General features: G+C 56.2%; 54 protein-coding genes (1 of these 54 cut by a window edge). 22 read left to right on the top strand and 32 right to left on the bottom strand.

Annotation, left to right across the window (positions count from 1 at the left end; translation table 11 throughout):
• From JJO78_RS08090 to JJO78_RS08055, 8 genes are all read right to left on the bottom strand, one after another.
• Window positions 1-809, bottom strand: the 5' portion of a protein-coding gene (locus JJO78_RS08090; RefSeq protein ID WP_228209656.1) for a mannitol dehydrogenase family protein. Its footprint begins 658 nt before the window's first position; only the first 809 of its 1,467 coding nucleotides appear in the window; it begins with the start codon at window positions 807-809; the stop codon falls past the left edge of the window.
• 6 nt (window positions 810-815) lie between these two features.
• The gene (locus tag JJO78_RS08085) at window positions 816-1,919 is read right to left on the bottom strand and encodes an ABC transporter ATP-binding protein (protein ID WP_085680723.1); all 1,104 of its coding nucleotides are present in this window, start codon (window positions 1,917-1,919) and stop codon (window positions 816-818) included.
• A gap of 12 nt (window positions 1,920-1,931) precedes the next feature.
• Window positions 1,932-2,765 carry a carbohydrate ABC transporter permease gene (locus tag JJO78_RS08080; RefSeq protein ID WP_007152224.1) on the bottom strand — a complete coding sequence of 278 codons (834 nt, stop codon included), beginning with the start codon at window positions 2,763-2,765 and terminating at the stop codon, window positions 1,932-1,934.
• 17 nt (window positions 2,766-2,782) lie between these two features.
• Window positions 2,783-3,730 carry a carbohydrate ABC transporter permease gene (locus JJO78_RS08075; RefSeq protein WP_041334877.1) on the bottom strand — a complete coding sequence of 316 codons (948 nt, stop codon included), beginning with the start codon at window positions 3,728-3,730 and terminating at the stop codon, window positions 2,783-2,785.
• A gap of 83 nt (window positions 3,731-3,813) precedes the next feature.
• Entirely contained in the window at window positions 3,814-5,106 is a 1,293-nt protein-coding gene (locus tag JJO78_RS08070) for an ABC transporter substrate-binding protein (RefSeq protein ID WP_227665043.1), read from the bottom strand.
• A 389-nt stretch (window positions 5,107-5,495) separates the two neighbouring features.
• Entirely contained in the window at window positions 5,496-6,392 is an 897-nt protein-coding gene (locus tag JJO78_RS08065; protein ID WP_075194832.1) for an AraC family transcriptional regulator, read from the bottom strand.
• 84 nt (window positions 6,393-6,476) lie between these two features.
• Complete coding sequence (locus tag JJO78_RS08060) at window positions 6,477-7,166, bottom strand: glutathione binding-like protein (RefSeq protein WP_151982141.1); 690 nt, start codon at window positions 7,164-7,166, stop codon at window positions 6,477-6,479.
• Window positions 7,167-7,168: 2 nt separating this feature from the next.
• Window positions 7,169-7,849 carry a glutathione S-transferase family protein gene (locus JJO78_RS08055; RefSeq protein WP_273623310.1) on the bottom strand — a complete coding sequence of 227 codons (681 nt, stop codon included), beginning with the start codon at window positions 7,847-7,849 and terminating at the stop codon, window positions 7,169-7,171.
• Window positions 7,850-8,089: 240 nt separating this feature from the next.
• Here JJO78_RS08055 and JJO78_RS08050 point away from each other — a divergent pair, with 240 nt between their 5' ends.
• Complete coding sequence (locus JJO78_RS08050) at window positions 8,090-9,397, top strand: ATP-grasp domain-containing protein (RefSeq protein ID WP_036207174.1); 1,308 nt, start codon at window positions 8,090-8,092, stop codon at window positions 9,395-9,397.
• Between the two features lie 83 nt (window positions 9,398-9,480).
• Here the strand turns inward: JJO78_RS08050 and JJO78_RS08045 are convergent, their stop codons facing one another.
• Window positions 9,481-10,929, bottom strand: a complete 1,449-nt coding sequence (locus JJO78_RS08045; protein WP_151982139.1) for a malate:quinone oxidoreductase — start codon at window positions 10,927-10,929, stop codon at window positions 9,481-9,483.
• A 225-nt stretch (window positions 10,930-11,154) separates the two neighbouring features.
• On the opposite strand from JJO78_RS08045, the gene JJO78_RS08040 reads away from it, so the two are divergent.
• From JJO78_RS08040 to JJO78_RS08020, 5 genes are all read left to right on the top strand, one after another.
• A complete protein-coding gene (locus JJO78_RS08040) occupies window positions 11,155-12,417 on the top strand; it encodes an MFS transporter (protein WP_199480770.1) in 1,263 nt (420 codons plus the stop codon).
• A gap of 351 nt (window positions 12,418-12,768) precedes the next feature.
• Window positions 12,769-13,674 (top strand): ABC transporter substrate-binding protein, encoded by a 906-nt coding sequence (locus JJO78_RS08035; protein WP_226909916.1) that lies wholly within the window; start codon window positions 12,769-12,771, stop codon window positions 13,672-13,674.
• 83 nt (window positions 13,675-13,757) lie between these two features.
• A complete protein-coding gene (locus tag JJO78_RS08030) occupies window positions 13,758-15,761 on the top strand; it encodes a HAMP domain-containing methyl-accepting chemotaxis protein (RefSeq protein ID WP_085680735.1) in 2,004 nt (667 codons plus the stop codon).
• Window positions 15,762-15,871: 110 nt separating this feature from the next.
• A complete protein-coding gene (locus JJO78_RS08025) occupies window positions 15,872-16,756 on the top strand; it encodes a peptidoglycan-binding domain-containing protein (RefSeq protein WP_273623306.1) in 885 nt (294 codons plus the stop codon).
• 92 nt (window positions 16,757-16,848) lie between these two features.
• Window positions 16,849-18,072 carry an MFS transporter gene (locus JJO78_RS08020; RefSeq protein ID WP_051946929.1) on the top strand — a complete coding sequence of 408 codons (1,224 nt, stop codon included), beginning with the start codon at window positions 16,849-16,851 and terminating at the stop codon, window positions 18,070-18,072.
• Here JJO78_RS08020 and JJO78_RS08015 read toward each other — a convergent pair.
• Complete coding sequence (locus JJO78_RS08015; protein ID WP_273623304.1) at window positions 18,056-18,997, bottom strand: DMT family transporter; 942 nt, start codon at window positions 18,995-18,997, stop codon at window positions 18,056-18,058. The two genes, JJO78_RS08020 and JJO78_RS08015, sit on opposite strands and share 17 nt — an antisense overlap.
• 165 nt (window positions 18,998-19,162) lie before the next feature.
• On the opposite strand from JJO78_RS08015, the gene JJO78_RS08010 reads away from it, so the two are divergent.
• Both JJO78_RS08010 and JJO78_RS08005 read left to right on the top strand, forming a co-directional pair.
• Window positions 19,163-19,795, top strand: a complete 633-nt coding sequence (locus tag JJO78_RS08010; RefSeq protein WP_075194826.1) for an NAD(P)H-dependent oxidoreductase — start codon at window positions 19,163-19,165, stop codon at window positions 19,793-19,795.
• Between the two features lie 86 nt (window positions 19,796-19,881).
• Window positions 19,882-20,769 (top strand): LysR family transcriptional regulator, encoded by an 888-nt coding sequence (locus tag JJO78_RS08005; RefSeq protein ID WP_273623302.1) that lies wholly within the window; start codon window positions 19,882-19,884, stop codon window positions 20,767-20,769.
• Between the two features lie 19 nt (window positions 20,770-20,788).
• On the opposite strand, the gene JJO78_RS08000 is transcribed toward JJO78_RS08005, so the two are convergent.
• From JJO78_RS08000 to JJO78_RS07990, 3 genes are all read right to left on the bottom strand, one after another.
• Window positions 20,789-20,941: a hypothetical protein gene (locus JJO78_RS08000; protein WP_167603990.1), complete on the bottom strand. Its 153-nt coding sequence runs from the start codon at window positions 20,939-20,941 to the stop codon at window positions 20,789-20,791.
• Between the two features lie 150 nt (window positions 20,942-21,091).
• Window positions 21,092-21,346, bottom strand: coding sequence for a YdcH family protein (locus JJO78_RS07995; protein WP_036207155.1), 255 nt, complete (start codon window positions 21,344-21,346; stop codon window positions 21,092-21,094).
• Between the two features lie 91 nt (window positions 21,347-21,437).
• Window positions 21,438-22,220: a hypothetical protein gene (locus JJO78_RS07990; RefSeq protein ID WP_273623301.1), complete on the bottom strand. Its 783-nt coding sequence runs from the start codon at window positions 22,218-22,220 to the stop codon at window positions 21,438-21,440.
• A gap of 186 nt (window positions 22,221-22,406) precedes the next feature.
• Between JJO78_RS07990 and JJO78_RS07985 the strand changes: the two genes are divergently transcribed.
• From JJO78_RS07985 to JJO78_RS07970, 4 genes are all read left to right on the top strand, one after another.
• Complete coding sequence (locus JJO78_RS07985) at window positions 22,407-23,375, top strand: beta-ketoacyl-ACP synthase III (protein WP_075194819.1); 969 nt, start codon at window positions 22,407-22,409, stop codon at window positions 23,373-23,375.
• Between the two features lie 78 nt (window positions 23,376-23,453).
• A complete protein-coding gene (locus JJO78_RS07980) occupies window positions 23,454-24,935 on the top strand; it encodes a flavin-containing monooxygenase (RefSeq protein ID WP_273623300.1) in 1,482 nt (493 codons plus the stop codon).
• An 88-nt stretch (window positions 24,936-25,023) separates the two neighbouring features.
• The gene (locus tag JJO78_RS07975) at window positions 25,024-25,704 is read left to right on the top strand and encodes a FadR/GntR family transcriptional regulator (RefSeq protein ID WP_273623299.1); all 681 of its coding nucleotides are present in this window, start codon (window positions 25,024-25,026) and stop codon (window positions 25,702-25,704) included.
• Window positions 25,701-26,705: a bile acid:sodium symporter family protein gene (locus JJO78_RS07970; RefSeq protein ID WP_036207138.1), complete on the top strand. Its 1,005-nt coding sequence runs from the start codon at window positions 25,701-25,703 to the stop codon at window positions 26,703-26,705. Before JJO78_RS07975 ends, JJO78_RS07970 begins: the two co-directional genes overlap by 4 nt.
• On the opposite strand, the gene JJO78_RS07965 is transcribed toward JJO78_RS07970, so the two are convergent.
• Complete coding sequence (locus tag JJO78_RS07965) at window positions 26,676-27,347, bottom strand: J domain-containing protein (protein ID WP_273623298.1); 672 nt, start codon at window positions 27,345-27,347, stop codon at window positions 26,676-26,678. The two genes, JJO78_RS07970 and JJO78_RS07965, sit on opposite strands and share 30 nt — an antisense overlap.
• 129 nt (window positions 27,348-27,476) lie before the next feature.
• Here JJO78_RS07965 and JJO78_RS07960 point away from each other — a divergent pair, with 129 nt between their 5' ends.
• Genes JJO78_RS07960 through JJO78_RS07950 form a run of 3 tightly spaced genes read left to right on the top strand, consistent with a single transcriptional unit; the run spans window position 27,477 to window position 32,627 of the window.
• Window positions 27,477-29,669: a TonB-dependent receptor plug domain-containing protein gene (locus JJO78_RS07960; protein ID WP_273623297.1), complete on the top strand. Its 2,193-nt coding sequence runs from the start codon at window positions 27,477-27,479 to the stop codon at window positions 29,667-29,669.
• Between the two features lie 35 nt (window positions 29,670-29,704).
• Window positions 29,705-30,691 carry an ABC transporter substrate-binding protein gene (locus JJO78_RS07955; RefSeq protein ID WP_273623295.1) on the top strand — a complete coding sequence of 329 codons (987 nt, stop codon included), beginning with the start codon at window positions 29,705-29,707 and terminating at the stop codon, window positions 30,689-30,691.
• Window positions 30,684-32,627: an ATP-binding protein gene (locus JJO78_RS07950; protein WP_036207124.1), complete on the top strand. Its 1,944-nt coding sequence runs from the start codon at window positions 30,684-30,686 to the stop codon at window positions 32,625-32,627. Before JJO78_RS07955 ends, JJO78_RS07950 begins: the two co-directional genes overlap by 8 nt.
• A 19-nt stretch (window positions 32,628-32,646) precedes the next feature.
• Here JJO78_RS07950 and gorA read toward each other — a convergent pair whose 3' ends face one another.
• From gorA to gspE, 11 genes are all read right to left on the bottom strand, one after another.
• Complete coding sequence (gene gorA, locus JJO78_RS07945; RefSeq protein WP_273623293.1) at window positions 32,647-34,008, bottom strand: glutathione-disulfide reductase; 1,362 nt, start codon at window positions 34,006-34,008, stop codon at window positions 32,647-32,649.
• Between the two features lie 33 nt (window positions 34,009-34,041).
• Entirely contained in the window at window positions 34,042-34,707 is a 666-nt protein-coding gene (locus JJO78_RS07940) for a GNAT family N-acetyltransferase (protein ID WP_041334903.1), read from the bottom strand.
• 22 nt (window positions 34,708-34,729) lie between these two features.
• Window positions 34,730-35,260 (bottom strand): type II secretion system protein GspM, encoded by a 531-nt coding sequence (gene gspM / locus JJO78_RS07935; protein ID WP_091643781.1) that lies wholly within the window; start codon window positions 35,258-35,260, stop codon window positions 34,730-34,732.
• Window positions 35,261-35,264: 4 nt separating this feature from the next.
• Window positions 35,265-36,569: a type II secretion system protein GspL gene (gene gspL / locus JJO78_RS07930; protein ID WP_273623292.1), complete on the bottom strand. Its 1,305-nt coding sequence runs from the start codon at window positions 36,567-36,569 to the stop codon at window positions 35,265-35,267.
• A gap of 78 nt (window positions 36,570-36,647) precedes the next feature.
• On the bottom strand, window positions 36,648-37,661 hold the full coding sequence (gene gspK / locus JJO78_RS07925) for a type II secretion system minor pseudopilin GspK (RefSeq protein ID WP_164732127.1): 1,014 nt from the start codon (window positions 37,659-37,661) through the stop codon (window positions 36,648-36,650).
• Window positions 37,654-38,448 (bottom strand): type II secretion system minor pseudopilin GspJ, encoded by a 795-nt coding sequence (gspJ, locus tag JJO78_RS07920; RefSeq protein ID WP_273623291.1) that lies wholly within the window; start codon window positions 38,446-38,448, stop codon window positions 37,654-37,656. Before gspJ ends, gspK begins: the two co-directional genes overlap by 8 nt.
• On the bottom strand, window positions 38,448-38,822 hold the full coding sequence (gene gspI, locus JJO78_RS07915; protein ID WP_036207111.1) for a type II secretion system minor pseudopilin GspI: 375 nt from the start codon (window positions 38,820-38,822) through the stop codon (window positions 38,448-38,450). Before gspI ends, gspJ begins: the two co-directional genes overlap by 1 nt.
• Window positions 38,819-39,373: a type II secretion system minor pseudopilin GspH gene (gene gspH, locus JJO78_RS07910; protein WP_051946924.1), complete on the bottom strand. Its 555-nt coding sequence runs from the start codon at window positions 39,371-39,373 to the stop codon at window positions 38,819-38,821. The genes gspI and gspH overlap by 4 nt, the downstream gene beginning before the upstream one ends.
• Window positions 39,355-39,792, bottom strand: coding sequence for a type II secretion system major pseudopilin GspG (gspG, locus tag JJO78_RS07905; RefSeq protein WP_164732128.1), 438 nt, complete (start codon window positions 39,790-39,792; stop codon window positions 39,355-39,357). The genes gspH and gspG overlap by 19 nt, the downstream gene beginning before the upstream one ends.
• Window positions 39,793-39,856: 64 nt before the next feature.
• Window positions 39,857-41,068 (bottom strand): type II secretion system inner membrane protein GspF, encoded by a 1,212-nt coding sequence (gspF, locus tag JJO78_RS07900; protein WP_273623290.1) that lies wholly within the window; start codon window positions 41,066-41,068, stop codon window positions 39,857-39,859.
• A 4-nt stretch (window positions 41,069-41,072) separates the two neighbouring features.
• Entirely contained in the window at window positions 41,073-42,581 is a 1,509-nt protein-coding gene (gspE, locus tag JJO78_RS07895; RefSeq protein WP_273623289.1) for a type II secretion system ATPase GspE, read from the bottom strand.
• Between the two features lie 194 nt (window positions 42,582-42,775).
• Here gspE and JJO78_RS07890 point away from each other — a divergent pair, with 194 nt between their 5' ends.
• From JJO78_RS07890 to JJO78_RS07860, 7 genes are all read left to right on the top strand, one after another.
• Complete coding sequence (locus JJO78_RS07890) at window positions 42,776-43,438, top strand: type II secretion system protein N (protein ID WP_036207101.1); 663 nt, start codon at window positions 42,776-42,778, stop codon at window positions 43,436-43,438.
• Window positions 43,439-43,446: 8 nt separating this feature from the next.
• Window positions 43,447-44,109: a transglutaminase-like cysteine peptidase gene (locus tag JJO78_RS07885; protein WP_036207099.1), complete on the top strand. Its 663-nt coding sequence runs from the start codon at window positions 43,447-43,449 to the stop codon at window positions 44,107-44,109.
• A 127-nt stretch (window positions 44,110-44,236) separates the two neighbouring features.
• Window positions 44,237-45,832 (top strand): FAD-binding oxidoreductase, encoded by a 1,596-nt coding sequence (locus tag JJO78_RS07880; RefSeq protein ID WP_273623287.1) that lies wholly within the window; start codon window positions 44,237-44,239, stop codon window positions 45,830-45,832.
• Window positions 45,832-47,460, top strand: coding sequence for a glycerol-3-phosphate dehydrogenase/oxidase (locus tag JJO78_RS07875; protein ID WP_273623286.1), 1,629 nt, complete (start codon window positions 45,832-45,834; stop codon window positions 47,458-47,460). Before JJO78_RS07880 ends, JJO78_RS07875 begins: the two co-directional genes overlap by 1 nt.
• On the top strand, window positions 47,457-49,019 hold the full coding sequence (locus JJO78_RS07870) for an FGGY-family carbohydrate kinase (protein ID WP_273623285.1): 1,563 nt from the start codon (window positions 47,457-47,459) through the stop codon (window positions 49,017-49,019). Before JJO78_RS07875 ends, JJO78_RS07870 begins: the two co-directional genes overlap by 4 nt.
• A 109-nt stretch (window positions 49,020-49,128) precedes the next feature.
• Window positions 49,129-49,971: a cytochrome c oxidase assembly protein gene (locus JJO78_RS07865; protein WP_273623284.1), complete on the top strand. Its 843-nt coding sequence runs from the start codon at window positions 49,129-49,131 to the stop codon at window positions 49,969-49,971.
• A complete protein-coding gene (locus JJO78_RS07860; RefSeq protein ID WP_443094026.1) occupies window positions 49,968-50,585 on the top strand; it encodes an SCO family protein in 618 nt (205 codons plus the stop codon). The genes JJO78_RS07865 and JJO78_RS07860 overlap by 4 nt, the downstream gene beginning before the upstream one ends.
• A gap of 12 nt (window positions 50,586-50,597) precedes the next feature.
• Here JJO78_RS07860 and JJO78_RS07855 read toward each other — a convergent pair whose 3' ends face one another.
• Genes JJO78_RS07855 through JJO78_RS07825 form a run of 7 tightly spaced genes read right to left on the bottom strand, consistent with a single transcriptional unit; the run spans window position 50,598 to window position 57,367 of the window.
• On the bottom strand, window positions 50,598-51,821 hold the full coding sequence (locus tag JJO78_RS07855) for a CaiB/BaiF CoA transferase family protein (protein WP_273623283.1): 1,224 nt from the start codon (window positions 51,819-51,821) through the stop codon (window positions 50,598-50,600).
• Window positions 51,822-51,844: 23 nt separating this feature from the next.
• Complete coding sequence (locus JJO78_RS07850) at window positions 51,845-53,308, bottom strand: NAD-dependent succinate-semialdehyde dehydrogenase (RefSeq protein ID WP_273623646.1); 1,464 nt, start codon at window positions 53,306-53,308, stop codon at window positions 51,845-51,847.
• A 27-nt stretch (window positions 53,309-53,335) separates the two neighbouring features.
• On the bottom strand, window positions 53,336-54,028 hold the full coding sequence (locus tag JJO78_RS07845) for a TetR/AcrR family transcriptional regulator (RefSeq protein ID WP_228209635.1): 693 nt from the start codon (window positions 54,026-54,028) through the stop codon (window positions 53,336-53,338).
• Between the two features lie 45 nt (window positions 54,029-54,073).
• Window positions 54,074-54,778 carry an ABC transporter ATP-binding protein gene (locus JJO78_RS07840; RefSeq protein WP_075194805.1) on the bottom strand — a complete coding sequence of 235 codons (705 nt, stop codon included), beginning with the start codon at window positions 54,776-54,778 and terminating at the stop codon, window positions 54,074-54,076.
• Complete coding sequence (locus JJO78_RS07835; RefSeq protein WP_151982100.1) at window positions 54,775-55,557, bottom strand: ABC transporter ATP-binding protein; 783 nt, start codon at window positions 55,555-55,557, stop codon at window positions 54,775-54,777. Before JJO78_RS07835 ends, JJO78_RS07840 begins: the two co-directional genes overlap by 4 nt.
• On the bottom strand, window positions 55,554-56,501 hold the full coding sequence (locus JJO78_RS07830; protein WP_127401180.1) for a branched-chain amino acid ABC transporter permease: 948 nt from the start codon (window positions 56,499-56,501) through the stop codon (window positions 55,554-55,556). The genes JJO78_RS07835 and JJO78_RS07830 overlap by 4 nt, the downstream gene beginning before the upstream one ends.
• Window positions 56,498-57,367 carry a branched-chain amino acid ABC transporter permease gene (locus tag JJO78_RS07825; protein WP_041334926.1) on the bottom strand — a complete coding sequence of 290 codons (870 nt, stop codon included), beginning with the start codon at window positions 57,365-57,367 and terminating at the stop codon, window positions 56,498-56,500. Before JJO78_RS07825 ends, JJO78_RS07830 begins: the two co-directional genes overlap by 4 nt.
• Window positions 57,368-57,421 lie beyond the last annotated feature (54 nt).

Here is a 57,421-nt window from a genome sequence, read left to right as displayed (position 1 = left end):
AAATCATCCTCCAGCACCCACTGGTAAAAAGGCTCGCAGATCACTGGCCAGCCATCTTCCAGGTCGTAGTTATCTTTCAGCCACTGGCGATGTTTGTCATGGGTTCCCGGTGTAATGCGGTCAACCATGCTGCTAGGAAAACTCACCTTTTCGCCGATCCAGCCTGCAAGATCGGCATCCCTCAGGCGGGCAAAGCTCAACAGGGCACCGCGGGCCACCTGGCCGTTCTCTGGCAGGTTGTCACACGACAGGACGGTGAATGGCGGCAGATTACGCTCGCGTCGGCGGCATAGGGCCTCAGTCAGATAGCCAAAGACCGTGCGCGGTTGCTGCGGGTTTTCCAGGTCGTGAAGAACGTCCGGGTGGTTTTCATTGAACCTCCCGGTGTTGTCGTCCACGTTGTAGCCACCCTCGGTAATCGTCAGCGAGACGATCCTTACTTCGGAGCTCGCCATTTTCTCGATGACAGCGTCCTGCTCCTCAGGCGCGAACATGAAACCAGTGATGGAGCCGATGACACTGAGGGTATTGGTGCGGTCGGCGCCGAGCTCGATCAGGGTGTACAGGTGGTCCTGCGCGGACAACACCTGCTGCATGGCCCGATCACCTTCACGCAGCCCAACACCACAAATCGACCAGTCCGGGCTGCCACCTGCCTGCAACAGCTGGTGGGTATAGACCGCTTCATGGGCACGGTGGAATCCGCCCACGCCAATATGAACGATGCCTTGTCTGAGGTTACTCCGTTCGTAAGCTGGCACGGACACCTCTGGACTCAGTTGGTCCAATGCTGAGTTATTCAGTTTCATAAGATGTCACGCTGCCAATCGGCTGGGTTTCTGAACGGCATTGCCTTGCTCGTCGAACAAGTGGCACTCATCCACATGCAGGCGTAAACCGATGCGATCACCGTAGTTGCAGGCAAAGTTGCCGGGCATGCGGACAGTCAGCGTTTCCTGGCCATCGGTCTTTACATAGCAATAGGTATCGCTACCCAGGCTTTCGGCGATGTCCATGTGGCCGGTCAGTGAGCTCTCGCTGGGTTCAACCACATCGATGTTTTCCGGCCGAACGCCAACGGTGACAGCACTGCCCTGACTCAGGTGTTCGCTGGCCGCGGGCAAGGTCACTGTAGTACCGGAGGTCAGTTCAACCGTGACGCTTGAGGCATCAAGTGCGGTTACTTTGCCCGGCAGGAAGCTCATCTTGGGCATCCCCAGGAAACCTGCGACAAATCGATTGGCCGGGTTACGGTACAGGTCGAGTGGGGTGCCTACCTGCTCAATCCGGCCCTGATTCAACACGACGACTTTATCCGCCAGAGTCATAGCCTCGACCTGGTCGTGGGTAACATAAATCATGGTCGCGTTAAGGTCGTGGTGAAGTCTGGCCAGCTCAAGTCTCATCTGTACCCGCAGTGCAGCGTCCAGATTAGAGAGCGGCTCGTCGAACAGGAATACTTTGGGCTGGCGTACAATTGCACGACCAATGGCCACCCGCTGGCGCTGGCCACCGGACAGCTCTTTGGGTTTGCGTTCCAGTAGCGGGTCCAGCTCCAGAATTCGGGCCGCTTCGGCTACCTTGTTATGGATAACCTCTTTTTTCTCCTTAGCGAGTTCCAGTGCAAACGACATGTTTTTGCGTACGGACATATGGGGATACAGGGCGTAGCTCTGGAACACCATTGCCAGATCCCGTTTGGCCGGGGCCAAATCGGTGATCTCTTTCGTATCCAGCAGGATGTGGCCGCCGGTCACCTCTTCCAGGCCCGCGATGGAGCGCAGCAGGGTCGACTTGCCACACCCTGATGGTCCGACAAACACCACAAATTCATTGTCTTTAATCTCAAGATTGATGCCTTTGAGAATTTCTGTTTCCCCGAAGGATTTCTTGAGGTTCTTTATTGTTAAGTTAGCCATGGGAAATCTCCGTTATTTGACGGCGCCAAAGGACAAGCCGCGAACCAGCTGTTTTTGGCTGATCCAGCCAAAGATAAGAATGGGGGCGCAGGCCAGGGTCGATACGGCTGACAACTTGGCCCAGAACAAGCCTTCAGGACTTGAGTAAGATGCGATCAGGGCCGTCAGCGGGGCCGCCTCCGACGCCGTGAGGTTGAGCGACCAGAACGCCTCGTTCCAACTCAGGATCAGTGACAGCAGCACCGTTGCCGCCAGACCGCCCTTGCTCATGGGCAGCAGCACTCGCCAGATCTCCTGGAACAGTGTGGAACCGTCCATCCGAGCTGCCTCAAGCACCTCTTTTGGAATCTCTTTGAAGTAGGTGTAGGCCATCCAGATCATGATCGGCAGATTGATCAGCGTGTAGATGATCACCAGTCCGGTTTTGGTATCGAGCAAACCCGTGTCTTTGAAGATCAGGTAAATCGGCACCAGCACGCCAACCGGCGGCAGCATTTTGGTGGATAGCATCCACAACAGTGTCCCTTTGGTACGCTTGGTCTCGAAAAAGGCCATGGAATAGGCAGCGGGTACGGCGAGCATCATTCCGATGATCGTGGAGCCGAAAGACACCACTACCGAATTCCAGGCAAAGTGCAGATAGTCACTGCGTTCGTTAACCAGCGTGTAATTCTCGAGGGTCGGCGAGAAGAACAATTGCGGTGGCGTGGCAAAGGCATCGATTTCTGTTTTGAAGCTGGTCAGCAGCATCCAGAAAATCGGGAAGAAAATGGCCAGGGCCACACCCCACGCCAGCACCCCCATGAGCAGGGTGTTCAGGCTACGTCGTTGTTTCAGGCTAAGCATGTTGTAACCTCCGTGAATCATTGTTTTTCGGTCAGGCTTTTGCCGATCAGCCGCACCAGGAAGAAGGCGGCGATGTTGGCCAGCACAACGGCAATCAGGCCACCGGCTGAAGCCAGTCCAACGTCGAACTGCAGCAACGCCTGGCTGTAGATGAGGTACGCAAGGTTGGTGGTCTCGTAACCCGGGCCACCGCCCGTGGTGGTAAAGATCTCCGCAAAAATCGACAGCAGGAAGATGGTTTCGATCATCACCACCACCGCGATCGGACGAGCAAGGTGCGGCAAGGTGAGATGGAAGAACAGAGCCCAGGGTCCGGCGCCGTCAAGGCGGGCCGCTTCCTGCTGTTCCTGATCCAGCGATTGCAATGCGGTCATCAGCAGCAGGATGGCGAACGGCAGCCACTGCCATGACACGATCATGATGATCGAGAACAACGGAAACTCGGAAAACCAATCGATCGGCGTGGCGCCGAAGAACTTCCAGATGGCTGCGAAGACACCTGAAACCGGGTGCAGCAGCAGGTTTTTCCAGATCAGCGCGTTTACGGTCGGCATAATAAAGAACGGGGATATGAGGAGAATCCGGACGATACCCCGCCCCCAGAACGCTTGGTTAACAAGCAGCGAAATCAGTACACCCAGGACCACCGTAATTAACAGCACGGAACCGACCAGTAGCAGGGTGTTGCTCATTCCGGCCATAAAACCGAAATCAGTGACAAAGAACTGGAAGTTTTCCAGCCCCACAAATTCGTTATCACCGGGGTACAGCAGGTTATAGCGAATCACTGAAAAGTAGATGGTCATGGACAGCGGAATCACCATCCACAGCGCCAGGACGAGCACCGACGGCGACACCATGAAACGATTGATGCGGGAGGTCTTTCTAATACTTCCCTGGCGGCTGTCCTGTTTGGGTTCCGCGGCGGAGCTCGCGGGACCTGCATTCAGAGCGGTTGTCTTCATATCGGTTCTCCGGTGACCCCCAAACAGGCTCCGCCTAAGCGGACCCTGCATCAGGTCATTGTTGTTTCGTCTTGGCCGGGTATTCAGTTGGAGTAATAGCGGGCGCGAGTCATCTCTCGAAGGGTGATCGATTGTGCCGCTTTCAGGGCATGATCAACCGACATCGACCCTGCCAGGGCGCCCGAGATCAGCTTGCCGACCTGGGTTGCGATCGACTGGAACTCAGGGATGGCCGCAAACTGAACGCCCACATAGGGGGAAGGATTCAACGTGGAATCGTTGGGGTCGGCGTTGCCGATTGCTTCCAGGGTTCGGGTCGCGAACGGCGCAGCTTCCAGGTATTCAGCGTTGTCGTAGGTGGAGGTGCGTGTGCCGGGCGGCACGTTGGCAATACCATAGGTTTCCTCAACCAGCTGGCTGTAAGCCCGCGAGGTCGCCCAGGTGATAAAGGTCTTGGCCGCTTCCTTGGCATCTGAGCTCACCGGAACGGCGAGGGCCCAGGACCACAACCATCCCGAACCTTTTGACGTTACCTGTTCTGGCGCCAAGGCAAAGCCGATGTGCTCCGCTACCCTGCTTTGAGACTCATCGGTAAGAAATGATCCGGCGACAGTCGCGTCTACCCACATGGCGCATTTGCCACTGTTGAATAGCGCGAGGTTTTCGTTAAAGCCATTGGATGAGGCGCCCGGAGGGCCGTAGTTCCCGAGAAGGTCGACGTAGAAGCTGACGGCGTTGCCCCACTCTTCGCCAGTGAATTCGGGCTTCCAGTTTTCATCAAACCAGCGTGCACCAAAGGCGTTAGCCATGGTTGTGATCAGAGCCATATTCTCGCCCCACCCTGCTTTGCCACGCAGGCAGATACCATACTGATCATCTTCTGGCTTATGGAGCGTCTCGGCGAAGGTTTTCATTTGATCCCAGGAAGGCTGTTGCGGCATGCTCAGCCCATTGGCTTCAAAAAGGTCCTTGCGATAGAACGTCATCGAACTTTCGGCGTAAAACGGCAGTGCGTACAAGGTACCGTCGGAGGACAGGCCGCCGAGAACTGATGGAAAGATATCGGCCAGATCGTAATCCGAAGGCAGATCCTCCATCGGGGTCAGCCACCCCTTCTCTCCCCAGATCGGGGCCTCGTACATTCCAATTGTCATCACATCGAATTGACCGCCGTCCGTCGCAATATCGGTAGTCAGGCGCTGGCGAAGGACATTTTCCTCAAGTACTACCCAATTCAGATCGATGTCTGGATGAAGCTTTTCGAATTCATCGGAAAGGCCCTGCATGCGAACCATGTCGCCATTGTTCACAGTACCAATAGTCACTTTGGTGGCAGCCATTACGGAGGACGCGACGGCCGTCATGCCAACGGCCATAACAGCGGACAGATATCGTTTGTTGTTCATGTTCCAACCTCTGTTTGTTTTTGGAGTAGGTCGTTCAGAATGTCCGGATTGGCCGGTGCATTCCGGGTACTTTGATCTGACGGATCACCTCTCGTCAGGAAAGTGAATCAATGGTGCTATTACACGCTTAATGTCAGAACTGAACAAATACATACCCTGTCATTTTTCTGTACTTTTATGCCATCACGAATGGGGATGCCTCCCCCGCTCATTTAGCTAAAGGTGGCTACAAGTACAGGCTGTGTGGGCTATTGGCGACAAAGTAAGGTTGAACGGAACCCATGGACGTCACCAGAAAGTATCATTCTGAGAGAAAAAGAGGATCTGCAGAGAGAGGGATGAAACAGATGAGGTACTGATTACCGCTGATACAACGCGTCCATGGAGGTTCGGCGGTATTCAGACGGCGTCATGCCCTTCACATCGGAAAACCGGCGATTGAAATTGGCGATGTTGTTGAAGCCAACCTGAAAGCAGATCTCCGTAATTGGATCATCCGTATGCGCCAGGCGTTCACAGGCTTTGTTGACCCGAAGGGTATTAACGAATTCAATGAATCGATGGCCGGTGGCCTTCTTGAAGAACTTGGAAAAATAGGTTGGGCTCATATTCACATGCGCCGCAACATCTTCCAGGGAAATACTTGACCGATAGTGCTCGAAAATATGGTTCAACGCCTGGTTCAATCGGTTGAGGATCTTTTCATCGGTAATCGGAAGGTACGTCGACGAAGACAGCACGCGATAGTCATCCATCGCCGCCAGGATCTCAACCATTGCCCAAAAACGCGTCAAGCGTCGAAAGCCATTCGAAGTGGCAACTTCTTCAAACAACCCTATCGCTTTGTCAATTCCCTCGCGATTCCGGAATTCAATGCCGTATTGAGCACGTTGCCAGAACGGAGCAAGGGCCCGCGTTTCAGGAAACACCGATTCAGAGGCGGTAATCAGATCGTGGGAAAAATTGATGACGCGGTCACGAAGCTCAACATGCTCGCCCTTTTCTAGCTGACTGATCCAGTTGTGAGGAAGGTTGGGCCCCACAAGGATCAGGCTGTTGGGGGCAAAATTGCCGATATAATCACCCACGAAAACCTTTCCGGAGGTCTCGGTGATCAGATGGAGTTCATACTCCTCGTGATAATGCCAGCGCACAAGTGGGCTCGGGTAACCGTGATCCAGGTACCGGATCGACTCGTCACCCCGCTGATCTACCCACTCGAACTCTGGTTGGATACGTTGCTTCTCAGCGCCCATTGCGTTCTCTTCGGCTTTCTCCTGATGCGTAGAACCAGTGTAACCAATAAGTCAGCAAGTAGGGAGATCAGTCGTGCTTGACGTCTATCGATTGGCCGTCTGACCAAACAGCAGACTCTTACCCTCTTCCGTCACGGCTGGCCGACTGGACCAAGGGGCTCCCTTTTCATACGCTCTGACCACCGCCGGTCGCGCCTGCATGGAATTGAACCACCGCTTGAGATTCGGGAAATCATCAAGGTTCTGCTGTTGAGTTTCATGCGGCACAACCCAGGGATAGGTCGCCATGTCAGCAATGGAGTAGTCACCTGCAATCCAGTCGCGTCCTTCCAACTGTTTGTCGAGTACGCCATAAAGCCGATTGGTCTCATTCACGTAACGCTGAATGGCGTAAGGAACTTTTTCCGGCGCGTATTTTACGAAGTGGTGGTTCTGTCCCGCCATTGGGCCAAGTCCACCCATCTGCCACATCAGCCACTGTATGACCGTGATGCGAGCCCGGGGATCCCCGGGCAGAAAGCGGCCTGTCTTTTCTGCCAGGTACAGCAGAATGGCGCCAGACTCGAAAACGGAAAGCGGCCCTTCGCCGGATGCCGGCGAGTGATCAACGATCGCCGGCATCCGGTTATTGGGTGAAATTGCCAAAAACGATGGCTTGAATTGGTCCCCAGCACTGATATCCACCGGGTGGATATCATATTCAAGCCCCGCTTCTTCAAGAAAGATCGTGATCTTGTGACCATTGGGTGTTGGCCAGTAGTGAAGATCAATCATGTTTACGCCTGCTCAGGGTAGTTTTGCGGGAAAAGGGCTCGGCGTGCTGCATCATCCATTTCGGTTTGGAACGGAACGTCCTGGCCGACGGCCCTGGCACGCGCGACTGCCGGACGATTGTTGATGCTGTCAAACCACCGCTTCAGGTTCGGGAAGCCAGCCAGCTCAGCATCTCCGAGCACAACTCCAGCTTTATCGACCCAGCCCCAGGCTGCGATATCCGCAATGCTGAATTCCTCACCCACCAGATACGTGCGATCTGCCAGATGCGTATCCAGCACTTCATAGTGGCGCTGTGCTTCGCGCTGATAGCGATTAGCGGTATAAGGAATCTGTTCCGGAGCTGCATGCCGGAAATGCACTGACTGACCGGAGTACGGCCCCAGCCCAGACGCCACAAACATCATCCAGGACAGCAGTTCAGCCCGGTTTTCTGGCGTTCCGCCCAGCTTACCGCTCTTCTCCGACAGATAAAGCAAAATGGCATTGGAGTCGAATACCCGTACGCCATCATCGTCGATCGCAGGGGTTTTGCCGTTAGGGTTAATGGCCCTGAACTCCGGTTTATGCTGCTCGCCCTTGAGGGTATCGACGGGAACCAGTTCATAAGGCGTACCTGTCTCTTCGAGATACAGGGCCACTTTCATCGGGTTGGGTCGGGGGTGGAAATAGAATCTGATCATTGAGTGCCTCCGGTGGTCTGTTTCAGGAACTTACACTCTAGGTATTCTTGAGCAATCATTCAATATTAGTTATTGGAAAATAGTTGGTATGGAGGAACGGCTAATTCCGGCGCAATCTTTTCATTTTGGGGTGATAGCGACTATGTTGATAGAGAGGATGTATTAACTCACGAAACTTGCCCCACAATAATTTCAACTACTTACATGCTCCTATCGGGCAGGTTGCAAGGAGAACGACACATGTCGACAACACAAGAAGCGCCCTTATCAAATGATGTGGCCGCCTGGCTTGATCCGGAAATGGACTCTGTTAAAGGTACGGAGACCCCAAAGGATCCGAACAAAGGCTATATCGCCCTGCTTGGCTGGAGCGTCAATGCCATCAAGGCCGCACAGAAGTTCGACCGCCGCTACATCGTTGTTGCTCCGGAATGGGCTGCGGATTTTTGTACCGCTAACAAGATCCCCTTTATCCCATGGGATTTTATCCGTTTGAATGATCGGTCCCTGCAGATTGCTGAAAGGCTGAAAGAGGAAGGCGTTGATGTTGCGATACCGCTGTTCGAAGAGACCGTTGAGTGGTCTGGGGCGATCAACTCAGTGCTCCTGGACAGCCCTCGCATGTACGGGCAGTCGATTCTGTTCCGTGACAAGGCTTTGATGAAGCGCCGTGCCCAGCTTGGCGGCATTCGAGTCGGGATCTTCGAGGAGGCCCACGAGAAAGACGACATCGTCCGTTTCATGAAGCGTGTCAACCAGACCCTGTTGAAACTGGATGGCGACCCGGACGACCCCATTCACGTCAAGGCGTTTGACAAGGCTGGTTGCCTCGGCCATCGAATGATCCGTACGCTTGAGGAAATTGACAACATTCCAGCGGAAGAATATCCGTTGCTCATGGAAAGCCATCTGAGCGGCTGGGAGTTTGCCGTTGAGGCATGGATTCACGACGGCAAGATCAAGTTTCTCAATATCTCTGAGTACGTAACGCTGGGCTATTCCGTTTTCGTTCCGGCGACCGAGCAACTCGAAAGCTGGCGTAATGCCATCACCAAGCAGATCGAGTTGCTGATCAAAACGTTCGATATTAAGTTTGGCTTGATTCACCCTGAGTACTTCGTTACTGCTGATGGTGAAATGTACTTTGGTGAGGTTGCTTACCGCCCACCCGGCTTCAAGGCGTTTGAGCTGATTGAACGTGCGTATGGGTTTAACGCGTACCAGGCGTCAATGCTGGTATTTGACCCCAAGAGCACCAAAGAGGAAGTGGAAAAATTCTTCCCACGCGAAGTGGTCGATGCCAAGGGCTATGCCGGTTGCTTCGGTGTTTATCCGCGCCGCCGCGTGGTCAGCAAGCTGGAAATGCCTCCGGAATGTGTTGATCACCCCTATTTCGAGTCACATGAACTCGTTGCACCGACGGAAGAAACGGTTCCTGACCGGTCCGCCTTCGGTACTCACTGGGGCCTGGTCTTCTTCTATGGTGATGACCCCATCAAGATGCGGGACCTGTTGAAAGCTCAGGAGGACTTGGACTTCTATGTCTAGGTAGTCACCGCCCATTCAGGTGCTATTCGGATAGCGTTCCATGATTCTGACCTGCAACTCCGGAATCATGGAACGCCCCTACTTCAAACTATTCCCAACTGCTTATTAACGGCATCACGAATTTCCCGATAACGATCAGGATTCGTGGCCAGGGTATCCAGATCATCTTCAGGAAAAATCTCCTTCTTCGCTTTCCTGGTTTCCTCTTTGGTAAAAATGGCCGGTAGCAGCTGTTCCAGGCACCTCAGCATTACCTCCGGCGAAACCGATGCCCCTGGCGATGCTCCCAACAAGGTTCCGTAGGTTTTGTCCTTGGACACGAGGATTTCCGTACCCATCTGCAGATCGCCGTCCTTGATAATCTGGACCCGTTGGCCGGCGTGAACCGGTTTCCAGTCAAATTTTTTGCTCAGGCCGGGCGCAAAGCTTTCAAGCTCCTCGAACATGCTCTTCTCGCCCTTGAAGGTTTCTGAAACCAGGTATTTCACCAATGGGAAGTGCTCCAGGGTGACGTTCAGCAATCCTGGGATATCATGCAGGCGCATTGCCCGGAGGTAGTCAAAAAATCCACGTCCTTTCTCCAGAACGGGCTTGAAAGAGGCAAACGGGCCGAACAACAGGTAGTGCTGGCCATCCGCCACTCGCAAATCCAGATGCGGTACCGACATGGGGGGCGCGCCTACTTTTGCTTTGCCATAGGTTTTAGCCCGGTAATGATCGGCCTGCTCTGCGCTGATCGGGGCCTGCAGGAACCGCCCGCCGACGGGAAAGCCTGTAAACCGTTTCGCAAACGGCAGGTGGCTTTTCTTCAGGATCGGGAATGCACCCCCACCCGCACCAACAAACAGTACATCAGCCTTGTAACGAGCGTGGGCTCCATGGCGTTCGGTTTCTATAAGCCAACTCCCCGCGGGGCTCTTGTGTACGCGTTTAACATGGGTGCCGTACTCAATCTTCACACCCAGGTCTTGAGCAGCGTGTTCAGCCATTTGTTGGGTCAGAGCACCGAAATTCACGTCCGTGCCTGTTTCTATGACGGTCGCAGCCATCTTTTCATGGCGAGGACGCCCTTCCATCAAATAGGGGATCCAGCTCTTGATTTCGTCGAAATCCTCTGAGAAACGCATGCTCTCAAAAAAATGATGAGCAGACATTTCCTTGAACCGCAGTCGCAATTCGTCGATTGAGGATTCAGAGACGATGGTGCAGTGCTTGGTCTGATTGATGAACGTCTTGGGGTCCTTGATCGCGCCTTTTTTGATCAGGTGCGCCCAGAACTGCTTGGCCACGTTGAATTGCGCATGGATCTTCAAGGCCTTTTCGACCGAGATAACCTCTTCGTCCACCGGCGTGTAATTCAGCTCGCAGTTCGCCTCATGCCCCGTGCCGGCGTTGTTGAACACCCACGAGTTACCCTCTCCAGCGCTCTCCAATCTCTCCAGGATGGTGATATTCAACTCTGGAGCCAGCTCTTTTGCCAACGTGGCAAACGTGGTTCCCATAATCCCCGCGCCGATGATCATTACGTCCATAGAGTCTATCCACCCGCTTTAGTTTTCTGATATCCAACGATAAAGTTTGCTTGCCCGAAGGTACCACGCATACAGCGAACACTGAAAACCTGCCACATTCCTGTTTTTCCATCTGGGCACTTCATCTGGCGCCCAGTTTCTACGCCAAATGCCGAATAGTGCATCAGTATACTGTGCCAGCCGGTCAGTCTACACTGATGGCCGCGACGGATATGGAGCGCATTTATGACGTCTGGACAATTTGAGGGGGCTACCCCCATCCCTTCAAGGTTTTTGCGCAGGCTTGGCCCCGTTGCGACAATCGCCCTCGCCCAACTGTTCGGAACATCGCTGTGGTTCAGCGCCAATAGTGCTACGGATACCCTGATGACCAGTTGGCAAATCAGTGCTGCTGATATTGGCTGGCTGACCAACGCAGTTCAGGGCGGCTTTATCCTGGGCACAATGATCATGGCTTTGGGAGGCCTGGCAGAGCGGTATCGTGCCAGTCTTATTTTTGTGGTGAGTGCGGCTTGCGGTGCTTTGTTCAATGCCTGCTTCGCCTGGTTTTCGGAGGGTCTGGCCAGTGGCATTGTGTTCCGCTTCCTGGTTGGCCTGAGTTTGGCGGGCATCTACCCCGTGGGCATGAAGTTGATCGTCAGCTGGGCTCCCGAGCGGACCGGGCAGGCCCTCGCCCAGCTTGTCGCCATGCTGACGCTCGGCACCGCACTGCCCCATGCATTGCGAGAAGCCGGTGCGGACCTGCCATGGCAGTACGTCATCCTGGCATCATCGCTACTTGCGCTATTTGGCGCCGTTCTTATCCATCTGCTTGGAGATGGCCCTCATTTACCAGGTGCAGGCCAGAAAAAACAATCATCGGGCACCGGCTCCGAGCGACCGCTGACGGTCTTTGACGCCTTCAAGGTCAATCGATTTCGTGCTGCAGCCCTGGGCTATTTCGGGCATATGTGGGAGCTTTACGCGTTCTGGACGGTCGTACCACTGCTTGTGGCCAATACGGCACTCATCAGTGAATACTCGGCCGTCGGATTATCGGGTATGGCGTTCAGTATCATTGGCATCGGCGCTTTGGGGTGTCTTGTTGGGGGATTCCTGTCACGTCGTATTGGGAGTGCAAAAGTTGCGGTCGGTGCACTGGCCTCCTCTTGTGTTTGCGCAGTGGTGTTTGCTCTCTTCTGGCGTGACTTGCCTGCCATGTGGTTGGGAATACTCCTACTCGCCTGGGGCGCGACCGTGATTGCGGATTCTCCCCAGTTCTCCGCCCTGTCCGCGCAAGCTTGCCCAAAGGAAGTAGTTGGTGCCGCGCTGGCGATTCAAAATTCCATCGGCTTTGCGATTACCGTGGTATCGATCGCTGCAACCACCGCGCTGTTCGATCGTATCGGTCTGGACGCGGCCTGGCTGCTGGTTCCCGGCCCAATTGTCGGATTACTGGGGTTCGCCTGGGCATCCCGCCGAGCCTCGACGTTCGAAACAGACGCCTGAGCCACGGAGACCGTCCCAACTTACCCTACCGAAGTCCGGATATCAGGACAGCACTGTCCGATAAATCAGACAGCTTTATCCCCATTCTGAACATTGTGTCGCTAAAACCAGACACTCAGAGCCGATGTTCCCAATCCCAACGCCTACCCATTCGCAAATGCTTCTATAAAACAATAACTTAGAAAGCTGGCACGGTTCCTGTTTGGTTCAACGGAATAACGATAAAAACAAGCGCTTTCAACAAGAAAGAACGGGTGCAGACTTCACTCGGACAATAATAAGGAACACCCAATGCGTACGCTCCTCCTGGCTCTTCTGCTAGTAAGCCCCCTGTGTTTCAGCAAAACCGTGGTGATTATCGAGAGCTATCATCAAGGCTATAAATGGGACGCTGATTACATCGCCGCCGTCCAATCAGTGCTGGGCGACGACCACGACATTCACGTGCTTGCCCTCGACACTAAAAGATTGCCGAAATCAGAATGGCCCCAAAAAGTAGCCAGCCTCCAGCAATCCATTACCGAGATCCAGCCTGACATTGCCATTCTGGGAGACGACAACGCATTCTCCCTCATGGCCAACCACTTGGTTGAGCGGAAGATTCCGGTTGTATTCCTGGGTGTCAACGGCGGTCCCGCGCAGCACCCTACCCTGGAACACGATTTGGTCGCCGGTTTGCTGGAACGGCCATTTTTTGAGGAGAGCATCCGTCATCTTCAGAAAGTATTGAAAGTGGATAAACACTTTCTTGTATTAATGGACGACTCACCCACCATGCGAAACGCAGTCAATGAATACTTCGGCGACAAGAGAAGTGCCGAAATATATGGCTCCAAACTGGACATCGTCCTTACCAACGACAAAGACACCTGGTTGCAGTCGGTTGTTCGGGCTCACGAACTGTACGATGCAATCATCGTTGGCACCCACCACACCATCCGGGATTCAGAGGGCACCTACATCGCACCGGACGAACTCATTACCAGAGCATTCAATCAAAGCCGGGTTCCCATCTTTTCCTTTTGGGATATCAACATTGGTAAGCAGCAAGCCATTGGCGGCTTCACCATTTCGGCTCACCAGGAGGGCATTACTGCCGCCCGCTTGGCATCCCTCATCCTTAATGGTGTCAAGCCCGCCCGCATTCCTAAAATGAACTCCCTGAGCGGGCACTACATCTATAGCCGAAGCGGCATGGCTCATTGGAACCTGGAGCTTTCCCCCATGATTGCGACCCAAGCAAACTTCGTTGAATAAATTGGTTGGGCGGCTCCAGATTATGCCGGAACAGCCGTTAACCAAGAGATCTCGCACGCATACACGCATAGAGGGGCAGACCAGTGGCTGTAGAAAAACTAGAATTCATTGAACGCCGGCTTGGTGTAAGCGGAAAACTCCTGATAGCACCTGTTTTCATTCTGCTTTTGTTCGCCCTCGTCACCTTTTACAGCATCCGGGAATTTCAGAGCCTTGATGCGCGAATGGATACGGTGGCAAGGGATCTGGCACCGGAAACCGCCGTTGCGACCGGTGTGCTTATCAACCTTTACACCATGAGACTGAGAGTCTTCGACTACTACGCCACCGGTAACGAAGACATCCTGGCCCGCTTCGAGCAGTTGGAGACAGATTTCTTCAGGGAGTTGTCGGCAGCGCAACAGACGATCAAAAGTGCCGACCGTGTGCAACTGGTTGCAGAGATCGAAGAGGCGACTTTGCAGTACGCGAATGTCTTCAAAAGCGAACTGGTGCCCGCCAAGCAGCAAGTAAAAAATATCATTGCCGACGAACTGGACCAGTACGGCCCCACAGCATCAGAGGCACTGCGCAGGGCCATTGATGGCGTTACCAACAGAGAACCGGATAGCCGGTTGCGCGTCGTTCTGGAACAGCTGATTCACGATACCCTCATGATGCGAATGGCCTCACAGCGCTTCTTTGCCGATGGCGACGAATCCTCGGAAACTGCATTGGGTTATGCCATGGAGGATATTTCCGATGCGCTCGAGTTTCTGGACATGGATTCGGTCCCCGACTACGTCAGGCAGTATTTCGATACCGCGATAGCGGCACTCGAGAAGTACCAGGCTTCGGTCAACGAGCTGCTGGTTCAGCAAAAGGCGATGATCCGAACAAAGGAAGACAGGCTTGACGTACTCGGCCCCCAAATCACTGACATGGCGAGGAATCTTGAGAAAGAGGTTTTTGCCTCCCTCGAAACCGTGGCCGACGAGGCGGAAGCAGAGACCGAGACGGCACTCAACCTGACACTCGCCGCATTCGTTGCGTCTGTCGTTCTGGGCCTGGTGGTCGCCCTGCTGATGAGCCGTATGATGGGTAACAGCGTCAAGCGTGCCCGGTCAGAAATTCTGGGTTACCTGGAAAACATTGGAAATAACGAAGGCGACGTTTCTACCCGGCTGACCAAGGGCCGCCCTGACGAAATTGGCGATTTCATCTCAGCGGTCAATGCCTTCCTGGAAACCCTGGAAGACATCATTTCCCGGATTGTCGCGTCGTCCCGGCGTCTCAGTACGGAATCTGAGTCATTGTCTGGCATTACAAACAGCACCACTGCCAATGCCGAACAACAACGGGACCAGGTGACTCAAGTTTCGGCGGCGATGCAGGAAATGGTCTCCACCTCCGACGAAATCGCGTCCAACACCAGTGACACAGATGAATCCGCACGCCAGGCCGCCGAGCTGGCAGGAACCGGCCAGGAAACGGTGTCGACCGCAGTTAAATCCGTTTCCCGACTCGCAGAACAGGTCGAGGCAGGGTCAAAGCGCATCCAACGGCTTGAGCAGGAATCCGGTGAGATCGGTAACGTACTGGACGTTATTCAGGCTATCGCAGAACAAACCAACCTCCTCGCCCTCAATGCCGCCATCGAAGCAGCACGTGCGGGAGACGCAGGCCGTGGGTTTTCGGTGGTTGCTGATGAGGTCCGAGGGCTTGCCAAGCGGGTTCAGGATTCAACGGTCGATATCGAGCGAATCGTCTCGAATCTGCAAAGCGGTGCCGCCGGCGCGGTGGTTGATATGAGCAAGGCCAAACAGATGGCCTCTGAAGCCAGTGAAGAAGCCGGCAAGTCTGGCGCTGCCCTGTCAGAAATCATGGCGGCCGTAAACCGGATTGTGGATATGACAACGCAGGTTGCAAGTGCCACTGAGCAACAGCGGGCGACCGCTGCTGAGATGACTCAGAACGTGGAGGCCAGTAGTAGTGCCATCGACAAGCTCACCGACGATATTGCCCACGTTAACCAATCCAGCAATTCCCTGGCGGAGATGGCGGAAGACCTTAACGGCCTGGTGCGTCGCTTTAAAACGTCAAACTAGGACCCTTTTCCGCTTGTGTTAACTGCGTCATGGGCGACATGTTCAATTACTGATACTTTCAATACTCAAACAATAGCTATAAATACAGCGTATCAGGGAGAGATTCACCCATGAGCCATTCACGTTTTACCAGGATGCCCGGCTTTCTTGCGGCGCTGACGGTGTCCTTTTGTGCAGTCGCTCAGGCCGATCCTGCCGACACCATCTTTGCTGCTGAAAATGCCCTCTACGGTGCTGGCTATGATATTGGCAAGGCCGATGGGTGGATGGACGACACCCTGCGCTCGGCCATCCGGAAGTATCAATCCGGTCGAGAGGGGTTGCAGGCCACTGGCGATCTGGACCCACAAACGTTGTCTGCCCTGGGAATCGCCGTTAAGGATGGCGATGCCGTGACTGGCAACAGCGCGCGAAGCCGTGAGGGGGCAATGGCTGACGCGGGAATCAGCAAGCAGCGTTTCGGGTCACCCAGTGCAAAACAACCCATTGCAGCTGCGCCTGAACCGGAGGTTAAGCCGGAGCCAGTGCCAGTATCGACTGAAGCGCCAACCTTGGAAGAAGAATCAGCACCTGCTCCGGAGACCATCGTAGCAACAAACGATAAGCCGGTGATTCAGCCCGAAACGGAATTAGCTCAAGATTCAAAGCCTAAACCTCAAATCGCAGAGGAACCTGAAACCGAACCCGTTGCAGTTGCGGCTGTTGAAGAGCCCTCAATTGTTGAAGAGACATCAACGGTCGAAGAGCTCTCAACCGTTGATGCAGAACCTTCCGTGGCTCTCAATGTGCCTTCCGAGGCGACCGAAGAGACATCAACGGATGTTGACTACCAGTTGCCAGAAGAACCGACGGCTTCTGGCAATCCGGAGATTTCGGAGTCATTGCAGGCAACGAGTTCGACCTCAGACAACACTTCGGAATCCACCACTGTCGCGAAAAGCAGTGGCGGTTTTTTCAGCTCGTTATTCGACTTCCTCTTCGGCTGGCTGATCTGAGGACATACGCGTATTCCGAAATGCGTTGGATTAGCTCACACTGGGCGGCCTTGTTTCAAATTTACTGACTTGCAGCCAAGGCCAACCACCCCATGCCCTCTCAATTGCAGGAAGCTCCCTACTCTCCCGCCAGGATTACACTGATCATATTCTCACTCGCCATGGGCGGGTTTGGGATAGGTACGGGAGAGTTTGCCATCATGGGGCTGATGCCCGGCGTTGCCGCGGATCTGGGGGTTACGGAACCACAGGTCGGCCACTTGATCAGTGCGTACGCGCTGGGCGTTGTCGTGGGAGCGCCGCTCCTGGCCATTGGCGGTGCCAGGCTTTATCGGCGGCACCTGCTGATCCTGTTGATGTCGTTCTACGCGCTGGGAAATATTGCCAGTGCCCTGGCGCCGGGGTACGGATCACTTCTGGTGTTCCGGTTCATCGCCGGCCTCCCCCATGGCGCCTATTTCGGTGTTGCCGCCCTGGTTGCCGCCTCACTCGTACCTTTTAACAAACGCGCCAAGGTCGTGAGCCTGGTCATGATGGGGCTTACCCTCGCGCTGTTGATCGGAAACCCACTGGCAACGATTCTTGGGCAACATCTGGATTGGCGGTATGCCTTTGGGTTTGTGGGTGCTATCGCAGCCCTTACCGGATTGATGATTGTTCTTTTCCTGCCTCTCAATCGACAAGAGGAACGGCAAAGCCCATTCTCGGAAATCCGGGCGTTCAATCGCCCGGAAATCTGGTATCCGCTCGCCATCGGCTCCATCGGGTTTGCCGGCATGTTTTGTGTATTCAGCTATATGGCTCCAACATTGTTGGAAGTCACCGGGGTCAATCCCTTCTGGATTCCAATCGCACTCGCGGTCTTCGGGCTCGGAGGATTCGTTGGCAACATCCTCGGAGGTTGGCTGTTTGATCGCCTCCAGTTCCGCAGCGTTGGCTGGATGTTGTTGTGGAGTATCAGCATGCTGCTTCTGTATCCCTACGCCACAGAAACCATCTGGACCATGCTGGTGATGTGCTTCCTGGTCGCCTTGATGGTTGGCCTTGGGCCCGCGCTGCAAACCCACCTGATGGACGTGGCGCACGGTGCCCAGACACTGGCCGCCGCCTCTCACCACGCAGCGTTCAACGTGGCCAATGCTCTTGGACCCTGGCTGGGCGGGATGGCTATCAGTGCCGGCCTTGGATGGCAGTCCACAGGGTATGTTGGTGCCACAACCGCCGTTGCCGGGCTCGCGATATTTCTATTGGCATGGCGTCAGCAGTCCGGCCCAGAGCGTGTCGACGACGACGTTGCGCTTAGCCAGGATTCCTGACCGCGTTGCAGGTTTTGCGTTCACGGGTGGCGCCGTTTGCCAGTACAACACCTATCAAGAGCAGCACCACGCCACCCCACACGGCCCAACCATAAGACTCACCAAAGAAAACGATCCCGAACAATAGGCCAGCGGGTGTAATCACGAACCCCAGTTGGCTGAGAAACGTTGGCGATGTCCGCTTCTGTAAGTGAAAGAAGCCGCGATAACTGATCGCAGTCAGGACAGACTGAACGGCCACAATGGTCCAGAGATCCATCCCGCTAATAAGCAGCGAATGTGCGCCCCCAGTCACCACGACCACCAGTAAAATCAGTACGGCACCGGCGAGAAGCATTCCAGGGGCCAGCTGCTCTGGAGTAGCCCCTTTCGGCCAGTGAGACGTGCGATACACATTGCCAATAGCGAGGGACAGCGGAAGCAACATACCTAACAGCAGCCATGGCAGCGAGTCCGGATTGATGCCCGCCGGATTGGGCGACAGAATCCAGACACAACCGGCAACGCCCAGACTCAGCCCAATGGACTTTTTCCTGCTCAGTGTTTCCATGCCCAGAATGACGGAGATCCCGTAGGTGGCAAGGGATGGCAGCGCATAGAGAGTCGCCGTCAGGCCGGACCCAATATTCGCAACAACAATGAAGGCCAGCGCATTGGGTACGGCAATGGCGGTCAGTCCGCTGATGCCAAAGTATTGAAACAGGGGCCTGCTGAATCGCACCGGGGAACCCCGGCGACCGCAGAGAACCAGCAGGATACCGCCACCCAAAGCCTGCCAGAAGGCGTACGCCAGTGGTGTCATGCCGATGTCCATGGCGGCCCTGGAAAGCGGCAGCATCAGGGCAATCAGTACGCCAACGCCCAATAACAGAAGCATGGATGTTACATCGGGTTGATGAGATGCGGTACTCGTATGTTGTTTCATGGTTTTTTCTCCGTTAGTTGCGAGCCCTATCATCCCGATGCGGCGACTGCGGATCACCACACGTTTCGTGAAAACTGCTTTGCCGATTTGCGCATCGATTCCCCGAAACTCATCGTTTAGTGTCAGCAGTCAACCAACCACCAAAACCGACACAGGAAGACTGTTATGGATTTTCTGGAAGCCCTGGAATGGCGTTACGCCACAAAACGCATGAATGGCAAATCTCTCCCGGAAGGCACACTGGAGAGAATACTGGAGGCCACACGATTGGCGCCGTCCTCTTATGGGTTGCAACCCTACACCATCAAAGTCATCAGCGACCGCTCGCTGCTTGAGCGCATCCATGAAGACGCTGCACCGCAACCACAGGTCAAGGAATGCTCCCACCTGTTGGTGTTTGCGACCAAGACGGATCTGGATGACTCAACGGTTGATCATTACATCGAGCTGGCGGCGACAGAGAGAGGGGTTGCGATTGCCGATCTGAACGGGTTCGCTGACGCTATCAAAGGTACCATCAATGGTTTGGAAACGGCCGCTGACAAGCAGGCCTGGGCCGCAAAACAGGCATACATTGCCCTGGGCTTTACCCTTGCCGCCGCCGCTATAGAGCGTGTCGATGCCTCGCCGATGGAAGGCTTTGATCCAGCCGCCCTCGATCGCGTCCTGCGATTGAACGAGGATAATCTGAGCAGCGTGGTCATTGCAGCATTGGGGTACCGTGATACGGCGGAGGACCGGATGGCGAACATGCCAAAGGTGCGCAGACCCCTGTCCCAACTGATTCAAAGGGTCTGATCAACAGGCCCGATAGAAATCAGCCACACACCGGCGCTTGCCTGTATAATTCCCTCATCAATCAAGATCTGATGTGGAGCGCCGGCATGGATCGCCTCAAGGGGGTGGAGTATTTCAAGCGAATTTACGAGCTGGGCTCGTTTACGGCTGCTGCCGACGAGTTCCAGTGCTCGAATGCAGTTATATCCAAGTATGTCCGGTTCCTCGAATCCTGGACGGGCTCTAAGCTGATCAACCGCAATACCCGTACGATCAGCTTTACGGACGAAGGCGAGCGATTCTACACCTATTGCCTTTCTATCATTGAGCAGACCAGCGAAATGCTCGATTCCGTTGCTGATACCGGCGATCTGTCGGGCGAGTTGGTTATTGCCAGCCCGGTTTCCTTGTCCATCAAGGTTCTCAGCCCGTTAATTCTCCAGTTCAAGAAAGAACACCCGTCGCTGTCCCTTCGGCTACAGATGAGCGACCAACTCACCGATCTGGTTGGAAGCGGCGTTGATGTGGCCATTCGAGGGATAGAAGCACCGGAAGACTCATCGCTTGTTGCAATGCGGTTGGGGGCGCTCGATCGTATTCTGGTGGCGTCACCAGGTTATCTGGCCGAGGCAGGTGTGCCCACCACGATCGATGATCTGCCTTCCCATCAATGCCTTGTGTACAGCATGAGCCCAGATGCAAAGCGATGGGAGTTCCTGCTCTCGACTGGCTCGGGCCAGACAAAATCTGTCAGCGTCGCCGGTCCGCTGGTTGCGGACAACTCCATGATGTTAATCGAGGCGGTAAAAGAGGGGCTGGGCATCGCAATGGTGCCTCGCGACTATGTGGCCGCGGAACTTGGAGCCGGCACGCTTCAGCATTTAAAGCTTGGCGCGGAGCCGGTACCCCGCTCGATCTACGCAATGTATTCGGATCGGCGGTACCTGCCAAGGCGTGCCAGAGAGTTCATCCAGTTTCTAAGGATGTCTCTATAGTCATCTGTTTTATAACAGATCAGAACTTCCAGAACGGTGTATCCAGACGCTGTGCAACAAGCTCAGGTGGGTAACCAACGTCCTTCAGAAGACGGGGTTCCATGGTCAGGACCAGGTGGAGGAAGTTACGCTTCATTCTCCACCCTTTGTACAGTGATGCGGCTCTTTTCATTTCAATCATCCATCTATCGATAACAACAAAGGGTTAAACCGTAATCGGTTTTAAGTAGTTACCTATTTTATGGATGATTCCTGTCCGGCCCCATACTTGGAAACCACTACGAGGCCTTGTTTTGGGGCCTTTGAGCCTAGCAACTTGTACCTATGCCGCCCCGTTCGACTTCTTTACAAGCGTCTTATACAGATCATCTTTCAGTTGCAGTCGCTGTTGTTTCATCTGGTGCAACTGATCGTCTCCGATCGGGGCATCCCTGCGTTCCAGGCCTTCGATTTCCTGGTCCAGCTCTGCGTACTGCCGAAAATGGTGCTGGAACGTCGGGTCGTTCTTTCTCAGTTCGTCGATCAATTCGCCAAACTGGGGGAATTCGTTATGAAGTTCGTGGTTGGAAATGCCCATTACCTCGTCTCCTTCTTTTCGCAGAGTGGTTAGTCAGGATGCCATTCATCATCGGGAGTTGTGAACCGTTAAAACGTTATAAAGCAGCTCCCTATAAATCCGAATCAAGCCGCTCCAATCCGAGAGTAGCTTTAAACTCAAGATACTCGTCACGATAGACAATGGCACCGAGAGCCATCGCAGCCTTGGTGGCCATGCGATCAAAGCTCTCCCGGATCAGTCGTGGGATCCTGGCTTTTGGTCTCACGCTGGCCGTTTCAATCAGCACGGCGCCCATAACGAGCAGTGCATCAATTCGACGGTTATCACGGTCGCCATCCATTATGTGGCGGGCGACCGATTGCGCATCGTTCAATATCACCTTCTCGTCGGCGTTCAGTGTGGCGCCGTCGAACGCCATAAAGCTTTGATAGCGACGTGCCCGCTTCAGCATGAAGGCCTCGCGCACTGCAGGGTCCGGTTTGCCGGAATCTGGTTTGGTGTTGAGAAGTCCGTGAAGACGGAAATCCACCTCCCCCGCTTCCCGTTTTTGTTCGAAGACGTGCTTGATATCTGCTCGCGCGATATCGGACGTGGTTTCCAGGGCCTCGGCGATCACGGCATCGAACGTGGTTTTCTCGACCACATCCAGGACGCGCCGAATGGTATGGATAGATTTCATAAGCTCCGGCCACAGGCGCGGGTCCGCCTGACCAGGTTCGTCCGGCATCCTGCTTTCGAGGGCCCGGGCGCAGAAAAACGCCTTTTCAACGTCACGAATCGCAATGCCCGGTTCGTTCGCAATCCATTTGACGCCATAGTCATTGAGGTCTTCAATCAGGCTTGAGGTGAGAATAAGCAGGTAATACTTCATACCGAGGGGAAGGTCTGTCATCAGCAGCACTCCTTCACAACAAGAGTTCCTGTCTACAGGTATAGCTGATTACAGGCTGAGTACCAGCTTTTCCGGGGTATCTCCAGCTCATCTTTGACAAAACGCTAATAGCTGGGGGCGATCAATAGGGTATAGGATGATTGAAAGAATCTGAGTATTGATCCGTTCACCTGAGGAAACTAGCACATGACGTACGCGCGAATTGTCGGCACGGGCTCCTATCTGCCCGAAAATGTCATGACAAACGAAGACATGGAGAAAATCGTCGACACCAGCGACCAGTGGATTCGTGAGCGTACCGGCATTGAGCAACGACACATCGCTGTAGAAGGTGAAACCACCGTCGATCTTGCTGAAAAAGCATCCCGCAGGGCCATTGAAGCCGCCGGACTTCAGCCTGCCGACATTGACCTGATTGTGTTCGCCACATCCACCCCTGACAAGATCTTTCCCAGCTCGGCGTGCATTCTACAGGCGAGACTCGATATCCATGGCTGCCCGGCTTTCGATATCCAGGCTGTTTGCAGCGGGTTTGTCTATGCGTTATCGGTTGCTGACAAGTTCATCAAAACCGGCAGCAGCAAGAAGGTTCTGGTGGTTGGCGCAGAGCTGTTCTCCCGCATTCTGGACTGGGAAGACCGAGGCACCTGTGTGCTGTTCGGTGACGGTGCCGGCGCCGTAGTGTTGGAGGCCAGCGAGGAAACCGGCATTCTCTCGACCCACATCCATGCTGACGGCAAATACGAAGACCTGCTCCACGTACCCTTTGGTATTGGCGATGGCTTCGACCAGGTTCGGGCCGGCAAAGGCCATGTCCACATGAAGGGCAATGAAGTGTTCAAGATTGCCGTGAACACCCTGGGCAGAATTGTGGACGAAACCCTGGAAGCCAACCAGATGAAGAAATCCGATGTGGACTGGCTGGTACCGCACCAGGCGAATTTGAGGATTATCGCGGCCACGGCTCGCAAGCTGAACATGTCCATGGACCAGGTGGTGGTGACCGTCAACAAGCACGGTAACACCTCTGCTGCGTCAATTCCGCTGGCGCTGGACGTTGCCGTTCGCGATGGTCGCATCCAGAAAAATGAGGTGCTTCTGCTGGAAGCCTTTGGCGGCGGGTTTACATGGGGTTCTGCGTTAATCCGGTTCTGACCATCTACCGCAAGTCGCGTCAGACGTATACTCTACCCGGTATCCGAATTCCCAAAATAACGTCAAAGGGAAGATTCCGTGAACGAGAGTGTCCGCAGTACCACACCGTCTGTGATCATCATTGGCACCGGTTTTGGCGGCCTGTGCATGGCCATCCAGCTCCGGAATGCCGGAATAGAAACCTTTACCCTCCTGGAAAAGGCGTCCGGGGTTGGAGGCACCTGGCGAGATAATACCTACCCCGGTGCGGCCTGTGATGTTCAGTCTCACTTGTACTCCTTCTCCTTTGAGCCCAAACACGACTGGTCAAGAAAGTTCGGATTGCAGCCGGAAATTCTTGATTATATGCAGCACTGCGTTGAGAAATATGATTTGGCGGGGCATATTCAGTTTAATAAGGAAGTCGCCAGCGCGGTTTTCAACGAAGCCACCAACACCTGGACCGTCACCACTACTGACGGAGAGTCTCAGACAGCCGATATCATTGTCACCGCTACCGGCCAGTTGAATCAGCCAGCATGGCCAAATATTCCCGGCCTGGATACCTTTGCAGGCACGACGTTCCATTCCGCCCGTTGGGACCATAACTACGACCTGAGCGGCAAGAATGTTGGCGTGATTGGCACCGGTGCCAGCGCCATTCAATTCGTGCCGGAAATAGTGCCAAAGGTAAGAGCTCTCAGCCTTTTCCAGCGCTCCGCTGCCTGGGTGCTGCCGAAACCCGACCGACCGTTCTATAAATGGGAGCAGGCACTATTCCAGAAGATTCCGGCCTGGGACCGCATCTACCGCTCCCTGATCTATTGGAAGAATGAAAGCCGCGCCCTGGCGTTCACCCGCTTTAACAGCTTGCTCGAGCTTTTTGCCTGGCAGGCAAAGCGCTTTGCCAAACATCAGGTGCGCGATCCCGAAAAGTTCAGGCACCTGATTCCGGACTACAAGATCGGCTGCAAGCGGATACTGATTTCCAACGACTGGTATTCAGCCGTTGATCAGTCTCACGTCGAGCTCGTCACCACTGGTATAGAGCGTGTCGTGGAGGAAGGCCTGATTACCACCGACGGCGCTCTGCACCGGTTGGACACGATAATCCTGGGGACCGGATTTGCGGCTTCGGATTTCCTGTCACCGATGGAGATCACCGGCCGCAACGGCGCGTCGCTCAACCAGGCTTGGGCCACTGGATCGGAGGCCTACAAGGGCATTACGGTGTCCGGGTTTCCCAACCTTTTCATGCTCTACGGGCCCAACACAAACCTCGCCCACAACAGCATTGTGTACATGCTGGAGTCCCAGGTCCGGTATGTGCTGGGTTGTATCAATACATTGAGCGCAACACCCGGCACGGCTATGGATGTAAAACCAGATCGGCTTAAAACGTTCTCGGAGGGCGTTCAGACAAAGCTTAAAGACAGCGTTTGGGAATCCGGTTGCCATTCCTGGTACCTGGACAGCGATGGCAAGAACACGGTGAACTGGCCCGGTTTCACCTTCACTTACCGCAAGGCCACGCGGGAGGTGAACCCGGACGACTACGAGTTCCTGCAACCTTCCGTTTAGCCTCTCCTTGCTCCCTCCAGGCTTGTCCATTTGACAGCCCGGACATATTCATAGGATGATTGGGTCATCATTTATCAGGATCTTAAACATGCAGCTCGCCAGAATCTCCAAGGGCTCTCTCGTCGAAACCGCCATAGAAAGCCTGCGCCAGGCCATTGAAAAAGGCCACTGGGCGATTGGCGAACGGCTGCCCGTTGAAGCGCAACTGTCGGAGTCCCTCGGCGTGAGCCGTAACACCGTTCGTGAAGCGGTCAGGGTCCTGGTGCATGTCGGCATGCTGGAGACACGTCAGGGGGATGGCACCTACGTTCGAGCCACAAAGGATGCAGGAGAAACCCTGCGGAGAATCAACCGGGCCCAGTTAAGAGACAAGCTCGAAGTACGGATCATGCTGGAAACCGAGGCTGCGAAGCTCGCTGCGGAACGCCGGGACGCCAAGGACCTGGACAGAATGACGCTCGCCCTGGATGAGCGGGCGAAAGCCGGTGACGATGTTGAAAGCCGAATCCGTCACGATTATGCGTTTCATACATCCCTGGTCGCAGCGTCACACAACCCTGCCCTGTCGGAACTGTACGACTATTTTGCCAATTCGGTGGCACAGACCATTGAACTGACCGAGCTCGATTCAGGACTTCCTGAACCTTCCCAGGAGGATCATGAACTGCTACTCGCCGCGATCCGACGACAGGACTCCGTTAAGGCGGAAACTCTTTCGAGGGCGCTGCTCCAGCCGAGCCTTAAAGCCTTGGGGAAGAAGCATCCATGAAATTCAGGCTCGATACCTTCACGCTATTGCTGTTAGGTGCGATTGTCCTTGCCACGTTCCTGCCGGTGCGTGGTGATGCCGCCAACGCCCTGGCAACTGCAGGCACTGTGGCCGTGGCACTCCTGTTTTTCCTTCATGGCGCGGCGCTTTCACGTGAACAGATCGTAGCCGGGGCCACCCATTGGCGCCTGCACATCATCATTACCGCTTTCACCTTTGTTTTCTTTCCCCTCGTGGCATTACCCATCAATGAAATCAGTCGTTTTGCGCCTCAGTGGATGCCGCCTGATCTGGGGCTGGGATTCCTCTATCTGGGTGTGCTGCCGTCGGCCGTTTCTTCCTCGATTGCCTATACCGCCATGGCCAAGGGCAATGTGCCTGCCGCCATCTGCAGCGCTGCTGCATCCAATGTCTTTGGCATGATGCTGACACCATTTCTGCTGTTACTGTTGGTGAGCACGTCGGGCGACGGTGGCTTTTCGGTGGCGGAGGCGCTCAAAGACATTGTGCTACAACTGCTTCTTCCGTTTGCGGTTGGCCACGGCCTGCGCCCCTTGTTGGGTGGTTTCCTGGCTCGGAATGAAACGCTCACCTCCCGCTATGACCAGTGTGTGATCTGGCTGATCGTGTATTCCGCCTTTTCCCATTCGGTCGCGAGTGGCCTGTGGCAGAACCTGCCGTTGAAGGCGATTCTGCTGGCCATCGTGCTGTGCTTCGCGCTGCTGGGATTTTTTATGGTACTGGCGATGTTTGTGGTTCGCCGGCTTGGATTCAGCCTGGAGGACGAGGCCGCCGTGGTATTCTGCGGCTCAAAGAAGAGTCTGGCGTCCGGCCTGCCCATGGCCAAGGTGCTGTTCTCCGGACACCCCGGGTTTGGCATGATCGTGCTGCCGATCATGTGCTACAACCAGATTCAGGTCATTGTGGGAGCCATGCTGGCTCAGGCGTATCGCCGCAGGATTGAGGCCGCGTCAGCCGCCGCCCCCCATACCACTGAATAAGGTAGCCAATACAGCCAGGCCGACGATCCAGCCGATGACCGCTGGCCAGAAGTTAACCATCTGGGGCGGCAGTTCTTCCTGCGGCTCTTGATCCCCCGCTGACTTTTCCGCCTCCATGTCGTCCTCGTCAGCGTCGTGGGCATGTGCATCCCGCAAGCTATACCAGTCGAACCACCCCGCCAGAAACTGCACAACCGGCGCCGGGAAGCTGCCGTTTTCCGCCATCGGCCGAACCTGAGGTTCCAGCGCGTCGGCAATTTCCTTGCGAACATGAGGCTGATCTGCAGGAGGCTCTCCAAGAATGGCTTTCCAGATCTGCGCGTCCTTGCTGCGACTTGAATCATTCAGCAAGGCTCGGACCTGGATAACCACCTCTCGTACCACCTGTCGTTCCGAGGCATCCAACTCCTGGTCCTCCTGCCTCACTGCCGCAGGGGTCTCAGCAACCTGAGGCCGCCTTTCATTACCGGCATCGGATGGACTGTTGTCCGTTTGCGGTTCCCCGCCCGTTGCTTCCTTGAAAGCCCGCCGCAGTCGTTCAAGCTCCTCACCGGAGGCGAACTTTTCCTGCCGCTCATAAGCCGCCCGGATACGGGCATGATCACCGGTGGGCTCGATACCCAATACTTCCCAACAATTCATAGAGTTGTAACTCATTCATCAGACTTTCATTAAATTTTAGAGAGACAAATGTAATCTGGTCACCTAGGATATGAAAAAAGCGTTCATCATAAAAAAATCCCACACTCGGCAAAGTATAAAACGACACTCATGTCCGTTACGACCTATCTCATTAAAATTCCGGGGCTTGTTCGTCCTGACACCTATCGCAATCGCCTGATGTCGGTGTTTGCGGGCACGTTCATCGCCGTTGTTCCGGTGGTAGCGGCGGTGGCGGAGGAAAACAACGAACAAACCTTCGAGCTGGCAGCGCTTGGCGATTCACCGGAAGCCTTTGAAATGGATTCCAGAATTCCAGAGGTACTGACCACAACCCGCCTCAGGCAACCGAAGTCACGTGTGCCCGGCACGACCACCATCATCACCGGCGAAATGATCCGGGATCTCGGTATCATGAACCTGGTAGAGGTGTTTCGCCTGGTTCCTGGCATGACCGTCGCCGAAGTCGGGAGCAACAACCCGGTAACCAGTTACCACGGCACTGTACATTATGAGCAGCGTCGATTGCAGGTTCAGGTTGATGGCCGTACGTCATACCGTCCTAACCTGTCCGACATGGACTGGAATACCATGCCAGTACCGCTGGAACTGATAGAACGAATTGAGGTCAGCCGCGGCCCGAACAGCGCCGCGTATGGTATCAATGCCTTCCTCGGAACCATCAACATCATAACCCGCGCGCCTGAGGATACGGCTGGTGTTGAAGCTCGCGCTATTACTGGTTCCAGAGGCTATAAGCGGGTTTTTGGTTCTGCCGGTAATGCCTCTGGCGACTACAACTGGCGCCTGGCCTATGAGAAGCGTAAATCGGACGGCTTTGATGAGCAGGAAGACGATGACATCTACTACCCTTTTCATGATGGCTATGACATCAACACCTTTAACTACGACAGCAGTTTGTTCCTGAACAGCCAATACAGTTTGGACCTGCGCGGTGGTGTGGTGGATGGCGTTAACGAGGAGGATCAGATCAAGAACGGCAAGCTCGGCGCCGATGACCATCCTGATATCATCGTCGACGACTACTATCTGCAAACCCGCCTGAACGTGACGACCTCCGAAAACCATTTCTATCATGTACAGGCCAGCTTCCAGAACTATGATCGACGGCAGCGCTGGAGCATATGCATTCCCGGGGATACTTTTGACAATATTCTTCAGGGAAACAGCTTTGATCTCGAGTCCTGTACTGCCAACGAAGTAGACCCTTTCAGGGCATACCTGAATGAAGACATCGAGGAATCCCGCCTGGAGTTCGAAATCCAGGATACCCTGTTGTTCAGTCGGGACCTGAAGCTGGTATCGGGTCTTGGTTATCGTAAGGATACCTATCGGTCTGAAACCTATTTCAATGGCCGCGGCAACAACTACCAGTCACAGGTTTTTGCGAACCTTGAGTACACACCTCTACGCTGGCTTACCCTGAATGCTGGCGGCAACTGGGAAAAAACCACCACCACGGATGAAGGCTACTTTTCACCAAGGGTGGCTGCCAACTTCATCCTGGCTAACAACCACACGCTCCGATTTGTATACTCCGAGGCGGTACGCACACCAGATGCGTTCGAACAGAACCCGGACTGGTCCTATCGCCCCAGGAATGTTCAGCCACCATACGCCTTTCTTGAAGGACAACGATTCCTGGTCGAAAATCTGGTCGACCCAGCCACGTCGACGTATGGCAAAACACTTGAAGAAGAGCGCATAACCTCTCGGGAAATAAGCTATTTTGGCCAGTATTATCTGGATAGTTCCACCTTGTCACTGGAAGTTCGCTATTTCAACGACAAGCTTCGGGACATGATCAGCGGTATCATCAACGAAGAAGACTGGACCATCGACAACAATGTCGCGCTCGATCAGAAAGGCTTTGAGGTAGAGGCGTCACTGGACTTTCCCGGTACAAAACTGAGGATGAGCTATGCTTATCTGGATCAGGATGGCCGCTATACCGGCGCCAATGATCGCGATGCCGGCGACAAACAATACGCCATTGACCTGTTGGGGCGGTTGTCGGTCAGGCATTCAGGAAGTTTTGCGTGGATACAGGATCTGCCTTTCAACCTGACCTCGTCAGCGGCGTTCTATTTTGCGGATGAGTTCCGGCGCTCACATTTCGAACGTCTGGACCTGAGGCTGGCAAGGCACATTTTCAAAACCGGCTACAGCTATGAGTTTGCCGTTACCATGCAGCACTACCTGGACCGCGACGTGGATCTGAGTCCAGATAACGTCATCAAGGACCATAACCAGTTCTTCGCTGAAGTCGGCGTAAGATTCTAAAGGCACCACACGGACGATACCCGACCCTGGACGGTATGAAACCAACGTACAACACCAAAGTGGGGAATAAATCAGGCGGCCATGCCAGTCGGTGCGTCCTGGCCAGTGCCGTACTGTTCCTGCTTTTCGTGTTGTCCATGCCTTTGCAGCCTGTTTACGCGCAATCCTCTTCGGGGGCCCAGGTGTACCTGGCCGGTTCCGAGAACTCCGCACTGAATCGCCGCATGCTCTCCCTTCTTAAGGAGGCCCTGGGCAGTGGCATCAACATTCGCTCCTTCAATAGCGGCCAGGCGTCTCAGGACCAAACCACACCCGTTATTACGCTCGGACCAGAAGCCTTTACCCGAGTCCGGCAAGGGAATCGTGACGTACCCATCCTGGCTCTGCTTGTGGATCAATCATTTATCAAAGGTTATGCAGAGCGCTCTGAAGGTTCGGTTTCCGGCATATTGTACAATCCCCCTTTAATCAGGCAGGCCGTCGCTGGACAGGAAATCCTGCCTCATGCCACCCGGGTGGCGATGCTTGCCCGCCCCGAGACCGTCGAAATCTACGAATCCCTGGTTGAAAAACTTCCAGCTTACGGGCTCCAGGCACGAGTATTTGTCGTCAGTTCCGACAACGACCTGATACCAACGCTCATTCACGCGCTGAACTACGGCGACTTTATTCTGGCCGCACCGGACAGTGGTATATACAACCCCCGAACCATCAAGCACATCTTGTTGACGGCCTATCGTCGTAACCGGATTGTCATCGGCCCGAGTCAGGCTTATGTCAAAGCGGGATCGCTGGCGTCTACCTATACCCCTTTAACCGAGATTGCCAAACTGGCAGCGAATTACATAGAACAATACCGCCGCGATGGTCAGTTCCCCCCGCCCGCCTATCCCGATGTCTTCAGGATTGAGCTCAACGACCAGGTTGCGCGTTCCCTGAACATTCCGCTGCCCGACCGTCAGGAGATCATCAACTCTATTAGCGAGCGGTTAGCCGGTTCTGAGGAGGCGTCTGATGAGTAAGCGTATGGGCAGGCCAGTCTCCCTCACGCGGAAGCTTCTGCTACTGGGTGCCGCACCAGCGATCGTCATGTTTATCGTATTGATGGTGTTCTTTACGTCTGCTCGGCTTGATGACGCCCGCAAGGACCTGGCTGACAGCAGTCAGATGCTGGCTGACAGCCTGGCGCCGGCGGTTGAATACGCCGTCGTTTCGGGGAACACGGCGTCCCTGGAACAGATACTGTCGCAATCGCTGCGGCGCAGCCGCGCCCAATGGATACGCGTCTCCAACGTGGTGGGCGAAGAGGTTGGCTTTGTGTCCACGGACGACCCGGGCAATATCAGTGCCGAGGAGACCTTCGACGTCTTCGAATCTGAGATACTGCAGCAACCGCTCGATCTGGGGGAGGATCGCCAGACCGAATGGTTTGAGCCCAACTACGGATTCGGGTCAGGAGCGCTTCGCGTCGGTACTGTTCAGGTGGGCGTCAACAAAGCCCAACTCGCAGCACGCCGGCAGGATATACTCTGGACATCACTGGCGGTTGGATTTTCACTGCTGCTGTTTACGCTACTAATCGTCAAACACTCTCTAAACAGTATCGTCTCACCGATCCATGGCCTGTCCCGCCGAGTTGCAAAACTGACCAATCGGGAATACGAGGAAGTTGAGGTCGGCCTTGCCGGCGCCACTCGCGAAACCCGGGAACTGGAGGAAAGCCTCAATGCTCTCTCCAGGCATCTGAGGAACCTTAAGGCATCCCGGGACGAAACCCTGGCTTCTTCTGAAAAAGCCCGGGAACGCGCGGAGATGGCGAATCGAGCCAAATCCGAATTTCTTGCCACCATGAGCCATGAGTTACGCACACCGCTCAATGGTGTTCTGGGAATGATCGAACTCGTGACCGATGAGGCCCTGAGTGCTCGGCAAAAGGACTATCTCCAGACGGCGCGGCAGTCCACTGAGGACTTGCTGACGGTCATCAATGACATCCTGGACTATTCCCATATTGACCGGGGTACGCTGGAACTGGATAACCGCGAGTTTGACCTGAAAGAACTCATCACCAACTGCACCGCCAGCTACCGTCATGTCGCCGAGCAGCAAGGTTTGGCGCTGTCCACCAAGTTTATCGGAGACTGGCCGGATCGCCTGCTTGTGCTGGGAGACTCACCACGCCTGCGCCAGATCCTGGCGGGTCTTATCGATAATGCCATCAAATTCACAGGCGACGGCTTCATCAAAGTACAGGCTAACTTTTTCTCTGTTGAGGATAACTGCCTGGTGCTCAACTGCACCGTCAGCGATTCCGGCTGTGGCATTCCTGTCGAACGGATTCACGACATCTTTAACTCATTTGAGCAACTCGATACGGGTGATTCACGCAGTTATGGTGGAACCGGCATGGGGCTTTCGCTGGTCCAGAGACTGGTTGAGCTGATGGGCGGTCACGTCAAAGTCGAGACCGACATTGGCAAAGGGTCGCAGTTCCGCTTCGAGCTGCCCTTTGAATTGGCAAACCGGGTCGATCATGTTGAGGCCGCAGATCAGGGCCCCATCAAAACCGGAGGCGAGCAAGCCCGTGCTCTTGTGGTGGAGGACAACATGGTGAACCAAAGGGTCGCCACTGCCCTGCTACGGCGGCTGGGCTTTGAGACAGACGCTGCAGCCAATGGTGAGGAGGCACTGGAACTGGTTCGAACCAATCACTCCGGCTACGACGTTATCCTGATGGACTGCCAGATGCCGGTGATGGACGGCTATGAAACCACCCGCTGCATCCGGGAATGGGAAAAGAGCAACGGCCAGGGCGGAACTCCCATTATCGCACTGACAGCGGACGCCCTTCCGGGAACCGAGACCAGCTGTCGAGAGGCAGGCATGAACGATTACCTCGCCAAGCCGGTGAGAAAAGAAAACCTGAGAACGGTACTCAGCCGCTGGATACGGGTGTAACCAGCGGCTTTTAGCAAGATTACGCGACGGGCTCGCGCATGGTTACGAACTCTTCAGCGGAGGTCGGATGAATACCAATAGTGCTGTCGAACTGCGCTTTGGTGGCGCCAGCTTTCAGGGCAACCGCTATCCCCTGGGTTATTTCTCCGGCATCGGGCCCAACCATGTGAGCACCCAGCACCCGGTCAGTGTCAGCATCCACCACCAGTTTCATCAGTGACCGCTCATCCCGCCCACTCAAGGTATGTTTCATCGGTTTAAACTCCGACCGGTAGATACGGAGCTTATGCCCGGCTTCCCTCGCCTCTGCTTCCGTCAGGCCGACCGTTCCGATATTGGGCTGGCAGAAGACCGCCGTAGGAATGCAGGTATAGTCCATCTCGCCCTGGCCGTCCCCGAACAGTCGCCGGGACAGTACCATGCCTTGGGCAAGCGCCACCGGCGTCAGTTGCGGGGTGCCGATAACATCGCCAAGAGCTGTAATCGAGGGTACGGCGGACTGAAAGTAATCGTCCACAACCACATGGCCCGAGGCACTGAGCTGAACCCCAAGCGCCTCAAGTCCCAGGCCGTCCACCAACGCACGGCGCCCGGTCGCCGCCATCACAAGACCGGTATTCAGCCGGGAGCCATCGGTCAGGTTGACGTTGTAGTGAGTGTCCTCGCTCTCGATGGATTCGATATTGACGCCAAAGCGCAGGTCCACGCCCTTTTTCCGCATTTCCTGAGCGGTAAACTCACGAACGTCGTCATCGAAGCCCCGAAGGAACAGATCACCGCGATAGAGAAGTGTTGTCTCGACGCCAAGCCCGGCAAGAATACCGGCAAACTCCACCGCTATGTAGCCACCGCCCCAGACCACTGCCTGCCTCGGCAGTTGCGGCAGATAGAACATCTCGTTCGAGGTAAGAACACATTCCTTGCCTGGCACATCCGGGACCACGGGCCAACTGCCGGTGGCAATAGTGATATGCTTCGCGGTATAGGACCGCTCTCCCACTACCACCGTGTGAGCATCGGTCAGTGTCGCGGTGCCTTCGATAACCGTAACGCTGGCATTGGCAAGCATGCGCCCATAGATACCGTTAAGACGTTCGATTTCGGCATTTTTGTTGGCAACCAGCCTGGTCCAGTCAAAACTGACCTGATCTCCTGGCACGTTCCAGCCATAGCCCGCAGCGTCCTCGATGTCTTCACCCGCGTGGGAACCATAGACAAACAGTTTCTTGGGGACGCAGCCAACATTCACACAGGTTCCACCAAGATAGCGCGATTCCACCACAGCCACACGAGCGCCCTTGGCCGCGGACATGCGTGCCAGCCTGACACCACCGGAACCGGCACCCACAACAATAAGATCAAAATCCTGTCTGTCAGACACAGCGTCTCCTGTCTTTTTCGACAATCTGTTCGTTCAACCGGAGACCGCCGCCTGTTCGTCGGGGCGGACCTCACGGAATAGTATGTGATCCTCAAAGCTTCCCAGGCGAATGGTGCCAAGGCTCCGGAACCCTTCGGACTCGTAGAACGGAAGGTAGCGGCTGTTGCCTGTATCCAGGACAAGCCCGCTTCCCCGGGGATTTTCCGCACAGAGCTTCTCAACCGTGGATAACAGCAGTCGCCCATACCCCTTGTTCTGATAGTTCGGATTCACTCCCATCAATGGCAACTGGTGAGCCAGAGGCTGGGGTAGCATTTCCCGAATTTTCTCATGGTAATCCAGGTAACGACGGGTAGAGGCAAACCCGGCTGTCAGAACCATGCGAATGCGCCAGCTAAGCTGCTCCGCAAGGTTCAGCCGGAGCTCCGGCTCGCCAATGAAGGCAACGGCAACAAGTGTATCGTTCACCAGCACACCCACCGCATCCTGATTCAGACCAAAATAGAGATCAATCAGTTCCCGCACCGTGGCCCGCACGCGCTGCTGATAGCCAGGCCGACGATGATCAAACAGGTACTGGAACGTCGGTTCATCCCGGTACGCATGGACTAATATGGAAATCGCCTCATTTCGGGCACTTCCATCGAGTCGAACAATGACTGGCTCCTGGCTATTCTTGTTCTGTGTGCCGTCACTCATCACATGTTCTCCAGTGTCTGCCTCAAATCGTTAACGTCAGACGTACGGATACGATCCCTGGATCGTTCTGTCGGTCCATGGACGCTTGATCTATCTGAACACCGTGGCTAGTGTTCAGACGTTCCAACCAGTTGGCCACCTCGGTGAACGGTGCACCCTCGAGCCAGACGCGAATGGCGTTCTCACCACTGGGCTCGAAGCGCTGAAGCGAAAGGCCTGATTCGCTGGCACTGCGCGTCACCAGCGCCATAAGTGCTCTACCGTCTACCGGCGTATCAGAACCTGCGCCCCCCGAAGACGAGTTGGCACTGGACAGACGCTCCAATGACTGACGATTAGCCTCAAGCCACGCCAAGAGTTCAGTGGCACGCTCCCTAGACTCGACAGCTTCGTTGTGAAAACCCGTGGCAGGGCGCCAGACTCCGAAGTAGAGAATGCCGAGGAGAACGGCCACCGCAAGAACAGACAGAGCCTGCTGGTCCCTGCGAGGCAACTGGTCATACTGGGCGATGAGCTTTCCGACGGCTGGCTGCTCCTTGATCCTGTTTAACATGCCATTATCCTCCGGAAACCGTCAGACGCCCGCGGGCGCCATTGGATTCGTTAACCACCGAGCCGATCTTCGCTTCCAATCCGCGACTGGTCAGGCCATTTCTCAGGGTGCTGAGCTTGTCATAGCTGTCTGCACGCACATCGACCACAAGTTCCCCGCGATTCTGGCTGTAGTTCACCGAATTGAAGGTGACAGCGCGTGAATCGGGAATCTTCGAGTACTGTTCACCCGTGTACTTCATCAACGTGAGAAAACCGGCGTTTGGCCCTTCCGCCTGAAGTTGACGCAACTGCCCCTCAACAACCCGGCGCACGTTACCGGAATGGGTCCTGGCGTCTCCCGGGAAGGCCTCACGATAAACTGCCATCGCCTGCTCCTGGATATCATCGGCTTGCTGCTGGTAGTAGAATCCCATGCCGACTTCCACGCCAATCTGGATCACAAACCATACGCAGGCCACGGCAACCAGCGGTTTCCATGCGCCCAGCGCACTCGATTTGCCCGTGCGGATGCTGTAGGCCCCCTGGCACAGGTTGATCGGCTGGCAAAGGTGATGATGGTGGGAGTGTGCCAGCAGTTCCAGTGGCATCAGTTCCAGCGTTTCCTCGCGAACTACCAGGCGCCCTGACGATTTCAGCTCGCTCAGGTCCGCCTGCTGGTGCTCAAATTCCTGCTCAGTGCCGTAAACGGTCACCGGCACCTCGGCGACCACCTCATCAGACGGTGGAAGCGCCAGCGTCTGCGCAAACATCGCGAGATTTCGCGCATGAACACTGAGCCACTCCCCCTGATCACTGGAAAGCATGGCGGAATCGCCATCCAGGCACACCGACCAGCCGCCTTCAGTTAACGGCAGCAAGCTTGAATCCGGGTAGATCGCATCCAGCTTAAGATGATTCCAACCACTGAACATCACCACCCATTCGGCCATTTGCCCGTAGTCTATGGCCGCCACCCGAAAACCTTTCTCCGTGCGGTTACCCAGGGCCAGATGAACACTTTCGATGTCCTGGGCAACCTGCTCCTCAACCGCGTAAGGGAGCGCCTGATGAACAAATCGCGTTTGTTTGGCGGGAATGTCCGCTACGCAGAAGAGCGCCTCATCGCCGGGAATGAGACCCACCAACAGCACATTCTCGAGATCGTTCTGGGTCAGAGTCTGCTCGATGGTGTCTCGTGAATCCGCGGTTCCCCGGGCCTGGGCATCTCCACTGGCATCCACCAGCACCCAATTGTACAACTGGGCTTCCGGGTTGGCGTCGAGGTCCGCGAACGGTGGCCGTGGCCTGACGTAGAGGCGATATGACATTCTGAACAGTTTCCTTTTTCGAAACCCTCTGGGGGGTTATCGGTTCTTTTTGTAACGGTTTTCCGGCTCCGGACTTCCCTATTCCCCGGAGATCGTGAACGGTTCCTTGGTAATACGATTCTTTTGCCCGGTGTCACGAGACACGGTTTGCATCTCGCCTTCCGGGCTTCGATAAACCGTGCTGACCAGGTTGGCAACCCGGTTATCGTAGGTAATCCGCGATACTACTTCAAAAAAACGGGTTTGCAGACCGAGGCCCGTGGGTTTCATCCCCCTCCCCGCAAATTCATCTATTGCCAGGAAGTCCTGTACATTCTCGAAGCGCTCTTCTGTGCGTCTTTCCAGAATAGCGTCTGCCTGAGCCTGTGTCAGTTCCTCATGGAGAGACCTGAGCACTGGTGCCGTCGCAGTGTTGACGTTGATGCCCAACCCCGTCACCGGTAACGCCGTTACGTGTGGTCTCAGTGCCCGATAAGCTTCCTCGGTCATACCATCAATCATGCGAAGCTCGGAAACATCAACAAAGGGTTGATTGCCGGCCCGGTAGGCCGGATCCGCGGAAAGGTACTGACCGTCCTCGGCCCCATACGCGCTGACGGTCTGGTCGTTCGGGTCGATCCAATCCACCAGCGCATCGACATTGACAGTGGTGATTTCGAGCACCTGGAGCAAACGGGCGATTCGATCACGAACAATGGGGTCGACCTGCCCGTTGGCGCTTACCAGGTCGTTGAGGTTGATCCTGCCACCGAGATCATCAATCTGAACCTCCGCCACGCCGTTGTCGTCCAGCGGGAGGATGGCGGCATTCTTTGCCCAGAATTCGTCCAGGCTGTCGACCATGAGGTTGTTCTCCTTGTCGTCCTCAAAGTCGCGCACCAGAATCTGGCGGGCAAAGGCTTCCGCACCCAGGGCCACGCTGTGCCCCTGCTGCTGGGCAAGGTAGTGGCTGGCTCGGAATACCCGCACGCTTTGCTGCTGGGTCATGCCTGTTGCCAGCATGACCACCAGCGCCATGGCGAGGAGCACCATAATCAGTGCAACGCCACTCTGGCGACCACCGTGCCTACCAATGAATGGATGTTTAGCCACCCGTCACTCCTGTCCCCGATGAGTCCTGGCCAGGGTTTGGGTTTGGATTCTGATCCTGTTGTTGATCATCGTCTTGATCGTCTGCGGCATCGTTGACGCTATTCACCACACCCTGGGCAACGTCGTTGTCAAAATCAGGAAGCGTGAAGGTTCTTACCAGCTCTCCAAAACGTTCATGCTCAATGGTGACCTCAATACCCAGCGGTAAGGGAATATCGGGGCGCGTACCCGGTGTCATATTGGCCATACTCTCTTCATCAGGCCATTCATCCCGCCAGTTTCGCTGATCATCGAGAAAACGAACCGTGAAATCGGTGACGTTCGAGAGCAGAAGAAGGTCCTGGCTGTTGTCTTCCTGCCCCCTGTCGACGGTTACCCAGTACCGCCGGCGCAATTCATCCCCGGTGTATTCCCAGCCCACCCGCTGCAGACTGCTGCGGCGGGTGCCCAGTGGGTTTCGCCAGCCCTGGCGGGTGAGAATCAATGAAAACTCTTCCTCACGGCTGGTCAGAGCAGGACGGAAATCGCCGTAAATGTCACGGGCGGACCGGTTCACCACCTGGGTAATGTCCCGCTCCAGCAAGAGCATGGTGCGTTGAATATTATCAAACTGTTCCGCGACTTCGTTGACCCGGTCCCTGGACGAGACCACACTGCCCAACACCTGCCATACCCCTAGGCCGATAACAGCGGTGATGGTAACCGCGATCAGCACTTCCATCAGGGTAAAGCCAGCTTGGGCGGAGGGACGCGACCTGTGTTGAGCAATGATCATGGAGGCCGGCATCAGTTCTCACCAATAAACGCAGACAGCGTGTGGATCGGGGCGGGCTCAGGTCTGTTGCCGCGATACTGAGCCACGGTCACCTCAACACGGAGAATGGACGGGTCTTCGGTGGCAAGGACAGCAGTGGTTACCTGCCATTGATAGGAGCCGTATTCGATGTCTTCCGAGTTCTCTGAAATAGAGGGCAGGTTTTCCTGAAGCCGGATTTCGTTGATGCGATTGTCCGCCACCCAGCCAGCCAGTGTTTTGTCCCGAATCCGCTCATAGCTGGAAATATACTGACTACCCACCTCAGCGGCTGCGGTGGCAATCAGGCCGAAAACCAGCAGAGCCACCAGGACCTCAATCAGTGTGAAACCGCGCTGGCCCTTCATTCTTCCTCGACCTCTTCGCTTCCGGGATGGCGCCATTCCAAGGGAGAAACGCCATCAGACGCAATGGTATGCATCCGGGAATCATCGCGGCCAACAAGGAACTCAATCTCAAAGGGCGTGGTTTCACCGCTGGAGAAAAACACCACATCCGGCCTCAGTTCATCTTCGTCAGACGCCAGGCGTGGGGTATCGCTTTCGATGTATTCAGTCACCGTGATCCATTCCGGAAAACTCCGTGTCCGGAACATCCGCTCGGCTGGCTGTTTCCATTCGCCACTCAACTCTTCCCAGGCGACGAAACGATAGCTGTCTTCCTCGAGGATCAGGCCCAGTTCAGTATTGTTCAGTATCGCCTGCTCCGAGGCGGTCTGCATCAGCAGGTAGAGCTCGCGTACTTCATTTTCCATCTCGCGATCACGCGAGCTACCACCCATCGACATAACCGCAAGCGCCGCGAGCAGCCCAACCACCACCAGGACAACGAGTATTTCGATCAGTGTGAAGCCCGACTGTCGCGTCCTGGAGAGCACTATCAGTCCCTGACCTTCCATACGCTGATGTCGGCGTTATCACCGTCACCGCCCTCTCGGCCATCGGCACCGTACGAGTAGAGATCATAAGGGCCTTCCGTGCCTGGGTTTACATACTGGTATGGCGCACCCCAGGGATCTTCGGGAACGCTGTTCAGGTACCCTTCCGGATTCCAGTTCCGCGGCTCGGGGCTGCCACTGGGCTTGGACACCAGTGCCTCAAGGCCCTGCTGGGTTGACGGGTAATGGCTGTTATCAAGGCGGTAGAGGTCCAACGCGTTAGCGATGTTGCTCATCTGGGTTTCGGCGACGGTCACGCGGGCCTGGTCACTTCGCCCCATGATATTGGGCGCCACAATGGCTACCAGCAAGCCCAGAATAACCATGACCACCATGATTTCGATCAGGGTAAAACCCCGTTGTGCCATTTGATGTTTCATTGTTTCGCTCTTCATCTGTCCCTATCTCTGGGTTTGGAAATGGGGTTGGCCTGCCGGTCCTGGCCTAACCAACCAGGTTGCTCATATTCAGGATCGGAAGCATGATTGCCAGCACGATAATCAACACAACCACGCCCATCAACAGCAGCATCATCGGCTCGAACAGGCCCACGATGGCGGCAATCTTGGATTGCAGGGTGTTCTCCTGCATCGTCGCAGTCCGCTCCAGCATGCTGTCCAGCTCGCCGCTGGCTTCACCGCTGGCAATCATGTGCAGCATCATCGGTGGGAAGTACCCCGTCTGGTCCAGCGAGCGATGAAGGGAACCGCCTTCACTCACCTTTCTTGCTGCATCCCGCAGCTCCTGACGCAGGTGGTCATTTGAGAGCACCTCACCGGCAATACGCATGGCTTCCACCAACGGTACACCGCTGGTGGTCAGAATGCTCAGTGTACTGGCATAGCGTGCGGTGTTGACACCGCGAACCATGCCTGAAAACAGCGGCATGTTCAGCAGGCTTTTATGGAAGCGGAGCCGGAACGAGGGTTTCTTCAATGACCACCGGAAAACAACCAGTGCCGTAATGATCAGTATCAGCAGATAGATACCGTAGTTTCCCAGGAAATCAGAGACTGCCAGCATGGCGGCCGTCAGCGCCGGAAGCTCCTGCCCCTGCTTTACAAACACCTCGATGATGTCCGGCACAACATAGGTCAACAGGAACACCACAATGGCAATGGCCACAACGCTGAGAATGATTGGGTAAATGGCCGCCAACTGGATTTTCTGACGGGCCTCCTGCCGGGCCTCGGTATAGTCCGCCAGCCGGTTGAGCACCAAATCCAGGTGCCCGGCGTGTTCACCCGCAGCCACGGTGGAGCGATAGAGCCGTGGAAATGCCCGTGGGAATTCACCCAGGCTGTCCGCCAGGCTGTAGCCCTCCATGACTTTTGCACGTATGGCAATCAACATGCTGCGAATGCGCGGCTTGGAAGACTGCTGGGCGGCCGCCGAAAGCGCCTGTTCAATGGGAATGCCGGACTGGATAAGCGTCGCCAACTGACGGGTCACCAGAGCCAGGTCCGCCGTTGCCAGGCTGCCCCGGCTGCTCAGTGGGTTGCTCCGGGCCTGTTTCTCCGAGGCTGGCTCCACCGCCAGGGGCGTCAGGCCCCGTTCACGCAATTGCTGGCGAACCGCCCTTGGTGCATCGGCCTCGACAACGCCCTGTTTCTGTTTGCCGCGACTGTCGAGTGCCTTGTAATCGAATGCTGGCATGGAGTTACCTGCTCCGGTGGGTCACGCGAAGGACCTCTTCAACCGTGGTTACCCCATCCAGGATTTTCTGGACGCCATCGGCATGGATGCTCGGGCCATGAAGTCTGGCTTCGTGTTCGAGATCCAGCTCCCCTGCCCGCTTATGGATCAATGAGCTGATCTCCTCGTTGACCTCAACGACTTCGTAGATACCAATACGGCCCCGATACCCCAACTGGTTGCAGTGTTCGCAGCCCTTGGCGCGATGAATCGTCGGCGGATTGGCCGGGTCCTGCTGCAGGAATTCGCAATGCTCTTCGCTCGGTGTGTAGGGTTCACAACAGTCCTTGCAGAGCACGCGCACCAATCGCTGGGCCACGATGCCCACCAGACTGGAAGAAATCAGGAACGGCTCAATGCCCATGTCCATCAAGCGGGTAATTGCACCCACGGCGGTGTTGGTGTGGAGAGTCGACAACACCATGTGACCGGTCAAACTGGCCTGAACAGCGATTTCCGCCGTTTCCAGGTCACGGATTTCACCGATCATGACCACATCCGGGTCCTGACGCAGAATGGCCCGGAGCCCACGGGCGAAAGTCATATCCACCTTGGTGTTGACCTGGGTCTGGCCGATACCAGGCAGGTTGTACTCGATCGGGTCCTCAACGGTCAGTATATTCCGGCTGCGATCGTTGATTTCCTGCAGCGACGCATACAATGTTGTGGATTTGCCGGAACCGGTGGGACCGGTTACCAGCAGGATGCCATAGGGCCGATAGATCAGCCGGCGCAGTATTTTAAGATCGCCTCCCGCCATACCAAGGGATTCCAGGCGAATGCTCCCGGCCTGCTTGTCCAGAAGACGCAATACCACCCGTTCACCGCTGGATGACGGCATGGTGGACACACGAATGTCGACTTCACGTCCGGCAACCCGCAGGGCGATACGACCATCCTGTGGCACCCGTTTCTCCGCGATGTCCAGCTTGGCCATAACCTTGATCCGCGACACCAGCAAGGGCGCCAGCGCTCGCTTGGGCTGTACCACTTCCCGCAGAACACCATCCACCCGGAAGCGAACTACAAGTCGTGTTTCGTAGGTTTCAATATGAACATCAGAGGCGCTGGTTTTGACCGCCTCGGTAAGAATGGCGTTGATAAGCCGAATGATCGGGGCGTCGTCTTCCTGCTCCAGCAGATCTTCGGTTTCGGGCACCGAATCCGCCAGCGACGCCAGGTCCATATCATCGCCAATACCTTCCACCATCTGCATGGCTTCGGCGGAATCATTCTGGTAAGCGGCGTTCAGCGCGGCGTCGAACCGGGCCGGATCAATGGGAGAAAACCTTGCACGCCCCCCGCTGATGCGGTTGGCTTCCGCCAGCGCTGAGTGGCCCGCCCCGGGCCGTACCAGGATTACAGGGTCGCCATCGTCGTCACGGGTCAGAATCACACCGTTGCGTTTGGCGAACGTGAAAGGTAGACGGCCCAGCGGAGCATCCTGCGGCTGAAGTTCTGTGTCTGTGTCCACGGTCGTCCTCGTTTTGTTGCCGGGGCGGGAAGAAAAAAGTTCCGGAATCCCTTTCTATTCAATTAATTCAGAAAGGCTACCATAGGATATGGAACCGCTGAATAACTCTATACACTATACTGCCAATAAATCGTTGCAGTCTGATAACCTGTGAGCCTTTTGCCGGCCCACACCTGCTCTTTTCGGGACATTCAATGCTTTTTACCAGTTCAAGGTTACCACTGATACTCACCATCGTCGCAGGCATCGCCATGATCACTGTGACAGCGTGGCAGGGCGTTCGTTTCTGGCAGAATGAAACCAGTGCCGGCGACACCACTTCCACTGCTGACATGACAATGGCGGAAACCGACACCCGGAAGGTGCCAGAGGTAAACCTGGCCTCTTTTGCCTTGTTTGGAGAACCCGGTAAAGAGGCGCCCCAAACGGAACCCGATACTGAAAACCTGCCGGAAACCAATCTGCGGCTGTTTCTTCGCGGTGTGCTGGCCGCCTCGGGCGACTTTCCTGGTAGCGCGTTGATTGAAGACGACAAGCGAAACACCGAAGCCTATCTGGTGGGTGATGAGTTGCCTGGCAATGCGACCCTTCGTTCTGTTCGCCCCAATCGCATCATCATTGAACGCAGCGGCAAACTCGAGAACCTCTATTTTCCCGAAGATGAAGACAGAACGGGGCTCTCCATGGCTTCCACGCAAACCTCCAATGAGCAGGAGGAACCCAGTGGCACGCAAATTCGTCCAACTGGTGTGGACAGACGATCTACATCCACCACCACAGACACCAGCGACCAACGCCGCGAGGAAATCCGGCAGCGCCTGGAACAACTTCGCGAACGCCTGAGAACCAACAACTGAGGACAGCCATGGAGACGGCCGCATCGAATCCTCGCCGCAGCGGCTCCCTGCTTTCCATGCTACTCATGGTCATCACGTTAACGGTGGCCGCCTTCGAACTCAGCGAACGACTCATGACCTACGTGCGTTCGGAATTCGGCCAGGAGGCCCACGACCGGCTGGAAACCTGGCAAAACCTTCACGATATGGCTTCCCGGGCAGCGATCGACCGCCAGCTCCGGCTCGTGAATTCCTTCTTTAACCGGGTCCGGTTTGTCAGCGACATTGCCCACTGGGGCGAGGAAGACTACTGGGCGACGCCTGTTGAACTGCTGACCACCAATGGCGGAGATTGCGAGGACTTCTCCATCGCAAAATACCTCACCCTTAAATCCATGGGCGTTCCCGACGAGCAACTACGCATTGTCTACGTCAAGGCGCTGGAGCTGAACCAGGCACACATGGTATTGGCGTGGTATCCAGAGCCCGACGCTGATCCATTGATCCTCGACAACCTTATCAACGAGATCAAACCCGCGTCCCAGAGGCAGGACCTGGAACCGGTCTACAGTTTTAACGGTGACGGTCTGTGGCTGAACCGTTCCAGTGGTGACTCCGAACGAATCGGGGAAGCAAGAAAACTGGAGCACTGGCAAAGCCTGAATGATCGCATGGTGGACAGCCTTCGCTAGACTCGCCGCTGTCGGCATAAGACACAAGACTTGTCGCCAGGCGACACTGCGTTAACAGTACCCGGCGGTACAATCTGCCCCACGAGTAATCAGACGTACACACATTTACCAACGAGGAACGGCCAACATGCGACGCTGGAACGGCTGGGGAGATGACCAGTTCAATCTTGAATTACCCAAAGAGGGGCAGCGGTTTCTGGACGAGCGCGTAGGGAGTGCCGTTCCACTGGCGGATGTATCTCTGGATCAGGTTTGTGCCCAGGTGCCAGACAGTAAGCTGCCGCCAAACCCGGCCTGTATCGACGCGGCCGAAGACCGGGTGCGTCACGCCCGCGGGCAAAGCCTCGCCGACTGGCTCGCCATGCGCAGCGGCGACTTTGGCGTATTTCCCGATGGTGTTGCCTATCCGGAGTCGTCCCTGGATGTCCAGGCTCTGCTTCAGTATGCCGAAGAGAACGATGTTGCCCTCATCCCCTATGGCGGCGGCACCAGCGTGGCAGGCCACATCAACCCCGTGGACGGTGACCAGCCAGTGCTGACCGTTGATATGGGGCGGATGAATCGCCTGATAGACCTGGACAGGGAAAGCCAGATCGCCACCTTTGGGGCTGGCACCCCGGGACCGTTGGTGGAGTCACAGTTACGGGCTCTGGGTTATACCCTGGGGCACTTTCCGCAGTCTTTCGAACTGTCCACCATTGGCGGTTGGGTCGCCAGCCGGTCCAGCGGGCAGCAATCACTCCGCTATGGTCGTATCGAGCAGCTGTTTGCCGGGGGCCGCATCGAAACCCTGAAAGGCACGCTGGACATCCCCACGATTCCCGCCTCCAGTGCCGGCCCGGACATCCGCGAGATGATCCTGGGCTCCGAGGGTAGAATCGGCCTGATCACTGAAGTGAAAGTGCGTGTCACGCCCTTGCCGGCCCATGAAAGTTTTCATGTCATGTTCTTCCCTTCGTGGGACAAGGCACGAACAGCGTGTCGCAAGCTGGTGCAGAACCGCACCCAGCTCTCGATGCTGCGCCTGAGCAACGCCACCGAAACCGAGACCCAGCTCGCCCTGGCGGGTCACCCCGGGATGATTGGCCTGCTGGAGTCCTATCTGGGCCTGCGGGGCGCCAAAGACGGCAAATGCATGATGACGTTTGGCCTCACAGGCAGCAAACGCCAATGCCGGAACGCCCTCACGGAAACCCGGGAACTCTGCCGCGAGTTTGGTGGGATCTACACCGGTAAAAAACTGGGCGAGAAATGGGCCGCCAAACGCTTCACCATGCCCTACCTGCGAGAAGCCCTCTGGAAACTCGGGTATGCCGTCGACACCCTGGAAACCGCCACCGACTGGGACAACGTCGACAAACTCTTAAACCAGATTGAAGAAAACCTCCGTAACCAGCTGAATGAAAAGAAAGAGCTGGTTCACGTTTTCACTCATCTTTCGCATTTATATACCCAGGGCTGCAGCCTCTACACCACCTATGTGTTCCGGGTGGCCGACAGTTACGAGGAAACCCTGGCCCGCTGGAAAACCCTGAAAACCAGCACCTCTGAGATTATCGTTAACAACCGGGGCACCATTAGCCATCAGCATGGCGTTGGCAAGGATCACGCGCCCTTCCTGCCGGTCGAAAAAGGCGAGCTGGGCATGCTGGCCATCGGATCTCTTTGCCAGACATTCGATCCGGCCGGCTTGATGAACCCACAAACACTGGTTCAGAAGTAATGCCACTAACGCGCGAACAAAAGCTTGACCAGCTGGCCCGTGGCGACGCCACCTTCGATGTGGTGGTGATCGGCGGGGGCATCACCGGAGCGGGCATCGCTCGCGAAGCCGCCGGCAGCGGCTTGAGCACCTTACTGGTAGAGCAACGAGACTTCTCCTGGGGGACCTCCAGCCGTTCTTCGAAGATGATCCACGGTGGCCTGCGCTACCTCGGCAGCGGGCACTTTCGCCTGACACGGGACGCGGTGCGGGAACGTGAGCGCCTGCTGGCAGAAGCGCCTGGGCTAATCGATCCCCTGCGCTTCATAATGCCTCACTACCAGAAACAGTTCCCCGGTCCCAAGCTGTTCCAGCTGCTGCTGCGTCTGTACGACCGACTTTCAGGACAGCCATCCAGGCAGCGACTCAGCCCGGCAGACACATCGCAGTGGGTGCCGGGCCTGTCCACCAACCACCTGACTGGTGCCAGCGGCTTCACCGATGCCGTTACCGACGATGCGCGTCTGGTGCAACGCGTACTCGAAGAAGCCGAGGCCGACGGTGCTGTCTGCCTGAATTACATGAAGGCGCAGGCAGTTCTCCGCAACAGTGAAACCAACGCCGTCACAGGCGTTCACCTTCTGGACACCAGCACAGAAGCCCAAACGCTGGAAATGACCGTCAACACCCCACTGGTTATTAACGCCACGGGTGCCTGGGCGGGCCAGTTGAAGCAGACCGATAGTAGTGACACCCGAATACGCCCCCTGAGGGGAAGCCACCTGGTTGTTCCCTATTCGCGGCTTCCGGTGTCCTGTTCGGTGTCGCTGTTTCATCCGGAGGACCATCGGCCGGTATTCGCCTTTCCATGGCAAGGCACGACGGTGCTGGGGACCACGGATCTCGACCACACGGAGTCGCTGTCCCGTGAGCCGGCCATCAATCGGGAGGAGCTCGACTACCTGCTGCAGATCTCCTCAAGGCTGTTTCCCGCCAGTGCCATCACCGAGCGCGACGTGATCGCAACCTGGGCGGGAGTGCGCCCTGTCGTCACCCAATCACCCGCGCTTAATCAATCAAAGGGAACGCGAAAACCCTCAAAGGAAAATCGGGAGCATGTGGTCTGGTCCGACAATGGTCTGATCAGTGTCGCCGGTGGCAAGTTAACCACCTTCCGGTTGATTGCCCGGGAAGTACTCGAACGGGGGCAAATGCCGGGTTTTCGTCTCAGAAACGATGCGCTGCCGGTATTTGCTTCGCTCCCCGACCTCGAACGTCCTGACGCCATCAGCCATCAGAACTGGCATCGTTTACAGGGCTTCTACGGCCCTGCTCTGCCAGAGGTCCTCCTTGCCGGCACTCATAAAACCGTTGCCGGCACCGACACCCTGTGGGCGGAGTTGGCCTGGGCGGCCGCCAATACCGGCGTGATCCACCTGGATGACCTGATGTTGCGCCGTACCCGGCTCGGGTTGGTGCTTCCAAACGGCGGTGAAGACCTGCTCCCGGACATACGTCGCCTGTGCAAGCCCATCCTGGCCTGGGACGACACCACCTGGGAACGGGAAGAGGCACGTTATCTGGAGCTCTGGCGATCTTGCTACTCGCTTCCGGCCACATTTCCGGCCAAACAAGAGGCCACTGGATGAACACGACCGAACCGCTCATCCTGGCTATCGACAACGGCACCCAGAGCGTGCGGGCCCTGCTGTTCGACACTCAGGGCAATCTCGTTGGCAAGGGCAAACAGGAGATTGAACCCTACTTCTCCGAGCAGCCGGGCTGGGCGGAACAACATCCGGAGTATTTTTGGGAAAACCTCGGTAAGGCGTGCCAATTGCTCTGGAAAAACACCGATGCCTTGCCGACTCAAGTGGCCGGGGTAACGCTGACCACCCAGCGTGGCACCGTTGTAAATCTGGACGAACATGGCAAGCCACTCCGGCCAGCCATCATCTGGCTCGACCAACGTCACGCCCGTGTTGAAGGGCCTGTGCCCGGTTTATGGGGCTGGTTGTTCAAACTGCTTCGTCTGGAATCCACCGTTGACCGCTTCCGAGAAAAAACCCAGGCCAACTGGATTGCCCAGAACCAACCCGAGATCTGGGCGGCCACCCGGCATTACCTGCTGCTGTCGGGCTACCTGAACTACCGCCTGACAGGCCAGTTCAGAGACTCCGTGGGCAGCCAGGTGGGGTATATCCCGTTCGACTACAAACGGCACCAGTGGGCCGGCCCACGTGATTTCAAGTGGCTCACCATGCCCGTTCGCCGTGAGATGTTGCCGGAACTGGTCAAGCCCGGCGAAAAGATCGGCGACCTCACAGAAGACGCGGCCCGGCACCTTGGCCTGCCGGGGCCACTCCCGGTGATTGCTGCAGCATCGGACAAGGCCTGCGAAATACTCGGCTCCGGTGGCCTGACACCAGATGTCGGCTGCATGAGCTACGGCACTACCGCTACCATCAACACCACCAGCAAGCGTTACCTGGAACCGGTGCGCATGATGCCGCCCTATCCCTCCGCCATGCCCGGTCATTTTTCCACCGAGGTGATGATCTACCGGGGCTTCTGGATGGTGAGCTGGTTCAAGCGCGAATTCGGTCTGCGGGAACAGAAACTGGCGGAGCAGAAAGGCGTGGAGCCAGAAGTCCTGTTCGATGAACTGGTTCGGGCCGTTCCCGCCGGTTCGATGGGGTTGATGCTGCAACCCTACTGGTCACCCGGGGTTCGCCAGCCGGGGCCGGAAGCCAAGGGCTCCATTATCGGGTTTGGCGACGTCCACACCCGCTCCCACATCTACCGAGCCATACTGGAAGGCTTGGCCTACGCCCTGCGCGAAGGCAAGGAGCGGATCGAGAAACGCAGCGGCGTCCCTATCCGTAGGCTGAGAGTCGCCGGGGGCGGTTCTCAGAGCGATGCTGCCATGCAACTGACCGCCGATGTTTTCGGACTGCCCGCAGAACGGCCTCATACCTACGAAACGTCCGGTCTTGGCGCAGCCATCGACGCCGCCGTTGGCCTGGGGCTTCATCCGGATTTCGAGACGGCGGTGAACGCGATGACCCGAGTGGGTGATGTCTTCCATCCGCAGGCCGACACCCAGAAACTCTACGAGCGCCTGTATCGTGAGGTGTACCTGAAGATGTACCCTCAGCTTCAGCCGCTGTACCGAAAAATCCGCGATATTACCGGGTATCCCAATTAGCGCGAGAAACCGAACAATCTCTTGAATTTAGCCGTCACTCCGGTAAAACTCTGGATCAGTCACAACAACAATCACCCGGTTCCACCCCCAGAGCACAAAGGCAAGCCCGATGTCGGCCTTAGACTACCTCGTACCCTATGACTTCTCGCCGCTCACCATATTGAGTTTCGTGCTCGTTCTGGCGTTCTACGGGTACGGCCTGGTCAGGATGCCTGCTGACGACCGACCCGGAAGCGGCCGGATACTGGTGTTTGTGGTGGGCGTTATGCTTTGCTACGGCGTGATGCAAACCCGTTTCGATTACTACTCCCAGTACATGTTCTTCGTTCACCGGGGCCAGCATCTGATACTGCACCACCTGGGGCCGATCCTGATTGCCCTGTCCAACCCCCTTCCGGTGATGCGTTTCCTCTACAGACTGATCAATCCCGGCGTACGGCGAGCGCTAATACCGCTGGGGTGGATTTACCGTTTTCTCCAGCACCCGGCGATTGCCTCATTCCTGTTTGTGGGGCTGATCTACTTTTGGCTGTGGCCGCCAATCCACTTCGACGCCATGCTCAGCCGTGATCTGTACTGGATCATGAACTGGAGCATGCTGCTGGACGGCATGCTGTTCTGGTGGTTGATCTTTGATCCACGTTCACCCGTCATCAGCGATGCGCTGGGCTACGGCAAACGCATCCTTCTTCTGGCCCTGGTTGCCATCCCCCAGATGATTCTGGGCGCCACCATCGTGTTCTCAAGGGGCATGGTGTACGACGTGTACGAAGTCTGCGGTCGAGCCTGGCCAATGCCGCCAGAAACGGACCAGTTGCTGGGCGGATTGCTGACCTGGATTCCCCCGGCCATGATGAGCATCCTCGGCATTCTGATTATCCTTCGACGTGCCATGCGTGAAGATGGCAAGGTGTCGCCCTATAACGAAAAGCTGAAGGCCAGCCATTCATGAAAAACCGGTTCCTACCCTGCAGTCATAAAGCGATCTCTGCCATGGCACTTTTGGCGTCCCTGGTGATGCTCGGTGGGTGTTTTGGCGACAATGAAAACTGGAACAGCAAGGACATCAGCGGCCTGATGCCGGAACTGGCTTTCGAACTTACCGGCACCTCCGGCGACACGGTGACGGCCAAGCAAACCGACGGCAATATCCGGCTGCTGTTCTTCGGCTTCACATCCTGCCCTGATATCTGCCCCGCCACACTCCAGAAACTGTCCAGAGCGGTGAAGGATTTGCCCGCGGAAATGCGAGCAAACACGCAGATTGTCTTTGTCAGCGTGGACCCACAACGGGACACCCCAGAACGCATCGACAGCTACGTAAGCTTTTTCAGCGACCGGGCCATCGGCCTGACCGGCGAGGAACCGGCGCTCAGGGAGCTCAGTAAGCGTTACCGCACCACCTTTGGTTACGACGAGCCAGATGCGGAAGGCAACTACAACGTCTCGCACAGCGGCGCGGTATATGTGTTCGATCGCGAAGGCAAGGCCCGCCTGCTGATCCGCCCAGAGCTTAGCGTGGAGGATATCCGTACGGATCTGGTGGCATTGGCTGAGGAAAGCTAACGCAACACCAGATCACGAGACTATGCCGCGTTCCCTGAGGCCCTCTATTTCGCCGGGAGAAAGGCCGGCAATCTTCTCAAGGACTTGTTTAGACTGTTCCCCCAACAGCGGAGGCGCCGTCCTGTAACTTACCGGCGTCAGCTTCAGCCTGATCGGATTGCCAACCGTCGGGACATCGCCCAGCGATGGATGCTGAACAGACTGTTTCATTCCCCGCGCAAGAACCTGTGGGTCTTCAAATACCTGATCCAGGGTGTTAACCGGCCCGCAGGGCACCCCTGAACGCTCCAGAATTTGTACCCATTCCTGTGTTGACCGCATCACCGTGGCCTGCCGCAGCCTGGGAATCAATTCCTTTCGATTCGCTACGCGAGCCCGATTTGTCGCAAAACGCTCATCGCTTGCCCACTCCGGATGCTCAAGAACATCGCACAACCGGGTGAACTGCTCATCGTTACCGACCGTTAGCACCATGTTGCCGTCTGCGGTAGGGAAATCCTGGTATGGGACAATATTGGGATGGGCATTACCCATCCGCCCTGGCGCCTGGCCCGTGGTCAGGTAATTCATGGCCTGATTCGCCAGACAGGCTACCTGCACATCCAGCAGCGCCGCCTCCACATACTGCCCCTCTCCCGTACGGTCACGGTGACTGAGCGCAGCGAGCACACCAATGGTGGCATACAGCCCGGTCATGATGTCCGTCAGTGCCACGCCGACCTTCATCGGCCCGGCGCCGGGCTCGCCGTCCGGTTGCCCGGTGATACTCATAAGCCCACCCATGGCCTGAATCAGGAAATCATATCCGGGCCGGTTCGCGTAAGGGCCATCCTGGCCAAATCCGGTGATCGAGCAGTAGATGAGTTTGGGGTTGATACGTTTCAGGCTGTCGTAATCCAGGCCATAGCGTTTGAGTCCCCCGACCTTGAAGTTTTCAAGGATGACATCCGACTCTGCGACCAGCTTTCGGATCAGTTCCTGCCCTTCGGGATGGGCGATATCGACCGCAAGGGACTGCTTGTTTCGATTGGCAGTCAGGAAGTAGGCAGAGAGATCTGCGTTGCCATCGGCCCCCTGAAGATAAGGCGGCCCCCAGGAGCGAGTGTCGTCCCCGGATTTGGGGCGCTCAATCTTGATAACCTCCGCACCCAGATCGCCCAGGAGTTGGCCCGCCCAAGGGCCGGCCAGCACCCTGGAAAGATCCAGGACACGCAAGTGAGATAGGGCACCAGACATTTAATTCTCCTTGAACACGGGACTCAGCGCATACCACCGAGGCATAGATATTTGAGTTCCATGAACTCGTCCAGGCCATGCCGTGACCCTTCACGACCCAGGCCACTCTCCTTGACCCCGCCGAAGGGAGCGGCCTCGGTTGAAATGATGCCATCGTTGATGCCGATCATGCCGGTTTCCAGGGCCTCCGCCACGTGCCAGATGCGCCGGATGTCATTACTGTAGAAGTATGCCGCCAGACCAAATTCCGAATCGTTGGCCATGGCGATGGCCTGCTCCTCGGTCTCAAACCGGAACAGCGGTGCCACCGGGCCAAAGGTCTCCTCACTGGCCACCAGCATGTCCTGGGTGACGTCCGTGAGGATGGTGGGCTCGAAGAAGGTGCCACCAAGAGCGTGCGCCTGGCCTCCCATCACCACTTTTGCGCCCCGTTCTGTCGCATCAGCGATGTGCCGCCGGACTTTGTCCAGCGCAGCCTGGTTGATCAGCGGACCTTGATGCGTTTCGCCTTCCAGGCCTGCCCCGACGACCAACTTGCCAACCGCAGCCTTAAGCTTCTCAACAAATTCATCATACACGCCAGATTGCACATAAATGCGGTTCGCGCATACACATGTCTGCCCGGTATTACGGTATTTGGAGGCCATTAATCCGGTTACCGCGGCATCGAGATCGGCGTCGTCAAACACGATAAACGGTGCATTGCCGCCCAATTCCAGGCTCACTTTCTTGACCGTGCCACTGGCCTGGCGCATCAGGAGTTTGCCCACGGGCGTGGACCCCGTAAACGACACCTTGCGAACCACAGGGCTGGTGGTCAGTTCCTCACCCACCTGCGGCGCCCGGTCTTTCGAGCAGGTAACGATGTTGAGGATCCCCGGTGGAACTCCGGCCTCCTCGGCCAACACCGTGAGCGCAAGCGCGCACAACGGCGTGTCTTCCGCCGGTTTGACCACCACCGGGCAACCGGCAGCCAGTGCCGGGGCGACCTTACGGGTGATCATCGCCACCGGAAAATTCCAGGGCGTGATTGCCGCCACTACCCCGATCGGCTGTTTGATGACCACAATCCTCTTGTCACGACCGTGGCCGGGAACAACGTCACCGTAGGCCCGCTTGGCTTCCTCAGCAAACCACTCGATGAAGCTGGCGCCGTACGCAACCTCACCGCGTGCCTCGGCCAACGGCTTGCCCTGCTCAGCCGTCATCAAACAGGCCAGGTCCTCCTGATGTTGCATCACCAGATCGAACCACCGACGCAGAACACCCGCTCGCTCCTTGGCCGGACGAGCGCGCCATTCCGGCCACGCTGCCTCAGCCGCCCGAATGGCCTGCCGGGTATCTTCGGCGTCCATATCCGGCACATAGGCAAGATGCTCTCCATTGGCTGGATTGGTTATCGCGAGCCGATTACCCGAACGGGCCTGGACCCATTCGCCGTTGATATGGGCGCTTTCGCGCAACAGTGCCGGGTTTGTCAGTCTGATAGTCATCACATTCCTCACAGAAGAGAGTCAACGCTCTCCAAGCAGATAGCTTTCAATCACATCCCTGACAAACGCAGCATAGTCGTCGACCGCAACATTCTGGTCGCGGTATTTCCGGCGTTTCAGGTACCAGTCCTGCAATAGGGCCTTGATCATGGAGGCAACAAGGCGGGCATTTCTCGAGCGGTAAACCTTGGCCTCTATGCCATCCTCAATAAGCCGCAGAAAGATCTCCTCAATCTCCAGCTCAATGGCGACAGCGTCCCGTTTTTCCTCGGCCGGCAGGCTCTTCGCTTCCATGTAGGAAAAGTAGAACCAGGCCCGCATCAGCTCGCTCAGATACAGGTGTGCCTTGATCGCAGAGAACATTCTGTCCCGGACATCCTCGACGTCTTCCGTGTAATGGATCAGAGTCCGACGCGTGATAATGAATCCGTGGCTCTGGATCAGGTGGATCAGGTCATCCTTGTTGCGGATATACGCATAGAGCCCACCCATGCTCATGCCGGAATCCCCGCAAAGGTCCCTCAGGGTCATCGCATGGAACCCCTTGGAGTTAGCCAGCCGCAGGGTCGAGTCGATGATTCGGGTCAGATTCTTGACCGCCGTCGCCTCCTTTTTAATACTGATGCGTTCCTGGTTCTGGCGGTACACATCGCGGATCACATCCTCCTTGGACATGCGGAGTTCACCGCGGAATGCTTCGTAATTTTCGATCATAACTGCCACGTCCATTTGCCTCTGCGGCGGGGATTATAAGCCACACTATGCCACGGACAAGAATCGGTCCTGGGTGGCCTGGTCCGCCTTCAGGTCCTGACTGCTCGCCTCGTGCACAACCTGGCCCTTTTCCAGAATGTAGGCTCTTTGAGCATGCTTGAGTGCGAATCGCACGCTTTGGTCGGTAAACAGGATGGTGGTGGTCTGGCTGAGATCGTCAATCAGCTCACCGATCTGCTGCACGATAACCGGGGCCAGCCCCTCGTTGGGCTCATCCAGCAACAACAGTCGTGGCTGAATCATCAGGGACCTTGCCACCGCCAGCATCTGTTGCTGGCCACCGGACAGGGTCGCGCCGTCCTGGTCCGCCCGTTCGCCCAGCATCTCGTATTTCTTGAGGATGCCATCCACCGTCCAACGCGCGGCACTGCCCTTGCGTTGATAGGAAGCTACATCCAGGTTATCCCGCACCGTCAGACCGGGAAATATCCGGCGGTCTTCCGGTACATACCCGATGCCCGCGCGGGCGATGCGGTGTGCCGGCCAGCCCTGGACTGGCTTGCCTTCATAGACGACCTCTCCGGATCTCGGAGGCGTCAGCCCCATGATGCTTTTCAGGGTGGTGCTCTTTCCCGCCCCGTTCCGGCCGAGGATGCAAACCGTCTCACCGGCTTCGAGCTGAAGGGTCACACCCTGGAGCGCCTGACTCTCGCCGTAGAACGTTTGAATGTTGCGAACATCAAGAATCATGGGTTGGCCTCCTCGACCGCTTCGTCGTCTTCTTCGCCCAGGTAGGCAACACGCACCTCCGGGTGGTTCTTGACTTCCTCGGGTGTGCCGGCAAAAAGCTTCTCGCCACGGTGCATGACCAGAATCCGATCCGCCAGATTGAAGACCACATCCATATCGTGCTCGGTGATCATGAAGGTGTAGTCACCGCTACCGGCAAGTTGTTTGATCAGTTGGGTGGTGCGCCGGGTTTCATCCGGAGTCATCCCGGCAGTTGGCTCGTCCAGCAGTACCAGCTTGGGTTGCGTTGCCAGCACCATGGCGATCTCCAGCAATCGCTTGTCGCCGTAGCTGATCACTTCTGCACGCTGTGCTTTCAGGCTGTCGATGCCCAGACGCTTCAGAAACCCAACCGCCTCGTGCTGGATTGCGGTATTGCGGGACGCGATATTGAACAGCTTGCGACTGTGGCCATGATAGGCCGACAGCACCACTTCCACGTTCTCCTGCACCGTCATTTCCGGGAAAATATTATTGATCTGGAACGATCGCGATACGCCCAGCCGGCTGATCTTGTGGGGAGGCAAGCCGGTGATATCCTTGCCGTCCAGCGTGATCGTGCCTTCCGTCGGCTGCATCCGGCCGGACACCATGTTGTAGAAGGTGGTCTTGCCGGCACCGTTGGGGCCGATAATCGCGATGGTTTCCTTGGGCATGACCTCCAGGTTGATATCGGAAACCGCGGTGACGCCGCCAAAACGCTTGGTCAGGTTAGCAATGGTAAGGACTGGGTTAGTCATTTCTTCACCTCCATCCACCAGTCAATGGCGGTGCCCAACAGCCCCTTGCGGAAGAAGATGACCATCAGCGCCAGGATGATACCCAGAACCAACATCCAGGACTCTGTGTAAGTGGTGATCCAGGTTTCCAGCAATACGAACGCCGCAGAGCCGATGAACGGTCCCAGGAAAAACCCGGTACCCCCCAGGATGGCCATCAGTATGGGTTCGGCGGACATCGACCAGTGCAGAAGCTCGGGGCTCGCCACACGCAGGAATGGAGCGATCAGACCACCGGCCAGGCCCGCAAAGGTTCCGGCGATAACGAAAGCCACAAGACGATACGTCCGCACGTTCAGCCCGGCGAAGGATACCCGCTCGGGATTCTGACGGATTGCCTTGAGGATCATGCCAAACGAACTGCGGCAGATCAGATAAAGCACTATCGCGGCAATGGCCACAATACCCAGCACCACATGGTAATAGACCGAGGGATTCGCCAGAGTGAGGTCAAGCCCCAGCCCGAAGGAGCCCAGGGTAAACCCGGCGAGGCCGTCACTGCCGTTGGTCACCGAGCGCCACTGGTAGGCGATAGCAAAGACCATCATGCCAAAAGCCAGGGTCAGCATGGCAAAGTACACCTCATTGAGGCGGACGCTCAGGAAGCCGATCATCAAAGCCAGTAGTGCAGAGGCCCCCATGGAAACCATCAGACAGACCAGGAACGGCCACTCCAGGTGGATCAGCACTAGGGCCGTGGCGTAAGCGCCAATACCGAAGAACGCCGCATGCCCGAAGCTCAGCATGCCGGTATAACCGAAAATCAGGTTGAAGCTGGCCGCGAACAGACCCAGGATCAGGATTTCGGTAAAAATAAACACATAGAAATAGGAAGCAATCCAGGGCACCGCAATCAGCCCGGCAATCACCACAGCCAGAATGGCCATCAGAACCTTGGTTTTCATGCATTTGCCCCTTTGCCCATAATGCCGTGTGGTTTGAACAACAGAACCAGCGCCATGCCGACGAACGGCAACAGCAGGTTCACTTCCGGCAGGTAGCGGCCACCGAAGCCATGAATCAGGCCCAGGATGATGGCTCCAAGCAAGGCGCCCGGAAAGCTGCCCAGCCCTCCGATCACCACCACAATGAACGACTCGATAATGATCTTGTCCCCCATGCCGGGGTCCAGTGCTCGCATGGGTGCCGCCATGACGCCACCGACAGCGGCCAGCCAGGCGCCAAAGGCAAACACGCCGGTCACCACCAGCCGGGTGTTGATGCACAGCGCCTCGGCCATATCGCGATCCAGTGCCGCAGCTCGCATGATGCGGCCGACGCGGGTGCGGTTGAATAGGTACCAGAGACCAGCCAGCAATAGTAGGCCGATGACGATCACGAACAGGCTGTAGGTGGCAACGGAACTGCCCAACAGCCGCACCGAACCTGACAGCAGATCCGGCGGCTGGACCACATGGATACCACTGCCCCAGATCATCCTCACACTCTCGTTGATGATCAGCAGGATAGCGAAAGTCAGAAGCAGGCTGTCTGCCACGTCACGGGAATAGATAAAGCGCAACAGCAACCGGTCGATGATGACGGCCAGGATAGCGACGCCAATGGGCGCCAGGATCAGGGCTGCCCAGAAAGGCATGCCCGCGATATTGATCAGTGTGAAGGCCAGATAGGCCCCCAGCATGTAAAGTGCCCCGTGGGCAAAGTTGATGATGTTCAGCACACCGAACACGATATTGAGGCCCACTGCGATAATGAACAGCAGCAATCCTATATCGAGACTATTCAGCAACGCCGCTCCGATGCCAGACATGTATTACCTCATTACGTTAGGGCCGGATTCGTGGGGGGGGGGGGGGGGGGGGGG

The sequence above is a fragment of the Marinobacter sp. DS40M6 genome, assembly GCF_028581595.1.
In the GTDB taxonomy this organism is placed as follows: domain Bacteria; phylum Pseudomonadota; class Gammaproteobacteria; order Pseudomonadales; family Oleiphilaceae; genus Marinobacter; species Marinobacter salarius.
This window is presented reverse-complemented; position numbering and strand designations above follow the sequence as displayed.

Coding starts and splice junctions, on each gene's coding strand:
- JJO78_RS08085 (WP_085680723.1), bottom strand. CDS start 1,919: ATGGCTAACTTAACAATAAAGAACCTCAAGAAATCCTTCGGGGAAACA.
- JJO78_RS08080 (WP_007152224.1), bottom strand. CDS start 2,765: ATGCTTAGCCTGAAACAACGACGTAGCCTGAACACCCTGCTCATGGGG.
- JJO78_RS08075 (WP_041334877.1), bottom strand. CDS start 3,730: ATGAAGACAACCGCTCTGAATGCAGGTCCCGCGAGCTCCGCCGCGGAA.
- JJO78_RS08070 (WP_227665043.1), bottom strand. CDS start 5,106: ATGGCCGTTGGCATGACGGCCGTCGCGTCCTCCGTAATGGCTGCCACC.
- JJO78_RS08065 (WP_075194832.1), bottom strand. CDS start 6,392: ATGGGCGCTGAGAAGCAACGTATCCAACCAGAGTTCGAGTGGGTAGAT.
- JJO78_RS08060 (WP_151982141.1), bottom strand. CDS start 7,166: ATGATTGATCTTCACTACTGGCCAACACCCAATGGTCACAAGATCACG.
- JJO78_RS08055 (WP_273623310.1), bottom strand. CDS start 7,849: ATGATCAGATTCTATTTCCACCCCCGACCCAACCCGATGAAAGTGGCC.
- JJO78_RS08050 (WP_036207174.1), top strand. CDS start 8,090: ATGTCGACAACACAAGAAGCGCCCTTATCAAATGATGTGGCCGCCTGG.
- JJO78_RS08045 (WP_151982139.1), bottom strand. CDS start 10,929: ATGGACGTAATGATCATCGGCGCGGGGATTATGGGAACCACGTTTGCC.
- JJO78_RS08040 (WP_199480770.1), top strand. CDS start 11,155: ATGACGTCTGGACAATTTGAGGGGGCTACCCCCATCCCTTCAAGGTTT.
- JJO78_RS08025 (WP_273623306.1), top strand. CDS start 15,872: ATGAGCCATTCACGTTTTACCAGGATGCCCGGCTTTCTTGCGGCGCTG.
- JJO78_RS08020 (WP_051946929.1), top strand. CDS start 16,849: ATGCCCTCTCAATTGCAGGAAGCTCCCTACTCTCCCGCCAGGATTACA.
- JJO78_RS08015 (WP_273623304.1), bottom strand. CDS start 18,997: ATGAAACAACATACGAGTACCGCATCTCATCAACCCGATGTAACATCC.
- JJO78_RS08010 (WP_075194826.1), top strand. CDS start 19,163: ATGGATTTTCTGGAAGCCCTGGAATGGCGTTACGCCACAAAACGCATG.
- JJO78_RS08005 (WP_273623302.1), top strand. CDS start 19,882: ATGGATCGCCTCAAGGGGGTGGAGTATTTCAAGCGAATTTACGAGCTG.
- JJO78_RS08000 (WP_167603990.1), bottom strand. CDS start 20,941: ATGAAAAGAGCCGCATCACTGTACAAAGGGTGGAGAATGAAGCGTAAC.
- JJO78_RS07995 (WP_036207155.1), bottom strand. CDS start 21,346: ATGGGCATTTCCAACCACGAACTTCATAACGAATTCCCCCAGTTTGGC.
- JJO78_RS07990 (WP_273623301.1), bottom strand. CDS start 22,220: ATGACAGACCTTCCCCTCGGTATGAAGTATTACCTGCTTATTCTCACC.
- JJO78_RS07985 (WP_075194819.1), top strand. CDS start 22,407: ATGACGTACGCGCGAATTGTCGGCACGGGCTCCTATCTGCCCGAAAAT.
- JJO78_RS07975 (WP_273623299.1), top strand. CDS start 25,024: ATGCAGCTCGCCAGAATCTCCAAGGGCTCTCTCGTCGAAACCGCCATA.
- JJO78_RS07970 (WP_036207138.1), top strand. CDS start 25,701: ATGAAATTCAGGCTCGATACCTTCACGCTATTGCTGTTAGGTGCGATT.
- JJO78_RS07965 (WP_273623298.1), bottom strand. CDS start 27,347: ATGAATTGTTGGGAAGTATTGGGTATCGAGCCCACCGGTGATCATGCC.
- JJO78_RS07960 (WP_273623297.1), top strand. CDS start 27,477: ATGTCCGTTACGACCTATCTCATTAAAATTCCGGGGCTTGTTCGTCCT.
- JJO78_RS07955 (WP_273623295.1), top strand. CDS start 29,705: ATGAAACCAACGTACAACACCAAAGTGGGGAATAAATCAGGCGGCCAT.
- JJO78_RS07950 (WP_036207124.1), top strand. CDS start 30,684: ATGAGTAAGCGTATGGGCAGGCCAGTCTCCCTCACGCGGAAGCTTCTG.
- JJO78_RS07940 (WP_041334903.1), bottom strand. CDS start 34,707: ATGAGTGACGGCACACAGAACAAGAATAGCCAGGAGCCAGTCATTGTT.
- gspM (WP_091643781.1), bottom strand. CDS start 35,260: ATGTTAAACAGGATCAAGGAGCAGCCAGCCGTCGGAAAGCTCATCGCC.
- gspL (WP_273623292.1), bottom strand. CDS start 36,569: ATGTCATATCGCCTCTACGTCAGGCCACGGCCACCGTTCGCGGACCTC.
- gspJ (WP_273623291.1), bottom strand. CDS start 38,448: ATGCCGGCCTCCATGATCATTGCTCAACACAGGTCGCGTCCCTCCGCC.
- gspI (WP_036207111.1), bottom strand. CDS start 38,822: ATGAAGGGCCAGCGCGGTTTCACACTGATTGAGGTCCTGGTGGCTCTG.
- gspH (WP_051946924.1), bottom strand. CDS start 39,373: ATGGAAGGTCAGGGACTGATAGTGCTCTCCAGGACGCGACAGTCGGGC.
- gspG (WP_164732128.1), bottom strand. CDS start 39,792: ATGAAACATCAAATGGCACAACGGGGTTTTACCCTGATCGAAATCATG.
- gspF (WP_273623290.1), bottom strand. CDS start 41,068: ATGCCAGCATTCGATTACAAGGCACTCGACAGTCGCGGCAAACAGAAA.
- JJO78_RS07890 (WP_036207101.1), top strand. CDS start 42,776: ATGCTTTTTACCAGTTCAAGGTTACCACTGATACTCACCATCGTCGCA.
- JJO78_RS07885 (WP_036207099.1), top strand. CDS start 43,447: ATGGAGACGGCCGCATCGAATCCTCGCCGCAGCGGCTCCCTGCTTTCC.
- JJO78_RS07880 (WP_273623287.1), top strand. CDS start 44,237: ATGCGACGCTGGAACGGCTGGGGAGATGACCAGTTCAATCTTGAATTA.
- JJO78_RS07875 (WP_273623286.1), top strand. CDS start 45,832: ATGCCACTAACGCGCGAACAAAAGCTTGACCAGCTGGCCCGTGGCGAC.
- JJO78_RS07870 (WP_273623285.1), top strand. CDS start 47,457: ATGAACACGACCGAACCGCTCATCCTGGCTATCGACAACGGCACCCAG.
- JJO78_RS07865 (WP_273623284.1), top strand. CDS start 49,129: ATGTCGGCCTTAGACTACCTCGTACCCTATGACTTCTCGCCGCTCACC.
- JJO78_RS07860 (WP_443094026.1), top strand. CDS start 49,968: ATGAAAAACCGGTTCCTACCCTGCAGTCATAAAGCGATCTCTGCCATG.
- JJO78_RS07855 (WP_273623283.1), bottom strand. CDS start 51,821: ATGTCTGGTGCCCTATCTCACTTGCGTGTCCTGGATCTTTCCAGGGTG.
- JJO78_RS07845 (WP_228209635.1), bottom strand. CDS start 54,028: ATGATCGAAAATTACGAAGCATTCCGCGGTGAACTCCGCATGTCCAAG.
- JJO78_RS07840 (WP_075194805.1), bottom strand. CDS start 54,778: ATGATTCTTGATGTTCGCAACATTCAAACGTTCTACGGCGAGAGTCAG.
- JJO78_RS07835 (WP_151982100.1), bottom strand. CDS start 55,557: ATGACTAACCCAGTCCTTACCATTGCTAACCTGACCAAGCGTTTTGGC.
- JJO78_RS07830 (WP_127401180.1), bottom strand. CDS start 56,501: ATGAAAACCAAGGTTCTGATGGCCATTCTGGCTGTGGTGATTGCCGGG.
- JJO78_RS07825 (WP_041334926.1), bottom strand. CDS start 57,367: ATGTCTGGCATCGGAGCGGCGTTGCTGAATAGTCTCGATATAGGATTG.